At 54.1% G+C, this 57,671-nt stretch carries 56 protein-coding genes (1 of these 56 cut by a window edge); 32 read left to right on the top strand and 24 right to left on the bottom strand.

The window, feature by feature from the left end:
* From ggt to rsmD, 3 genes are all read right to left on the bottom strand, one after another.
* On the bottom strand, positions 1–925 hold the 5' portion of the coding sequence (ggt, locus tag ACJJID_RS17020; protein ID WP_444920498.1) for a gamma-glutamyltransferase. Its footprint begins 794 nt before the window's first position; the window shows 925 of its 1,719 coding nt (coding positions 1–925); it begins with the start codon at positions 923–925; its stop codon lies off the left edge, out of view.
* A gap of 62 nt (positions 926–987) precedes the next feature.
* A complete protein-coding gene (gene coaD / locus ACJJID_RS17015) occupies positions 988–1,464 on the bottom strand; it encodes a pantetheine-phosphate adenylyltransferase (protein WP_152455845.1) in 477 nt (158 codons plus the stop codon).
* Between the two features lie 96 nt (positions 1,465–1,560).
* Positions 1,561–2,160, bottom strand: a complete 600-nt coding sequence (rsmD, locus tag ACJJID_RS17010; RefSeq protein ID WP_444920497.1) for a 16S rRNA (guanine(966)-N(2))-methyltransferase RsmD — start codon at positions 2,158–2,160, stop codon at positions 1,561–1,563.
* A gap of 436 nt (positions 2,161–2,596) precedes the next feature.
* On the opposite strand from rsmD, the gene ftsY reads away from it, so the two are divergent.
* The 6 genes from ftsY to trmB all read left to right on the top strand — a co-directional run bounded on the left by ftsY (position 2,597) and on the right by trmB (position 7,756).
* On the top strand, positions 2,597–3,601 hold the full coding sequence (ftsY, locus tag ACJJID_RS17005) for a signal recognition particle-docking protein FtsY (protein ID WP_444922648.1): 1,005 nt from the start codon (positions 2,597–2,599) through the stop codon (positions 3,599–3,601).
* 40 nt (positions 3,602–3,641) lie between these two features.
* A complete protein-coding gene (gene ftsE / locus ACJJID_RS17000) occupies positions 3,642–4,328 on the top strand; it encodes a cell division ATP-binding protein FtsE (RefSeq protein WP_152455839.1) in 687 nt (228 codons plus the stop codon).
* Positions 4,309–5,325 (top strand): permease-like cell division protein FtsX, encoded by a 1,017-nt coding sequence (gene ftsX, locus ACJJID_RS16995; protein WP_444920496.1) that lies wholly within the window; start codon positions 4,309–4,311, stop codon positions 5,323–5,325. The genes ftsE and ftsX overlap by 20 nt, the downstream gene beginning before the upstream one ends.
* A gap of 238 nt (positions 5,326–5,563) precedes the next feature.
* On the top strand, positions 5,564–6,418 hold the full coding sequence (gene rpoH / locus ACJJID_RS16990) for an RNA polymerase sigma factor RpoH (protein WP_444920495.1): 855 nt from the start codon (positions 5,564–5,566) through the stop codon (positions 6,416–6,418).
* 106 nt (positions 6,419–6,524) lie between these two features.
* Entirely contained in the window at positions 6,525–6,902 is a 378-nt protein-coding gene (locus ACJJID_RS16985) for a DUF423 domain-containing protein (protein ID WP_444920494.1), read from the top strand.
* A 62-nt stretch (positions 6,903–6,964) separates the two neighbouring features.
* On the top strand, positions 6,965–7,756 hold the full coding sequence (trmB, locus tag ACJJID_RS16980) for a tRNA (guanosine(46)-N7)-methyltransferase TrmB (RefSeq protein ID WP_444920493.1): 792 nt from the start codon (positions 6,965–6,967) through the stop codon (positions 7,754–7,756).
* A 78-nt stretch (positions 7,757–7,834) separates the two neighbouring features.
* Here the strand turns inward: trmB and ACJJID_RS16975 are convergent, their stop codons facing one another.
* Complete coding sequence (locus ACJJID_RS16975) at positions 7,835–8,839, bottom strand: hypothetical protein (protein ID WP_444920492.1); 1,005 nt, start codon at positions 8,837–8,839, stop codon at positions 7,835–7,837.
* Between the two features lie 202 nt (positions 8,840–9,041).
* On the opposite strand from ACJJID_RS16975, the gene ACJJID_RS16970 reads away from it, so the two are divergent.
* On the top strand, positions 9,042–9,938 hold the full coding sequence (locus ACJJID_RS16970) for an outer membrane beta-barrel protein (protein WP_444920491.1): 897 nt from the start codon (positions 9,042–9,044) through the stop codon (positions 9,936–9,938).
* A gap of 89 nt (positions 9,939–10,027) precedes the next feature.
* Here the strand turns inward: ACJJID_RS16970 and ACJJID_RS16965 are convergent, their stop codons facing one another.
* The gene (locus ACJJID_RS16965; protein ID WP_444920490.1) at positions 10,028–11,944 is read right to left on the bottom strand and encodes an ABC-F family ATP-binding cassette domain-containing protein; all 1,917 of its coding nucleotides are present in this window, start codon (positions 11,942–11,944) and stop codon (positions 10,028–10,030) included.
* Between the two features lie 109 nt (positions 11,945–12,053).
* Between ACJJID_RS16965 and ACJJID_RS16960 the strand changes: the two genes are divergently transcribed.
* Entirely contained in the window at positions 12,054–12,554 is a 501-nt protein-coding gene (locus ACJJID_RS16960; RefSeq protein ID WP_152455823.1) for a TIGR02444 family protein, read from the top strand.
* Between the two features lie 141 nt (positions 12,555–12,695).
* Here ACJJID_RS16960 and ACJJID_RS16955 read toward each other — a convergent pair whose 3' ends face one another.
* Entirely contained in the window at positions 12,696–13,637 is a 942-nt protein-coding gene (locus ACJJID_RS16955; protein ID WP_444920489.1) for a hypothetical protein, read from the bottom strand.
* A gap of 454 nt (positions 13,638–14,091) precedes the next feature.
* Between ACJJID_RS16955 and ACJJID_RS16950 the strand changes: the two genes are divergently transcribed.
* Positions 14,092–14,880 carry a DUF874 family protein gene (locus ACJJID_RS16950; protein ID WP_444920488.1) on the top strand — a complete coding sequence of 263 codons (789 nt, stop codon included), beginning with the start codon at positions 14,092–14,094 and terminating at the stop codon, positions 14,878–14,880.
* 243 nt (positions 14,881–15,123) lie between these two features.
* On the opposite strand, the gene rsd is transcribed toward ACJJID_RS16950, so the two are convergent.
* The 11 genes from rsd to ACJJID_RS16895 form a co-directional block, all read right to left on the bottom strand.
* Positions 15,124–15,582: a sigma D regulator gene (gene rsd / locus ACJJID_RS16945; protein ID WP_444920487.1), complete on the bottom strand. Its 459-nt coding sequence runs from the start codon at positions 15,580–15,582 to the stop codon at positions 15,124–15,126.
* 168 nt (positions 15,583–15,750) lie between these two features.
* Positions 15,751–16,440: an LrgB family protein gene (locus ACJJID_RS16940; RefSeq protein ID WP_444920486.1), complete on the bottom strand. Its 690-nt coding sequence runs from the start codon at positions 16,438–16,440 to the stop codon at positions 15,751–15,753.
* The gene (locus ACJJID_RS16935) at positions 16,430–16,825 is read right to left on the bottom strand and encodes a CidA/LrgA family protein (RefSeq protein ID WP_152455813.1); all 396 of its coding nucleotides are present in this window, start codon (positions 16,823–16,825) and stop codon (positions 16,430–16,432) included. The genes ACJJID_RS16940 and ACJJID_RS16935 overlap by 11 nt, the downstream gene beginning before the upstream one ends.
* A 48-nt stretch (positions 16,826–16,873) precedes the next feature.
* The gene (locus tag ACJJID_RS16930; RefSeq protein WP_152455812.1) at positions 16,874–17,365 is read right to left on the bottom strand and encodes a disulfide bond formation protein B; all 492 of its coding nucleotides are present in this window, start codon (positions 17,363–17,365) and stop codon (positions 16,874–16,876) included.
* A complete protein-coding gene (locus ACJJID_RS16925; RefSeq protein WP_444920485.1) occupies positions 17,362–17,964 on the bottom strand; it encodes an acyl carrier protein phosphodiesterase in 603 nt (200 codons plus the stop codon). The genes ACJJID_RS16930 and ACJJID_RS16925 overlap by 4 nt, the downstream gene beginning before the upstream one ends.
* Positions 17,965–18,023: 59 nt before the next feature.
* Positions 18,024–19,607, bottom strand: a complete 1,584-nt coding sequence (gene gshA / locus ACJJID_RS16920; protein ID WP_444920484.1) for a glutamate--cysteine ligase — start codon at positions 19,605–19,607, stop codon at positions 18,024–18,026.
* Between the two features lie 81 nt (positions 19,608–19,688).
* Positions 19,689–20,120 (bottom strand): hypothetical protein, encoded by a 432-nt coding sequence (locus tag ACJJID_RS16915; RefSeq protein ID WP_444920483.1) that lies wholly within the window; start codon positions 20,118–20,120, stop codon positions 19,689–19,691.
* A 141-nt stretch (positions 20,121–20,261) separates the two neighbouring features.
* Positions 20,262–21,515 carry a malic enzyme-like NAD(P)-binding protein gene (locus tag ACJJID_RS16910; protein WP_152455804.1) on the bottom strand — a complete coding sequence of 418 codons (1,254 nt, stop codon included), beginning with the start codon at positions 21,513–21,515 and terminating at the stop codon, positions 20,262–20,264.
* Between the two features lie 365 nt (positions 21,516–21,880).
* Positions 21,881–22,093: a 50S ribosomal protein L31 gene (gene rpmE / locus ACJJID_RS16905; RefSeq protein WP_083922744.1), complete on the bottom strand. Its 213-nt coding sequence runs from the start codon at positions 22,091–22,093 to the stop codon at positions 21,881–21,883.
* 157 nt (positions 22,094–22,250) lie between these two features.
* Positions 22,251–22,550 carry a winged helix-turn-helix domain-containing protein gene (locus ACJJID_RS16900; protein ID WP_152455802.1) on the bottom strand — a complete coding sequence of 100 codons (300 nt, stop codon included), beginning with the start codon at positions 22,548–22,550 and terminating at the stop codon, positions 22,251–22,253.
* Positions 22,547–23,113: a hypothetical protein gene (locus tag ACJJID_RS16895; protein ID WP_444920482.1), complete on the bottom strand. Its 567-nt coding sequence runs from the start codon at positions 23,111–23,113 to the stop codon at positions 22,547–22,549. Before ACJJID_RS16895 ends, ACJJID_RS16900 begins: the two co-directional genes overlap by 4 nt.
* Positions 23,114–23,268: 155 nt before the next feature.
* Between ACJJID_RS16895 and ACJJID_RS16890 the strand changes: the two genes are divergently transcribed.
* Positions 23,269–25,494, top strand: a complete 2,226-nt coding sequence (locus tag ACJJID_RS16890; protein ID WP_444920481.1) for a primosomal protein N' — start codon at positions 23,269–23,271, stop codon at positions 25,492–25,494.
* Between the two features lie 82 nt (positions 25,495–25,576).
* The gene (locus tag ACJJID_RS16885) at positions 25,577–26,134 is read left to right on the top strand and encodes an SPOR domain-containing protein (RefSeq protein WP_444920480.1); all 558 of its coding nucleotides are present in this window, start codon (positions 25,577–25,579) and stop codon (positions 26,132–26,134) included.
* A 1-nt stretch (position 26,135) separates the two neighbouring features.
* Here the strand turns inward: ACJJID_RS16885 and ACJJID_RS16880 are convergent, their stop codons facing one another.
* Positions 26,136–26,384, bottom strand: a complete 249-nt coding sequence (locus ACJJID_RS16880) for a DUF2798 domain-containing protein (protein WP_444920479.1) — start codon at positions 26,382–26,384, stop codon at positions 26,136–26,138.
* Between the two features lie 166 nt (positions 26,385–26,550).
* On the opposite strand from ACJJID_RS16880, the gene hslV reads away from it, so the two are divergent.
* The 5 genes from hslV (at position 26,551) to ACJJID_RS16855 (ending at position 32,285) form a co-directional block, all read left to right on the top strand.
* The gene (gene hslV / locus ACJJID_RS16875; RefSeq protein WP_226644239.1) at positions 26,551–27,090 is read left to right on the top strand and encodes an ATP-dependent protease subunit HslV; all 540 of its coding nucleotides are present in this window, start codon (positions 26,551–26,553) and stop codon (positions 27,088–27,090) included.
* Between the two features lie 76 nt (positions 27,091–27,166).
* On the top strand, positions 27,167–28,483 hold the full coding sequence (gene hslU / locus ACJJID_RS16870; RefSeq protein ID WP_444920478.1) for an ATP-dependent protease ATPase subunit HslU: 1,317 nt from the start codon (positions 27,167–27,169) through the stop codon (positions 28,481–28,483).
* The gene (locus tag ACJJID_RS16865) at positions 28,484–28,858 is read left to right on the top strand and encodes a gamma-butyrobetaine hydroxylase-like domain-containing protein (protein ID WP_444920477.1); all 375 of its coding nucleotides are present in this window, start codon (positions 28,484–28,486) and stop codon (positions 28,856–28,858) included.
* A 244-nt stretch (positions 28,859–29,102) separates the two neighbouring features.
* Positions 29,103–30,638 (top strand): alkaline phosphatase, encoded by a 1,536-nt coding sequence (locus tag ACJJID_RS16860; protein ID WP_444920476.1) that lies wholly within the window; start codon positions 29,103–29,105, stop codon positions 30,636–30,638.
* Between the two features lie 15 nt (positions 30,639–30,653).
* Positions 30,654–32,285, top strand: coding sequence for an alkaline phosphatase (locus ACJJID_RS16855; protein ID WP_444920475.1), 1,632 nt, complete (start codon positions 30,654–30,656; stop codon positions 32,283–32,285).
* Between the two features lie 95 nt (positions 32,286–32,380).
* Here the strand turns inward: ACJJID_RS16855 and ACJJID_RS16850 are convergent, their stop codons facing one another.
* Positions 32,381–33,193 (bottom strand): CHAD domain-containing protein, encoded by an 813-nt coding sequence (locus ACJJID_RS16850; protein WP_444920474.1) that lies wholly within the window; start codon positions 33,191–33,193, stop codon positions 32,381–32,383.
* Between the two features lie 138 nt (positions 33,194–33,331).
* Between ACJJID_RS16850 and ubiE the strand changes: the two genes are divergently transcribed.
* The 8 genes from ubiE (at position 33,332) to tatC (ending at position 38,895) form a co-directional block, all read left to right on the top strand.
* Complete coding sequence (gene ubiE / locus ACJJID_RS16845) at positions 33,332–34,081, top strand: bifunctional demethylmenaquinone methyltransferase/2-methoxy-6-polyprenyl-1,4-benzoquinol methylase UbiE (protein WP_444920473.1); 750 nt, start codon at positions 33,332–33,334, stop codon at positions 34,079–34,081.
* A gap of 53 nt (positions 34,082–34,134) precedes the next feature.
* The gene (locus ACJJID_RS16840; protein WP_444920472.1) at positions 34,135–34,764 is read left to right on the top strand and encodes a ubiquinone biosynthesis accessory factor UbiJ; all 630 of its coding nucleotides are present in this window, start codon (positions 34,135–34,137) and stop codon (positions 34,762–34,764) included.
* Between the two features lie 2 nt (positions 34,765–34,766).
* A complete protein-coding gene (ubiB, locus tag ACJJID_RS16835; RefSeq protein WP_444920471.1) occupies positions 34,767–36,377 on the top strand; it encodes a ubiquinone biosynthesis regulatory protein kinase UbiB in 1,611 nt (536 codons plus the stop codon).
* A 55-nt stretch (positions 36,378–36,432) separates the two neighbouring features.
* Positions 36,433–36,846: a phosphoribosyl-AMP cyclohydrolase gene (hisI, locus tag ACJJID_RS16830; protein ID WP_444920470.1), complete on the top strand. Its 414-nt coding sequence runs from the start codon at positions 36,433–36,435 to the stop codon at positions 36,844–36,846.
* A gap of 8 nt (positions 36,847–36,854) precedes the next feature.
* Positions 36,855–37,193 carry a phosphoribosyl-ATP diphosphatase gene (locus tag ACJJID_RS16825; protein WP_152455773.1) on the top strand — a complete coding sequence of 113 codons (339 nt, stop codon included), beginning with the start codon at positions 36,855–36,857 and terminating at the stop codon, positions 37,191–37,193.
* Positions 37,194–37,304: 111 nt separating this feature from the next.
* Entirely contained in the window at positions 37,305–37,562 is a 258-nt protein-coding gene (tatA, locus tag ACJJID_RS16820; RefSeq protein WP_152456476.1) for a twin-arginine translocase TatA/TatE family subunit, read from the top strand.
* A gap of 29 nt (positions 37,563–37,591) precedes the next feature.
* On the top strand, positions 37,592–38,143 hold the full coding sequence (gene tatB / locus ACJJID_RS16815) for a Sec-independent protein translocase protein TatB (RefSeq protein ID WP_444920469.1): 552 nt from the start codon (positions 37,592–37,594) through the stop codon (positions 38,141–38,143).
* Entirely contained in the window at positions 38,140–38,895 is a 756-nt protein-coding gene (gene tatC, locus ACJJID_RS16810; protein WP_444920468.1) for a twin-arginine translocase subunit TatC, read from the top strand. The genes tatB and tatC overlap by 4 nt, the downstream gene beginning before the upstream one ends.
* A 383-nt stretch (positions 38,896–39,278) precedes the next feature.
* Here tatC and ACJJID_RS16805 read toward each other — a convergent pair whose 3' ends face one another.
* Together ACJJID_RS16805 and ACJJID_RS16800 are read right to left on the bottom strand one after the other, a co-directional pair.
* A complete protein-coding gene (locus ACJJID_RS16805) occupies positions 39,279–39,473 on the bottom strand; it encodes a DUF3149 domain-containing protein (RefSeq protein WP_444920467.1) in 195 nt (64 codons plus the stop codon).
* Positions 39,474–39,731: 258 nt separating this feature from the next.
* Positions 39,732–39,965: a hypothetical protein gene (locus tag ACJJID_RS16800; RefSeq protein ID WP_152455765.1), complete on the bottom strand. Its 234-nt coding sequence runs from the start codon at positions 39,963–39,965 to the stop codon at positions 39,732–39,734.
* Positions 39,966–40,042: 77 nt separating this feature from the next.
* On the opposite strand from ACJJID_RS16800, the gene ACJJID_RS16795 reads away from it, so the two are divergent.
* From ACJJID_RS16795 to ACJJID_RS16785, 3 genes are all read left to right on the top strand, one after another.
* Positions 40,043–41,179, top strand: coding sequence for an aminopeptidase (locus ACJJID_RS16795; RefSeq protein WP_444920466.1), 1,137 nt, complete (start codon positions 40,043–40,045; stop codon positions 41,177–41,179).
* 243 nt (positions 41,180–41,422) lie between these two features.
* Positions 41,423–43,426: a hypothetical protein gene (locus tag ACJJID_RS16790; protein WP_444920465.1), complete on the top strand. Its 2,004-nt coding sequence runs from the start codon at positions 41,423–41,425 to the stop codon at positions 43,424–43,426.
* Positions 43,427–44,095: 669 nt separating this feature from the next.
* Positions 44,096–46,126, top strand: a complete 2,031-nt coding sequence (locus ACJJID_RS16785) for a hypothetical protein (RefSeq protein ID WP_444920464.1) — start codon at positions 44,096–44,098, stop codon at positions 46,124–46,126.
* Positions 46,127–46,231: 105 nt separating this feature from the next.
* Here ACJJID_RS16785 and gap read toward each other — a convergent pair whose 3' ends face one another.
* Positions 46,232–47,263, bottom strand: coding sequence for a type I glyceraldehyde-3-phosphate dehydrogenase (gap, locus tag ACJJID_RS16780; protein ID WP_444920463.1), 1,032 nt, complete (start codon positions 47,261–47,263; stop codon positions 46,232–46,234).
* An 89-nt stretch (positions 47,264–47,352) separates the two neighbouring features.
* Entirely contained in the window at positions 47,353–49,353 is a 2,001-nt protein-coding gene (gene tkt, locus ACJJID_RS16775) for a transketolase (protein WP_444920462.1), read from the bottom strand.
* 254 nt (positions 49,354–49,607) lie between these two features.
* On the opposite strand from tkt, the gene ACJJID_RS16770 reads away from it, so the two are divergent.
* From ACJJID_RS16770 to ACJJID_RS16750, 5 genes are all read left to right on the top strand, one after another.
* Positions 49,608–50,564, top strand: a complete 957-nt coding sequence (locus tag ACJJID_RS16770) for a metalloregulator ArsR/SmtB family transcription factor (RefSeq protein ID WP_444920461.1) — start codon at positions 49,608–49,610, stop codon at positions 50,562–50,564.
* A gap of 69 nt (positions 50,565–50,633) precedes the next feature.
* The gene (metK, locus tag ACJJID_RS16765; protein WP_444920460.1) at positions 50,634–51,854 is read left to right on the top strand and encodes a methionine adenosyltransferase; all 1,221 of its coding nucleotides are present in this window, start codon (positions 50,634–50,636) and stop codon (positions 51,852–51,854) included.
* A 95-nt stretch (positions 51,855–51,949) separates the two neighbouring features.
* On the top strand, positions 51,950–53,335 hold the full coding sequence (gene ahcY / locus ACJJID_RS16760) for an adenosylhomocysteinase (protein ID WP_152455748.1): 1,386 nt from the start codon (positions 51,950–51,952) through the stop codon (positions 53,333–53,335).
* Between the two features lie 61 nt (positions 53,336–53,396).
* A complete protein-coding gene (gene metF / locus ACJJID_RS16755) occupies positions 53,397–54,236 on the top strand; it encodes a methylenetetrahydrofolate reductase [NAD(P)H] (protein WP_444920459.1) in 840 nt (279 codons plus the stop codon).
* A gap of 69 nt (positions 54,237–54,305) precedes the next feature.
* Entirely contained in the window at positions 54,306–54,971 is a 666-nt protein-coding gene (locus ACJJID_RS16750) for an RluA family pseudouridine synthase (protein WP_444920458.1), read from the top strand.
* A gap of 90 nt (positions 54,972–55,061) precedes the next feature.
* Here the strand turns inward: ACJJID_RS16750 and ACJJID_RS16745 are convergent, their stop codons facing one another.
* Entirely contained in the window at positions 55,062–57,416 is a 2,355-nt protein-coding gene (locus ACJJID_RS16745) for a Tex family protein (RefSeq protein ID WP_444920457.1), read from the bottom strand.
* Positions 57,417–57,671 lie beyond the last annotated feature (255 nt).

Below are 57,671 nucleotides of genomic sequence, written 5' to 3'. Positions count from 1 at the left end.
CCATTTCAGCGATGGGAAACTCCTGCAACATGCCCAGAATTCCACCCACGGTGGTACCACCCGATGAGGGGGCATCCGCACCACAGATCTGGTATTCGAGAAAAACGGAACAGAGCGGTTGGCGCTGTTTGGCCCGATAATTGGTCATATCCTCAAGGCTAAGCAGGCCGGGATTTTTTGTGTCACCCCGCACTGCCTTGACGATGGCCTCGGCGATTTCACCTTTATAAAAAGCGTCCGCACCACCAGCGGCGATTATGCGAAGTGTGCGGGCATATTCCGGGTTCTTCAGCCGGTGGCCGACAGGCAAGGGGTTGCCGTTGCTGTCAAAGAAGTAATTGGCGATCGCCGGTCTTGCATCTACGTGGGGGAGCTTACTCAACAGCTGGTGTAGGCGTGGGGAAACCTCAAAGCCATTTTCGGCAAGCTGGATGGCCGGCTGAAATAAAACTTCCCAGGGGAGTTTGCCATCGCGCTGGTGTGCCATTTCCAGCATGCGGATGACGCCGGGTACTCCCACTGAGTAGCCGCCGATAACCGCCTGCATAAATGAACGCGGTTTACCGTCGTGCATAAAGTAATTTTCATCCACACCCGCTGGCGCGGTTTCCCGGCCATCGTAATAACGCAGCTGCTTATCTTTAGCGTCATAGCTCAGCATAAAAGCGCCGCCGCCAATACCCGATGACTGAGGTTCCACTAGCCCCAAAACCATCTGCGCAGCGATCGCAGCATCGACGGCACTGCCGTTCAGGGCGAGGATCTGCTCGGCAGCTCGGCTGGCGTGGGGGTTGGCGGTAACCGCCATATAAGATTCGGCCGTGGCAGACTTGATTGCGCTGCGGCCGGTATCGACTTCCGGCTGCGGCTCATCGGCTATGGCCGGACTCAGAACAAAGGCGAAGGCGAGGAGAAGGTGACGCACGAAACACTCCGCGGATTGTGGAAAAATCCGCTCGAGTGTATCAGAAATAACCAATTCCAGAGTTAGCGGAATTTCTCTTCCAGTGCCTTCTGCACGGCGGTTGGAACAAACTTGGTGACATCACCGCCCAGAGAAGCGATTTCCCTGACCAGGGACGAGGAAATGTAGGATAAATGTTCCGCCGGGGTCAGGAACAGGCTTTCCATATTCGGCGCCAACTGACGGTTCATATTGGCCAGCTGGAACTCGTATTCGAAGTCGGATACGGCGCGCAGGCCGCGCAGAACGCCATAGGCATCCACCTGGCGTACCAGGTCAGCCAGCAGGATATCGAAGCCGATCACTTCCACATTGGGCAGATGGCCGAGCACGCGCTGGGAGAGCTCCACCCGCTCATCGAGGGTAAACAGGGGATTCTTCCGATTGCTGGCGGCAACGGCGACTATGACGTGGTCAAACAGGCGACAGGCCCGCTCCACCAAATCCAGGTGACCATTGGTGATGGGGTCGAAAGTTCCGGGGTAGACAACTTTTTTCATACGCCAAGGATTAATGCGGGCTGAAAGGGATGCGAATGGTAAACAATTTACGGCTAAGGCTCAAAACCGAATGCGTTAACCGGACCTGCTGACCGGTCAGTAATCAGCGGATGCGGCGGAGTCACTGCGATACAGTCGCATGCAAACCTGACCCGCACGCTTTTCCTTGATTAACGACCAGTCGGGCGCAGTAGACAAAACCGTATCCCGGGGGGTCTCGATATAAATGAGTGCGCCCTGCGAGAGCCTGTCAGTAAGAGCGCTAAGGCTTTCCTGCCACAGATCGTCCGCGAAGGGCGGGTCGATAAAGACAATATCGTAGGGCTTGTTTCCACTGCCCAGGAAATCCGCCGCCCGACAGTTATGCACCTGGCCATCCGTCGTTTCGAGCAGCTGGAGTTGCTGCTTCAGGGTGCGCGCCGCCAGGGGATTCAGTTCGACGAAATCCACCGAGGCGGCACCGCGGGATAGAGCCTCAAGGCCCAGCGCGCCGGAGCCGGCGAAGAGATCGAGGCAGTGCGCGTCAGGTAGATAGAACTGGAGCCAGTTGAACAGGGTTTCGCGCAAGCGATCACCGGTGGGTCTCAATCCCTCAACCGGGGCAAATTGCAATTTCCGTCCGCGCCACTGCCCTCCGATGATACGCAACTGGGAAAGGGGTTGTGGGCTTTGCTTGCGCGATGAACTTCTGGCCAAGGTAAATCTCTACTGGGGGCTTAGCGATGCTAAGATTAGCGTCTTTCTGCAAGCGGTACACCCGGATAAACGAATGATCTTTGATTTCCTGCGCAAAAAGAAAAAGCGCAAGCCCGAACAAAGCGAGCCCCACAAGGAGCAGGCGGAAGCTGTTGCCGCACCCGAGGAGGCGTCGGCGGAAGAGTGGCAGGAGCCATCTGTCACCGGTAAAGAGCCCGCTGAACCGCAGGCGCCCACAGCCGAGCCGGCAGAGGCGCCCGCTGCGCTGAAGGAAGAACCCACAAAGGAAGCGCTGACAAAGGAAAAACCTACGGCTGATGTGCAGGAGTTACCTGCAGAATTGCCTGAGCCTACGTCTGCCAGTGTGACGACTTTACAGCCCGAAACTCAGCCTGAACCTGAACCTGAACCACCAGCCGCCACGGCGCCACCGGTGTTGGAACCGGCCCCTCAGGTACAGGAGCCTGCGCCCAAGCCCGCTCCTGTGCAGGAAAAACCCGCAGAGAAGAAGAAAGAGGGTTTCTTTGCGCGTATTCGCCGTGGGCTCAGTCGCACCAGCAATCAGTTTGTCGAGGGGATGGGTAACCTGTTCCTCGGGGCCAAGGAGATTGATGAAGATCTGCTGGAAGAGTTGGAAACCCAGCTGCTGATGGCGGATGTGGGCGTCGAGGCCACCAGTGAAATTGTCGATCGCCTCACCGAGCGCGTCTCGCGCCGCGAACTCGCCGATGGCGATGCGCTCTATAAAGCGCTGCAGCAGGAGTTGGCAGAGCTGCTTAACAGTGTCGATGCGCCCCTGGTGCTGGACACCAGCAAAAAGCCCTATGTAATTCTGGTGGTCGGCGTTAACGGCGTCGGCAAGACCACCACTATCGGCAAGTTGGCACACCGCTTCCTCGGCGAGGGCAAATCGGTAATGCTCGCCGCTGGCGATACTTTCCGTGCCGCTGCGGTGGAGCAGTTACAGGTTTGGGGGCAGCGACACGATGTGCCGGTAGTGGCCCAGCATACCGGTGCGGACAGCGCCTCGGTGATTTTCGATGCCGTGCAGTCGGCCCAGGCCCGTGGTATCGATGTGGTGATTGCCGATACAGCCGGCCGCCTGCACACCAAGTCCAACCTGATGGAAGAACTGACCAAGGTGCGTCGCGTAATGGGCAAGCTGGACCCCAGCGCCCCCCACGAGGTGCTGTTGGTATTGGATGCCGGCACCGGCCAGAATGCGATTAACCAGGCCGCACAGTTTCGCGAGGCGGCCGGTGTTACCGGCCTGGTGCTCACCAAGCTCGACGGCACCGCCAAGGGTGGGGTGATTTTCGCTCTGGCACGGCGCTTCGGTATTCCCGTGCGCTTTATCGGTGTGGGTGAACAGGCCGAGGATCTGCAGCCGTTCCGCGCGCGCGAATTTGTCTCGGCGCTGTTTGGCCGCGATACCGCCTGATCGCTACTAAACCCTCTTAGGGAATAACAAGAACAAAATCGTGATCACCTTTGATAATGTGAATAAGCGCTACGCATCGGGGCAGGACGCCCTGGTGCGTATCAGCTTGGAAGTCCCCCGCGGCGATATGGTGTTTCTCACCGGTCATTCGGGAGCGGGTAAGAGCACACTTTTGCGGCTGCTCACCGCCATCGAACGCCCCACCAAAGGCTCTATTCTGGTCGCCGGGCAGAACCTCAACCGCCTGCGCAATAGCCAGATCCCCTATTACCGACGCAACCTGGGTATCGTTTTTCAAAACCACCAGCTGCTGTTTGATCGCAGTGTCTTCGACAATATCGCTCTGCCACTGGCGGTAGCCGGCTGCAGCAAGCGCGAAGTGGGCCGCCGGGTGCGCGCCGCGCTGGATAAGGTGGGTCTCCTGGACAAGGAGAAGCACAACCCCATCACCCTGTCCGGTGGTGAGCAGCAGCGGGTGGGTATCGCCCGTGCGGTGGTGAACAAGCCGGCGATCCTGGTGGCGGATGAGCCCACCGGGAACCTGGACCCGCAGCTATCCCAGGAAATCATGCGATTGTTTTCCGATTTTAATGCGGTGGGTGTCACTGTACTGGTGGCCAGCCACGACCTGGAATTGATAGCGCGCATGCGCCGGCGGGTTTTGACCCTGCAAGCCGGCCAGTTGATCTACGACGGAGTTCCGAGCCGTGAAGCACACCCAGTCTAGGGCCCAGCGCCCGGCGAGCAGCGCCACTGAAAAGCGCCCGCGCAGCAGCGGTGCCGTGGCTGCCCGCACCGGTATTGCGGATCGTTGGCAATCCTGGCTCAATCACCACCGCCAAGTAGCGCGGGAATCCCTGCGGCGCTTTTTCGCTACGCCCATGGCCAGTGCCATGACAGCCCTGGTGATCGCTATCGCCTTGGCCCTGCCTGCGGCTTTGCAGCTCGGGCTGTCCAATTTCCAGCGCGCAGTGGCCGGTTGGGATGGTCAGCCGCAGATTTCGGTGTTTCTGAACAAAGGGGCACAAAAAGCGGCGATAGAGTCCTTCGCTGCCAAGCTGCGCAGTGATCCGGCCATCGCCGAGGTAACTTATATCTCCCCCGAAGATGCGTTGGCGGAGTTTGAGCAGGCTTCCGGACTCGGCGACCTACTGGTGGGGCTTGATGCTAACCCCCTACCGGCGGTATTACTGCTGCGCCCGCGGGATACGCGGGACAGTGACAAGTTGCAGCGCATCGTGGAAAACCTGCGTGAGCACGCCCTCAGTGACTCAGTAGTGCTCGATTTGGCCTGGGTACAGCGCCTCACCCAGCTGACGGAACTGGGGCAGCGTTTGTCCGCGGGACTCGCCCTACTGCTGGCACTGGGGGTGATCCTGGTAGTGGTCAATACGATTCGTCTGCATATTGAGAGCCGTCGGGAGGAGATTCTGGTGGTGAAACTTGTGGGTGGCACCAATGCCTTCGTGCGCAGGCCTTTCCTTTATAGCGGCCTCTGCTACGGGGCTTTTGGTGGACTGCTGGCCTGGTGTCTGCTGCTGGGGGCAGTGCTGTTACTGTCTGGTCCGATTTCCGGCCTCTCCTCCAGTTACGGCAGCAGCTATACCTTGGCGGGGCCTGGCCTCAGCTACTTTGCCGGCCTTATCGGTGGCGCCGCTTTACTCGGGCTGCTGGGGGCTTGGCTGGCGACGAGCCGTCACTTGCGCGAGATAGAGCCCAGCTGACCGGCTAGTATCAGCAGACTTGGTTTCGCCAAGAAACGTAAAGCCGTTACAAAGCGGGGAACCTCGGGGGTATTGAGGCCCTCTAACCGGCTGCAATACAAGGGAATACGGCAGTTGGCGGCGGACTTTCTTAACCGCTCGTGCAAGTGCTACACTGAGTCCAGCTTGTCGCCGGATAAAGTGTCCGACGACAGCGGCCGCGGGAACCGGCCGACTAATAATGAGAGGAGAAACCTGAATGGGAACCAGCCTACAGCCAGTGCATACGCTGTCTCCGGGCGCCAACCTGGGAGCTTACATCCAAACGGTCAGCAGCTTCGATGTGCTGTCCGCAGAGGAGGAAAAGCGCCTGGCAGAAGACCTCTATTATCGCGAAGATATTAACGCGGCCCGCCAACTGGTCATGTCCCACCTGCGCTTTGTTGTGCATATTGCCAAGTCCTACTCTGGTTATGGACTCAACCAGTCAGATCTGGTGCAGGAAGGTAATGTTGGCTTGATGAAGGCGGTCAAGCGCTTTAACCCCGAGAAAGGGGTGCGTTTGGTCTCCTTTGCCGTGCACTGGATCAAAGCGGAGATCCACGAATTTATTCTGCGCAACTGGCGTATCGTGAAGATCGCTACGACCAAGGCACAGCGCAAGTTGTTCTTTAACCTGCGCGGGCAGAAGAAGAAACTGGCCTGGCTGAGCAACGATGAAGCCAAGGCTGTGGCAAAAGATTTGAACGTGGATGTCGCCCAGGTCCATGAGATGGAGGGCCGCCTCGCCGCCCATGACGCCGCATTCGATGCGGGGGTGGATGACGATGACGACACCGCCTGGCAGGCACCGGCACACTACCTGGAAGACCGCAGTTTTGATCCCGCAGCTCAGCTCGAGCGCGACAACTGGCAGGAAACCAGCCTCAACAGCCTGGCCAGTGCCATGGAACAGCTCGACGAGCGCAGCCGCGATATTATCCAGGCGCGTTGGCTGAGCGAGGAAAAGTCCACCTTGCACGAGCTGGCCGATAAATACGGTGTCTCCGCCGAGCGTATCCGCCAGCTGGAAAAGAACGCCATGAAAAAAGTGCGTGCGGCTATGGAAGCCTGATAGCGCGCCCTGGTAGTTCGGAAAAAACCGCGCAGTAGCGCGGTTTTTTTATTTCCGTAATGAAACGAACAGCCCCGTTCTATTGGCACTTGAAGTGAGATAAACCATGGTCAAAGTTTACCTTTTACTTGCGGCATTGTTCGGCGCCAGCGGCGTCGCTCTCGGGGCTTTTGGCGCACACGGCCTGCGTGGCAAGGTCGCCGAGCCGCTATTGGAAGCCTATAAGACCGGCGTGCAATACCAGATGATCCACGCCTTGGCGCTATTGGCTGTGGCGCTGCTGATACAGAATTGGGGAGATCGCTTGTCACTCACCCTGAGCGGCGCTTTCTTTGTATTTGGAATGGTGTTTTTTTCCGGTAGTCTCTACGCCCTCGCTCTTGGAGGGCCGCGTTGGCTGGGGCCGATTACACCGATTGGTGGGACTCTGATGATCGCCGGTTGGGTGGCGTTATTTATCGCCGCCGCGAATACCTCCAAGTAGCAGGGCCGAGCCCACTCTAATCTGATCAAGAGAAAACCGTTTCGCATAAGAGGTCGCGAACAATGCAAGACGAATCCGCGGAAGAGTTTCCCTACCGCACCGAGTACAAGAAAAAATCTATCCGCAGCTACGTGATTCGCGCAGGGCGGATGACTGAGGGACAGCGCCGCGCCTTCGATACTTATTGGGGCCAGTATGGCCTGTCCCTCTTCGACGGTCCCCTGAATCCGGTTGAGGCTTTTGGCCGTGAGGCACCGCTGGTATTGGAGATTGGTTTTGGTATGGGGGATTCCCTACTGGCCATGGCCCAGGCAGAGCCGGATAAAAACTTTATTGGCATCGAAGTACATCCCCCTGGTGTGGGCCGACTGATTAACAACGCCGGTAAAGCGGGAGTTGAGAATCTCAAAATTTATATGGCCGATGCGGTGGATGTTTTGAATGACTGCATTGGGGATGGCATTCTGGATAGGTTCCAATTGTATTTTCCCGACCCCTGGCATAAGAAAAAGCACCATAAGCGCCGTATCGTGCAGCCGCAGTTTGTGCGCCTGATTTGCAGCAAGCTGAAAACTGGTGGCGTGATGCACATGGCTACGGACTGGCAGAATTATGCCGAGCATATGCTGGAAGTGTTGCAGGCGGAGCCGCTGCTGGAAAATACCTCTTCAAGCAATGACTATGTTGAGCGCCCAGAATGGCGCCCGGAAACCAAGTTTGAGCGCCGCGGTCAACGCCTTGGGCACGGCGTATGGGATCTGGTGTACCGTCGTCTTCCGGGTGAAGCTGTTGCCCTGGAATCGAGCGAACAAACAGTTGAAACGTCTTCCAGCCCAGAGCCAGAGGCTGAGTAATCTCCTGCTAACCGCATTATGAAAACCGCCGGCCATAGGCCGGCGTGGTCCCGCTTGGTGGGGGGCCCCTGCCCTTTTTTAAACGTATTGTTGCCAGTTTCTCTTGAAGGATTCCCAGCGCTGCTTATCTGCGGTGATACGGATATTTCTTACAGAATTTTCGTTGTAGTACATCCAATCTGACAGCACGATATTGCTTTGGCTGCCGGCGTAGTAGCGCATGCGGAAACGGCGAATATATTGATTGGGAATTGCCAGGAACGCTACTTCACGACCGGGAGTAACATTGGCGACCTCCACACATTCATGTCCATTCTTGTCGAATTCATAGACAAATCCCGCGATCGCTTTATCCACCCTGTCGGTATGGTGTAGGTAGTAGTAACGCACCGGACAGTAGGTTTTATTGTGCCAGGCAAAGCGTGCTACCACGTTGGGATCGTCGGTACTGGATATTACCTGGCAGGAGGCGCCACTTCCGAGGTGGGGGTCATGGCGATTGCTGTTGTCCATTTTTGGAAAAAATCCCCCTGACTGCCACAGCATTTGCGGCGGCCGGGTATCGCCCCGGTACAGGCGTCCCGGTGTCATGTGTAGGTTAAAACCTGAGCGGCTGAAACGATAGCGATACAGATTGAAAGGGATGTCATTGTGATTCTGTATATTGCCCAGGGCCAAAGGTTCTGACAGCGCGGCTTCACTGGCCTGGCGATACCAGCAATAGGCGCCACCCAGTAACGTGGTAATCGCATTTTGGCGCCGCTGTATTCCATCTGAGGTGAGCTGTTGTACAGGATTGGAGGGGTTGAAGCCAGTCAGCCATGTGTACATTGCCTCGACCAGACTTTGGGATGTATTGGCGATTCGAGTGTAATCCAGGGTCTGGATCAATGCGGCCTGGGTTACTAACTGATCGATTCGCGTCAGTCCATCTTTACTGCGACTGTATTTCCAGCTGCAGCGAGAATTCTGTTGGAAGTCGGTGGCGTATTCCCGAATAGTTCTCGGTGGTCGGCAGGTGGTTTGTATCAACTCTGGCCTAACCAGATTTCTTACGTAGTTATCTATGTTTGGCGCCAGCATCGGTTATCTCTCCGGTATTTATAGGTATATTTTTTATTTCCCGTCTATGATTTTCATATTGGGCGCGGCATTAAATAGCAGTTTTATTGAAAATGCAGAACAAATAACACAAATATAATCGAATTAATTTGAGTTTTAAGCAGTCAACCAAGTTAATAAAAATTCAAAGGGGGATAGGTTTAAAAAGATTCCGGTGTCAGAAATGGGTAAACGCCTTTCTTCCCTGCCAACCTTCTGCGGTTTTGTATTTTTCCTCTTTATGAACAATGTGTCGGCTGATTTTGTCGGCACCCTTAATCTCTATGCCAACGGTGGTAAATACTGGTTCAACAGTGATCGCTTAAACGGAACCCCTTTTCAAGGGTTGACCTTGCAGGACACTACCGGCGGTGGTGGTGGCCTGGGATTCAATATGACCAATTACTGGGCGATGGAGGGGGTGGTCGATTATTATATTGTTGGAGTGGATGATTTCCCCGAAAAGCTTGAAATTTACAATTACCACCTGGACCTCCTCTACCAATTTGGTGGGCAGTTTTGCGGTGATTTTTGTTGGCAGCCATATGTGGCTTTTGGCGTTGGCGAGATGCGCATTAATTATGATAAAGCGCCGAAAAAACGTTACAGGAGATATTACACGGACGAGGATGGGATAGAGCGTTACGACTGTAAATATCGGTATAAACACGATTATAAATATCCTGACTGGCACCCCTACCGGAAATATCCGTGCAACTGGCATGATCGCCAAACCATGGTCAATCTCGGTCTGGGGGTAAAATACAGCCTCGGTCCCCGCTGGCAGGCCCGTGCGGATGTGCGACTTTTCCAGGGGGTAGATCACGGTGGCTTGGATGGTTTTGCCAGCGTCGCGATTGGTTACCAGTGGATTGAGTACCCGGACTTTTGGTACGACGAGGATGCGGACGGAATTATCGATGCAACCGATCAGTGTCCCCAGACGCCGGTGGGTGTGGATGTAGGACCCGATGGTTGCCCTATGGATATCGATTTTGATGGCGTACCGGCCTATATAGACCAGTGCCCGAATACTCCGATCGGTATCGCCGTGGATGAATATGGCTGTATTCGCAGGTAACTCAAGGCTTTTTAAAGGTTTGCGGATGTTAGCCTGGAGGGCGTATGAAGGCGCCCTCCAGGTGTGATCTTGAGAGACAAAGTGTCGAATTATTCCCCGCGCAGCTGCTCGAGTTGCTCGGAAATTTCCAACCACTCCATTTCCAGAAGATCGAGAGCTTCACGATGCTCTGTCTGCTCTTTATTGAGACGTGCAATTTCATCCTGCTGGCCTCCGCTGTAAAGCTGCTCATCGGCCAACTTGTCTTGAACCTTTTGGAGTTTCTCCTCTGCCGCAGCCATCTGTCGTTCGACACTTTTTAGCTTATTGGTCAGCGGCTTAAGCTGCTCACGGAGGGCTGCAGCGGCGCGACGTTGTGCCTTTTTGTCTTCGCCAGGTTTTTCCTGGTTGTCGCCGCTGCCTACCGATTTTTCTTCGCGTCGCTTTTCCCGGTTAAACCCCAATAGCCATTGCTTGTAGTCATCGAGATCACCGCTATAGGGTTCGGCGCGACCATTGGCGACAAGAATAAATTCATCGGCGGTGTTGGCGAGTAGGTAGCGATCGTGGGATACCAGAATTACCGCGCCGGGAAACTCGGCCAGGGCCATTGTCAGAGCGTGGCGCATTTCCAGGTCGAGGTGGTTGGTGGGCTCATCGAGCAGTAGCAAGTTGGGTTTTTGCCAGGCGAGGATGGCCAGCGCCAAGCGTGCCTTCTCTCCTCCAGAAAAGCCGGCTACCGTTTCAAAGACCCGATCCCCGATAAAGCCGTAGCCACCGAGGAAATCCCGCAGGGATTGCTCACTGGCTTCGGGGCTCAGCCGTTGCAGGTGCAGCAACGGAGAGGCCTTGCCATCGAGGGCCTCCAACTGGTGCTGGGCAAAATAGCCAATGGCCAGATGTTCACCGCATTGACGCTCACCGCTCTTGGGGGCTAGCTCGCCGGCCAGCGTTTTTATGAGCGATGATTTACCTGCGCCATTGGGACCGAGCAGGCCGATGCGGCGGCCCGGCTGAATACCCAGTTGTACTTTTCTCACAACCACTTTATCGGCATAACCGATATCGGTTTCGCGCAGGTCGATCAGCGGATTGGAGGTTTTCTCTGCGGATGGCAGGGTGAAATGAAAAGGCGAATCCACATGGGCCGGGGCGATTTGCGCCATGCGGTCCAGCGCCTTTAAGCGGCTCTGTGCCTGCTTGGCCTTGCTGGCCTTGGCGCGAAAGCGCCGCACAAAGTCTTCCATATGTGCGCGTTCGGCCTGCTGTTTTTCATATTGTATTTGTTGCTGGGCCAGGCGCTCGGCGCGCGTGCGCTCGAAGGCGCTATAGTTGCCGCTATAAAGCACCAGTTTTTGCCGTTCGAAGCTGACGATGCCATCGACCACTGCATCGAGGAAATCGCGGTCGTGGGAAATAATGAGCAGAGTGCCGGGGAAACGCTGTAGCCACTGCTCCAGCCAAAGGGTAGCGTCGAGATCCAGGTGGTTGGTGGGTTCATCCAACAACATCAAATCCGCGGGACACATCAGCGCGCGGGCCAGATTGAGGCGAATACGCCAGCCACCGGAAAAGCTGCGCACCGGGCGCTGTTGTTCTGCGTGAGTAAAGCCCAGGCCGTCGAGTAACTGTGCGGCGCGTGCGGGTCCACTGTAGCCGTCGATGTTGGCCATCCGCTCGTGTAGCTCGGCCAGCTTGTGCCCATCGGATTCCCCGCTGTCCTCTAACTGCGCCAGCTGGTCTTGAAGGTGGCGTAATTCCCTATCGCCGTCGAGCACATAGTCGAGGGCGGATTGATCGCTGGCTTCCACCTCCTGAGCCATATGGGCAATCCGCCAGCCGCTGGGGATATCCACCTGACCGGCGTCGCTTTCCAATTGACCGAGTAGCAGCTTGAACAGTGTTGACTTACCACAGCCATTGGCGCCGATGATTCCCACCTTGTGGCCGGGAAAGATACGGCAGTCAGCACCGTTTAACAGGTCGCGCTCGCCCCGATGCAGGGAGACACCTTGCAGATTGATCACTGGAAAAACCTCTTTTGAACAGGCCGATGAATGCTAGGCTATTCGACGTATTTGCACGCGATCGCCGCCGCTTGAGCGCGCGGAATCACAAAAAGGTCTGGATTCTAACGTGACAGATAGCGCACCTCCATCTTCTTCCCAGGAAAACCTATTGTGGCAATTCAGCCTGGACTTCTATCGCCATCAAGGGGTGGAGGCCTTCCTGCTCGACTGCCAGGACACAAAAGGGGCCGATGTATGCCTGCTACTTTGGGCCAGCTACGCGGCGGTGTGTGGACACCAGCTGAGTGAGGAGGGCTGGAGAGTGGCCGATCGGGGTCTGGCACCGCGTAGACGCATGATTATCAGTGTGCGCCACCTGCGTCGCTTATTGGGGCGCTTTCGGCCTCATACCATGCGAGCGTATGAGATGTGCAAACGCTATGAATTGAATTTGGAGCGCTTGCAGTTGGCGGCGCTGTGGAAGATCTGTCAGGAGGAGTGGCCGGGGGACAGGCCGGCTCTGCAGCTCGCGGGTCAGCAATATGGGCTTTTGCAAAAAGAACAGGCCTGCTGGGCAGGCCTGATCGAAAGTTTCATGGCTTCGGCGGAAAACCCGGATACTCTCTGAGCTTCTCGCGAGAGGTTTCAGTGGACACTCTGTCTGGCAATAAAGTTTATGCGTTGCATGTATTTTATTGCTCCAACAAAGTGCGACTGCAATTTAGTTGGCTGTCCGGCGCCAACTGAACAACGGTAATGTTACGAGTGCTTACTCTCCACGGCGCCCTTCAGTGGAAAACAGGCTGTTAGCTGGCGTGGCAGGCGTGATAGTGGGTGCCTGCGGAGATTGCTCCAGCGATTTTTGCTGTTCTTCAGGCGCACTGCTCTTTACTTCCTCTGTGGGCTTTTCCTGTGCCTTAGCCTCAGTGGGGGCGGCCTGTTTGGACTTGTCTTCCTGTGGTTTTTCTTCTTTGGTTTTTACCTGCTCGGGTTTGGACGGTTCAGAAGCTTTTACCGCTTTGGTGGGTTTGGCTTGAACAGGTTTCTTGCCGGCGGGTTTTGCCACTTTTTGCTTGCTGTCGGTAGCAGCTTTTACTGGCTTGGTTGTGGCTTTCTTTGCGGTCTTGGCCGCTGTTTTCTTCGGGGATTTAGCTGCGCTGGTCTTTTTCTCTGCGGCCTTCTTTTCAGGGGCTTTTGGAGTAGTGGTTTTTCTTGCAGACTTTGTCGCAGTCGCCTTTAGGGACTTACCGGTGCTTTTAGTCGTGGTGCTTTTCTTAGCGGTAGTGGCTTTTCTCGCTTTAGGCTGAGCCTTAAGCAGCTCTTTTTCCACTTTAGCTGCGGCTTTGCGCACAGCTTCTGCCGCTTTGAGCTCTGCTTTGGCCCTGGCTTGCAGATACTTGGCGTCGGCAACAGCCTGCTTAGCTTGCTGAAATGCTTCGTTGAACTTATCTACATTGTTTTTGGCAGTTTCCACGCGTTTTAAGGCTGCGGCGGTTTTGGTGGTTTTAGCCTTAGCGCGAGCTTCACTCAGCTTGTCTTTTGCCTTACTGAGCTTGTCTTTAGCCGAGGTCAGGCTTTTTCCGGCCTTGAGCACCGCTTTGCCGGCATCGGTGATTTTCTTATCGCGGGCTTTGTCCAATTTTGCAGAGAGTTTGGAAATTTGTGCTTCCAGCTCTGCAACCGGATTGACAGCTTTTTGTTTGGCAGCCATGAGTAAATGTCCTGACGTTTATTATCGATTGGCACTTCCGGGTAGTGCGCTCATCTTCCTTTAATACGATGGGTACCGCTCTAGCAAGAGATATGCGCACTGCGCACTGCCCCAAACTGAAAAGCACTTCAAACAGTCCAGAACAATAACCGGTTACTGGCCGATAATAGCGCTGTTTTTATAAAAAATGTATGCCGTGTGCTGTGAAAAAAGTGTTGTCTGCAGTTTTTTTGTTGAGTGGCCGGAACCAGTGGGGGGAATGTGGTGTCCTGCACAGTGTGCGCGTCATCAGTATGCACTGAGAGTCGCCTTGAGTTAGACTTGAGCGCACTGGCGGAAACTGTGCGCCTGGTGGCTTAGGGCCGGAACAGAGTTGCTTAAACTACCGCTGTTGGCGTTGGACCAAGGTCAAGCGCGAATCTATAAACGCAATACGGACAAAGAGACAACACCCATGAATAAATATCCTTTGGCTGCAGCAATTGCCCTTGGCCTGGCGCTGACCGGCTGTAACGAACAAGGACAGAAGCAAGATAAAGAAGTTGCCCTGGACACTCAGGAGAAGAAGGTCAGCTACATCATTGCCGAAGACATGGCCAAGCGCCTCAAGGCTCAGGATGTGCAGCTGGATCCCAAGGTGGTTGCGATGGCATTGAATGATGTTGCCAGCGGCCGCGAGGATCGCTTGACCGAGGAAGAAAAGCAGCAGACTATCGCCGCTTTCCAGGAGCAGATGCAGAAGAAACAGCAGGAGATGCTGGCCCAGCAGGAGAAAGATTTTAAAGAGAGCGCCGATAAAAATATGCAGGAAGGCAAGGCGTTCCTCGAAGAGAATGCCAAAAAAGATGGTGTAGTTACCACCGATTCAGGCCTGCAGTACAAAGTGATTAAAGAAGGTAGCGGCAGCAAGCCCAGCGCTACCAGCACCGTTGAAGTTGATTACAAAGGCACCCTGATTAACGGTGAGGAATTCGACAGCTCTTACGCGCGCGGTGAGCCGGTTCAGTTCCCGGTGAACGGAGTGATCAAGGGCTGGACCGAAGCTCTGCAGCTGATGAAAGAAGGTTCCAAGTGGGAGCTTTATATTCCTTCTGAGCTCGCTTACGGTCCCGGTGGCGCAGGCGGCAAAATTGGCCCCAATGCGACTCTGATTTTTGAGGTGGAACTGCACAAAGCAAATGTTGCTGGTGATGAAGGTTCCGAGAAAAAAGAAGAAAAGAAAGAAGAAGCTCCAGCTGAATAATCTGACTTTTCGAACTTTACTGAAAAAGGGCGCCTTTAGGCGCCCTTTTTCTTTTTGCCTTTAAAAGGGGTTGCGCTTGGTAATCTGTTTTTGATTAGCCGTGTAGTCAGGGCACACAGAAGTGAACTGGCTAACCGATTTGTTAGCCAGTCGTTGATTGCTCGCAGCAAAAGATTTTCAATAACAAAGAGTCCCGAGCAAAGACAAAACTGTCTGTAACAGAGGTGGGACTCGCTAAGCGGTTCAGCTTTTGTGGGCTGTGTGTAGCAGAGCGATCATTTTATCTTCGGAGCTAAAACGAGTTTCCAGCGCCTCGCCCAGTTCGGAGAGATCTGGTGCCAGGCTGGAGAGGTCGTCTGTTTCTAAATATTTATCGTTGAAGTCTACGGCGACATCTGTAGTCGTATCGATATCATCGTAGAGTTCACAGGCTTTTTGCAGACCCTGCTTATCGTCGAAAGCCTGACCCTCGCGCATAAGCTGCTCATAGACTTCGAAGTGACCTGCCGAAACGTAATCCACCAGTAACTGGCACAGCTGGCGTACCCGGTCTTCAGTTTCTGGATCGTCTTCACTGAATTCCTTTTTTTCGGAGAGGTGGTAGAAACTCACCAGCAGGTTTTGTCGTGACTGAAGCCAGCGATCAATAATCTCGCTAACACCACCCCAGCGCTCCCGCGCCGACTTGCAATTTTCCAGCATCGCCAAGATGTCCTTTTGTTACTGTTGCCCCAGTGGCAGCCTATTGCCGATCTCGAAGGCCCTTAGGAAGATAGGAGATTCCCCCGCCTGCAGCAAGGAGGGAGGCGCAAACTACGTCAAAATACTGTGATGGCAGTGTGAATTTAAAAGCCTGCATCGACAGGCGGTTCAGGTTCCGATAATCAGCGGCAACAACACTGCGCTCAAGGCGCCACAGAGCCCCATGGCAAGGGCGGCGCAGGCGCCACAAAGTGCGCTGATTTCCAGTGCGCGCGCAGTGCCTACGGCATGGGCATTGATACCGAGCACCACTCCGAGAATGCGCTCGTCGCGAATACCCAAGCCGCGCACCAGTGGTGGCCCTGCCAGGGCCCCGACTACTCCGGTGAGTACTACGATAGCCGCGGTCAGACTCAAGGTCGCGTGTATTTTTTCGGCCAGTGCCAGTGCGATAGGCGTGGTAATGGATTTTCCGCTAAGGGCGAGCAATACCGATTTTCCCGCCCCGAGCAGAAGCGCGATCACTACGGCAATTGCCGGGGCTAACAGGGCCCCAACAGCAATGGTCACCAGCAGTGGCCAGCCAGCGCGGCGGATAACCGTCAGATTTTGTTTTAGCGGCACGGCAAGGGCGACAACGGCTGGTCCCAGCAGGGCGTAGAGCAGCCCGCTGGAACTCTGGTAGTCACTGTAAGGAATCTCCAGAGTATGGAGCGCCGCAAATAGTAACAGGCTTGCGGTGACTATCGGGTGCAGCAAAACCGTTCCTGTGCGCCGATATAACAGTACACCGAGCCAGAAAGCGCAGATGCTCAGTGGCAGGGCAAATAAGGGGCTGTGCAGGAATTCACTGATCATGGCTGTGCGCCGTGTCGGTCTTCCTGAGCAGGCGGCGCAGCAGCAGAGTGCAAAGGGTGAGGCTGATCAGGGTGCCAAAAAGAATGGCGGCAAGCAGGGCCAGCCAATCGGACAAGGTGAGATCGCGCAGGAAAAAGACCCCGGTGGCGGCGGGCAAAAATAGTAGGGGCAACAAAAAGAGCAGTTGTGCGCTGACCTTGGCCAGGCCGCGGGGCACGCTGCCGTAGACCATCAGGCCGATCAGTAGCAGTAGCATACCCACTACGGCGCCGGGTACCGGCAGGGCAAGTGCCGCCCCGATCAGGCTGCCGAGTCGTTCGCAGCCAAATAGGATTGCAATACCGAGCACCCAATGGGCTATTTCACGCGGGGATGGTGGTGTCATTGGCAAAGTGCGGCTCCACAGAGCCGCGACCTGGTTTTCGGTTTTTAATCAGGCTCTGCGAAATGCCTGCCAGCCTCCGAATAGGATCAGTCCAGCAAAACCGATAGCAGACCAGCCGGGGATACTAATGCCCATCATGGTCCATTGCACTTCGGCGCAGTTGCCGTCACCGGTGAGCAGTGCCTTGAGTACATCGGCCATGGGAAAAACTTCCAGCATATAGCTGACGCTGGGTCCACATGCGGGTACCTGACCCTCTGGCAGGCTCTGTAACCACAGCTGGCGCCCGGCAAAATAGAGGCCACCCAGAGCCCAGATAGAAACTAGTAGCCCGTACACGCGCCGGCCGATAGTTGCCGGGTTGTGTAGAAAGGCGATCAGGGAGACTACCCCGATACCGAGCAGCATTACCCGCTGGGTAATGCACAGCTTGCAGGGTTCAAGGCCTCGCGCGTACTCCAGGTAAAAGGCAGAGCCGAGTAAAAAGGCGACAATTAGAAAAACCAACAAAAAGGTAATACGCGGGTTGGGTAAGGTCATGGTTTATCGGATCCTGAATAGTGCTGCCGAAACCTTTGGGCTTCGAGATTCAAGTCGGTTAATAGTTTATTGAAGTTGTATTCCAGTTTTGCCCGCCCGCTACTGAGCTCGGGCAGTATGTCCTGCAGCGCAACCGGGTGGCGCAGGCGTTGGCCAACCCTCTCCAGGGTGAGACCAATGGTTCGCTCTTCGCGGTAACTCTGCAGTAACTTAAATTGCTCGGCGCGCGCCATAAACGCTCTCGCATGCGGCGGAATATACCGACTGTGGCTGCGAAAGTCTCTCCAGCATTGGTCACAAAAATCTTCCAGGCTCTGTGGGTGCCACTCCTGCCAGCGCTGGGCCAGTAAGTGGTCGAACCAGATATCCAGTGCAATACCGGCATAGCGGCGCCAGCTGGGGTCCAGTTGCGACAGGGACTCGCGGTAGGCCGCATTGGTGTCGGTACTGGCATCAATACGGCGATGCAGCCTGATACCGGCCTCAATGGCCTCTGGCCGCTCACCTTTAAGGGGGCCTTTCACGAAGTCACCGAGTAGCCCACCCAGGCGCCAGCGGACGTCGGGGCCTGAAAGCAGCAGGTGGGCCAGATAATTCATGTGCTTAATCCCTGTGGGCCGGAAATCCGGGCCCTGCGCGGTGATCTTTTCCGCCGGGGCTAGCCCTGGCAGCACATATACTGCGCGTAATAGTGGCTGAGAAATTCCTCGAAAGAGCCTTTGTCCTCAGCCTCCACGCGCCTTTGCTTGAGTAAAGACTCCTCCGCCTCGCGCGAGAAATCTCGAACCGAATCGCTGTCGAGAGGGCGTTCGAGAAAATAGCGGCGATGCTGCTCGGCCTTTTGCATAGCCCAATGGTAGAAGTTCAGGTTTTGTTCCTGCATTTCTGCCAGGATCTGTTGGGCCGGGGTGGCGATCTCCCCTTTGACCTTGGCCCTCTGTACGCCAACAGCACCGCGGTACTGGTCTCCGCCCCAGGCACTGTCGAGCAGTTCTGCCATCGCGTCCACCTCCCCGAGCAGTTGGGAAGCCCACTCACCGAGTTCACGTTCACCGCCATTACAGAGCAGCTTGAGGCCGGGCTCGTGGCCGCGATACACGATGCGCTGTTGGTTTTCCTGGGTTGAACGGTAATCGACTTCGTCGGTCTCGGGACTCTCTGTCAGCAGGCAGTGCAGCAGGAAACTATCGATAAAACGCATCTGTTGCGCATCGATACCCAGCGGCATAAAGGGGTTCAGGTCAAGACAGCGCACCTCGATATATTCGACCCCGCGGTTGTTCAGGGCCGCCAGGGCGGTCTCGCCGCGCTTGGCGGGATTTTTCGGCCGGATCGGCGAATAAAATTCATTTTCGATTTGCAGCACGCCGGCAGAGAGCTGCTGATACTGCCCATCGTTATCCTTTACCCCGAGTTCGCTATAGGGCCCGTAGGGCCGGCTGATAGCGGAGCAGAGTGTGGACAGATAGCTGCGCAAGTTGTTGTAGCAAACCACCAGGGACTTTTGCACTTCGCTGTTATAACCCAGGTCGCCCATGCGCAGAGAAGTGGCGTAGGGAGCGTGCAGCGTGTGGCCGTCGCCGTTAAAGGCCTCGAGCTTGTGTTGGCGCCCCTCCACAAAAGAGGAGCACACTGCAGGCGCGGCTCCGAACAGGTAGATCAGCAGCCAGTAGTTACGGCGGAAATTACGGATCAGGTCGAAGTAGCGGCGGGTTTTGAATTCGCACAGGGCTTCACTGCTGCCCTCGAACTCGTGCAGCCACAGCCAGAACTCATCCGGCAGGGAAAAGTTGTAGTGAATACCGGCGATGGTTTGCATGGCGCGGCCGTAGCGCAGGCCGAGTCCCAACCGATAAATGGTTTTCATCGTGCCGCTGTGGGAGTTTCCATAGCGGGCCACCGGGATATCGCTGTCGGCGCCGATAACGCAGGGCATGCTGTTGACCCACAGGCGTTCGTCCCCGATCTGGCTGTAGGTAAAGCGATGGATGCGGTCGAGAATCCGCAGGGCCTCTTCAGGAGTGTTTACCGGCGGGGTAATAAATTCCAGCAGCGCTTCGGAAAAATCGGTAGTGATGCTCTCGTGGGTCAGTGCTGAGCCCAGTGTTTGCGCGTGCGGTGTTTGCGCCAGGGTGCCGTCGTTGCCGACCCGCAGGCTCTCTTTTTCAAGACCGCGGCGTATGCCCTTTAGCAGTTGCACGGGTTTGGCCTGGGACAGGGCGGCCAGATGGGGAATGGGCACTCGAATCTCCTTGGTACTACCGGAACTCTTTCTTGTTGTCGCCGTTGGGGCAACTTGTGTCGGTGCTAAAAGAATCTCCGCCTAGGCGGCAGATTCCGATTCCGATTTGTGCTCGCCGGGTTGTGCGGGCGTTTCATCCGGGGCTTGTGTTGGCGGGACCTCAGGTGCCTGTTCCGGGGTTACTTCCGGTTGTGGCTGCGGTTCCAGCTCTGGGGGCTCCTCAGGCGGCATCTCCTCTGGTGCGCCTGGCTCGACTTCCGGATCTCCGGGCGGCGCAGATTGTTCACCCAGGGCTTCCTCCGGTATCGATGGCTGGGCCTTGGGATTCAGCGCACACTGCAGCAGTTCGATGCGCAGGCTGACATCACGAGTATTGGCCTCGAACATCTGGTTGATGGCGACATCTTTATGTTCGCTGCGAAACAGTTTGTTGGGCTCGCGGCCATCGAGCCATTCGCCGCTTTTGCTTAGGAACTGCTGGTGCTGGTTGGTCAGCACATACACGTGACTCATTGTGTTGGGCAACTTTGATGCTGTGACAGAAAGGCAGTTTAGCGACGGGTGCTTTTTGGCTCAAGAAGTCTGTGGGGGCGAAAGCGGCAAACGCCCGCCCCGAGAGGATAAGGCGGGCTGTTCCGGGCCTATTAACAGGCCCTAGAGCGTTTGCAGCGGGTAGTTTTCGGGGTAAGGCAGGCGTGCACAGCCACTGTCCACGGCTGCGCGCGCCACCGCAGCGGCGACTTCCGGCAGCAGGCGCGGGTCTGTGGGTTTGGGCAGGATATAACTGGGCCCAAAACTCAGCTCCACCCCGCCGTAGCCCTCGCGCACCGAGTCCGGCACCGGCAGGTGGGCGATTTTGCGGATGGCTTCAATTGCGGCCAGCTTCATCTCTTCATTGATACGCGCCGCACGCACATCCAGCGCGCCGCGGAAAATAAAGGGGAAGCACAGCACATTGTTGACCTGGTTGGGGTAATCCGAGCGCCCGGTGGCCATGATCAAATCGTCGCGCACACTGTGGGCCAACTCCGGTTTGATCTCCGGGTTTGGATTCGAGCAGGCAAATACCACCGGATTCGGTGCCATGCGCTGTAACTGTTCGGCGGAGAGCAGGTCTGGGCCGGATACCCCGAGGAAAACATCGGCACCGGTGATGGCGTCATCGAGGGTGCGCATATCGGTATCCCGCGCCCACTCACCCTTATAGGCATTGATGTCGGTGCGGCCCGAGTGAATTACCCCGCGGCTGTCGACCATGGTGATCTGGTCTTTGCGCGCGCCCGCGGCCAGCAGCAGTTTGCAGCAGGCGGTGGCGGCGGCACCCGCCCCCAGGCACACCATGCGCACGTCGCTGATTTTCTTACCCTGGATCTCCAGGGCATTGAGCATACCGGCGACTGTCACAATCGCGGTGCCGTGCTGGTCGTCGTGAAATACCGGTACCGGGCAGCGCTCGATCAATGCCTCTTCAATATGAAAGCACTCAGGCGCCTTGATATCTTCGAGATTGATACCGCCGAAGGTATTGGCGATGGCGGCGACGGTCTGAATAAACTGCTCCGGGCTGTTGACGTCCACCTCGATGTCCACCGAGTTGATATCGGCGAAACGCTTGAACAGTAGCGACTTGCCCTCCATCACCGGCTTGGAGGCCAGCGGACCCAGGTTACCGAGGCCGAGGATAGCGCTGCCATTGGAAATGACCGCTACCAGGTTGCCTTTGCCGGTATAGCGATAGGCGGCCTCGGGGTCTTTGGCAATTTCGCGCACCGGTTCCGCTACGCCGGGACTGTAGGCCAGCGACAGGTCTTCCTGAGTTTCGGCAGGGGTGGTCAGCTCGACCGAAAGTTTGCCGGGGCTGGGGAGCGCGTGGTAATCCAGCGCTGCCTGGCGCAATGAATCCGTCATTTGGGGGCTGTTCTCTCGAAAACGGGGGGCAACACCTGTGGCGTCATCCCGGTTACTGCGGGCCTCAGAGAATAACCGAGGGGCACTTGCAGTCACAAGCTTATAGGGGCAATGAAACAGCCATTTATTACTATTTTGCCCTTAACATCTGGCCAATTTCAGGATGATCAGCCGCCAAAAATCTATTTTGAAGGATAATTTTACTGCCCATAACGAATATATTAAGCGATACAAATCGATTTTGCCCAAGTGCCCCAGAGCTGTGCAGATAGGCGAAATTCGGGCATAAAACGGGCATAAAAAAAGGCGCCGAGGAAAATTCCAGGGCGCCCTTTCCGAGGCACCGCAGTGCCTCGCTATTCGGATTACTTGCCGATGCGGCTGCCGAAACGCTTCTTGAAGCGATCCACGCGTCCACCGGTAGTAGCCTGCTTCTGCTTGCCGGTGTAGAAGGGGTGGCACTGGGAGCAGACATCGATCTGCAGGTCTTTGCCCAAAGTGGAGCGAGTCTTAACAACATTGCCGCAGGAACAAGTGGCAGTGATGTCGGTGTAGTTAGGATGGATATCTGCTTTCATGATTGCCTCTTTCCGAAACCGCCACCCGATCTGTTGCCGGGCACGGCATCGTCGTTGGAGCAGGAACCGGATTGGTTCCAGGCTGATTAAAAAGTCGGCGCATACTATCAGATTAGCGCCGGGGTTCAAGCTTAAATACCGGGCCCCAGTGGTCACCTTAGTCTGCAGAGGCGATGAGCTGTCGCAGGGCTTGCAGATGCTTATCTAGTGCCTCTCGCCCGCTCTCAGTGAGGCGATACCAGGTGACGGGTTTGCGCTCTACGAAGTCTTTGCGCAGGGCGATATAGCCCTGCTCTTCCAGGCGACGCAGCTGTGCGCCGAGGTTTCCATCGGTCACCTGTAGCTGTTCCTTGAAGCGGGAGAAACTAATTTCCTCATACTTCGCCAGCATCACACTGATCGCGAGGCGCACCCGGTGTTCGAGTACCGGGTCCAGCTCCGTAAGGGCTTTCATCATGCTGCTCCACTAGTTTGCCTGGCTCGCTGCACCAAGCCGGTCCATAGGAGTCCGAAGCCGATCACCAGGCCAGTCAGTGCCCAGGCGTAGGGCGGTGTCAGTAAAATCATCAGTAGGTAACTTGCCAACATCAACATGCCGCTATAGATAAGAGGGCGGATCAGGTGAATGCCGGCGAGGCTATAGGATACGCCACCTAAAAGCAGGAATAGCTCAGGGCCCGCAACGCCGGGCTTGGCGATCATTGTGGCCAATATCAGCAGAAAGCCTATTCCGGTCACCAACCAGTGCCAGCCAAACCTGCGGCCAAAGCTAATGTTATTGATACCCTCGCGACGTGCCGTGCGCTCACCCAGCCACCAACTGAACAGGCCACCGGCGGTGCTCGCCACCAGGAAGTAATACACGGTGATTTGCGGGGCCAGGTCCGCCGAGGCAAACCCGATAAAAATCAAAAGGCCCCACAAGAAATAGAGTGACGGAATACCGCCCTCGGCTTCGTTGCTACGCACGGCATCGCTGACAAAATCCAGGCTGTCTTTGAGTTTTTCCACATCGGTCATGGTTGTCTTCCTTGCTAAATTAGAGAACTCTAAATATTAGAGCTGATTTATAGAGTACTCTGAATCTCAGAGTATGCAAGTAAATTTTGCTGTCTCTGTACCTTACTGTGGCAGCCAGTACACTAGCGCCTTTTCAAGAGCGCATTGGGGGCGGGGTGCAACAGACGGTACCACAGACAGTACAACAGGGGATCATCCTAAGGTTGGCGGTGCCCGTGCCACTGCGGCGTCTCTTCGATTATCTGCCCCCGGAGGGCTTTGATCCCGCCGAATTGAAACCCGGTCAGCGTTTGTGGGTACCTTTTGCTGGACGAAAATTGGTAGCCGTGTTGGTGGATATTGTGCGGGAGTCGCCGCAGGCACAGCTCAAGCCGGCGCAGGAACTCATCGATAATGCTGCCCTGTTTGATAGCGGTGCGCGCAAATTCCTCAATTGGATCGCCGATTATTACCAGGCCCCGGTTGGAGAGGTCTACGCCGCCGCCCTACCCGCCGCACTGCGCAAGGGCAAGCCCGCCGATCACTGGGCCGAGCAGTGGTTGCAGCTGACTACCGAGGGCAAGGGCTTACCGGAATCTGCACTGGCGCGGGCGCCCAAGCAGCAGGCTCTTTTGCAACAGTTGCTGCGCGCTGGTCAGCAGAGCCGCACTCATCTGAAGGCCCAGGGGCATACCCCGGCGGTGATTCGCGCCCTGCAGGAACGCCATCTGGTGGAGTGGGTCTCGGGTCCTACGGTGCCGCCGCCCATGCCGGCAGCGGAGGCCACTCCGCCACCGCAGCTAAACAGTGAACAGCAGCAGGTGCTCGAAGCGGTGGATTGTAGTCGCTTTTCTGCCACCCTGTTGGAAGGCACCACAGGCAGTGGTAAGACCGAGGTCTACCTGCGTTTAATGGAGCGGGTACTGGCCGAGGGGCGCCAGGCCTTGCTGTTGGTGCCGGAAATCGGTCTTACTCCGCAGACTCTGCGACGCATCGCCGCGCGCTTTCCCGAACACAGTATCGCCGCTCTGCACTCGGGGCTGGCCGAGGGCGAGCGCGCCCAATCGTGGCTCGCTGCCTCTGGGGGACAGGCAGATATTGTTATTGGCACCCGCTCGGCAATTATGACACCACTGCCGAGGCTCGGTGTGGTGTTGGTGGACGAAGAGCACGACGCTTCGTTTAAGCAGCAGGATGGCGTGCGCTATTCCGCCCGCGACCTGGCGGTGGTACTGGCGCGCAACAGCAATGTGCCGGTATTGCTGGGTTCCGCGACTCCTTCCCTGGAGACCTTGCACAACGCCCTTAATGGTCGCTATCAACACTTGCGCATGCGCCAGCGCGCGGGCGACGCCCGCCCGCCGCAGATCCATGTGGTGCCGACCCTGCGCGAGCCCCTTGAAGAAGGCTTTTCGCCACAGGTGCTGCGGCATATCGGTGAGACTTTGGCTCGCGGGGAGCAGGTGCTGGTGTTTATTAACCGACGCGGATTTGCGCCGGCGCTCAATTGCGATGACTGCGGTTGGATTGCCGACTGCCCGCACTGCTCCAGCAAGCTCACTATGCATAGGCGCCAGCGCCAGTTGCGCTGTCACCACTGCGACTATCGCCGCCCCCTGGTAGACAGCTGCCCGCAGTGCCACAGTCGCTCTATTTCCGCTTTGGGCGGAGGTACCGAGCGCAGCGAAGAGTTGCTGGCGCGGCGCTTTGCCGACTACCCGGTAATCCGCGTCGACCGCGATACCACCACCAGCAAGCAGGCCCTCGATCGCTTGCTGGCGCCGGCCCGCGATGGCGAGCCCTGCCTATTGCTGGGCACCCAGATGCTGGCTAAGGGGCACCATCTGCCGAGGGTGACTCTGGTGGTGATCCAGGATGCCGATGGCGGTCTGTTCAGTGCCGATTTTCGCGCGCCCGAGCGCACAGGCCAGTTGCTGGAGCAGGTGGCGGGGCGCGCCGGGCGCGGCAGCCTGAGTGGCCGTGTATTGGTGCAGAGTCGCTTCCCGGAGCATCCGCTGCTGCAAATGTTGCTGGAAAAAGGTTACGGGACTTTTGCGCGCCAGCTATTGCGCGATCGCGCGGTGGCACAGCTGCCTCCCACTCATGCCATGGCGCTGGTGCGGGCCGAGTGTGAAGAGCCCACTTGGGCCGAGGAGTTTCTGCACAACGCGCGCCTGTTTATGCAGTCGCTGGCGCCACCCTCGCCACAGTTACAATATTTGGGGCCGGTACCGGCGTTACTGGAGCGCAAATCCGGGCGCTACCGTTTTTATGTTCAGGTGACCGCACAAAATCGCGCCCAGTTACAACCTCTTTTAGCTCGGGTATGCGCCTGGGCTGAGAGCAATAAGAATCGCCGCTTGCGCTGGGCGGTGGATATGGATGCGCAGGAATTATCGTGAATTTTGCGGGAGAACAATGCCCGCGAGGAAATTGGCGGTACAATTCGCCCGCTGAGCAGACTATCCAGGGAAGAATTCCGTAATGAGCCGTCGCAACACCAAACGCCGCAGCAAGAGTTCCTCAGGCAAACCCGCATGGGTGTGGTTTGTGCTGGGCAATGCCGTGGGTGGTTTTACGGTGTTCTTGTTGCTGCAGTTTGGTGTGGCCGGCAACAAAGGCACCGCTGGTGACAGGACAGCGTCAGCCAAGCCGGCGGCGCAGGCTCCGTCTGAACCGCGCTTTGATTTCTACACCATGCTCAAGGAAAACGAAGTCTCGGTACCGCCACCCAAGGTGGTCAAGCCTGCCATTCGCGGGGATTCTTCATCTAATCAGCAGGGCGCTGCCGAGAAGGCCAAAGCACAGGTGTATATCCTGCAGGCCGCCTCCTTTCGTGAGGCGGCAGAAGCCGAGCGCTTGCGCGCCCAGCTCACCCTGGCCAACCTGGATGTTAAAGTGGAGTCCGCCAGTGATAGCCGCGGTACCTGGCACCGTGTTTTGGTCGGTCCCTTCGACAACCGTTCGCGCATGGCCAAAGCCCGCCAGGTTTTGGCTGAGCATCGTCTGATGCCGCTGGTATTGAAGCGCCCCGCTAATTAAATCAACCGCTGGACTCCCCGTCTGGCGCTGCCAGCTTGCCCAGCAGACTTTTGATTGCGGGCCTGATCAGCGGCGGCAATCCCAGTGAGATGATCCAGGCCAGCAACCAGGCCCGGCCCCATATTGGCAGAAATCCTCCGCTGAAACCCTGGTGGGAATAAGTGATCGCCCCGGAAATCACCCCAGACATCAAGCAGGTCATAACGACGGTGAAAAGTGGCTCGAAGTAGCGGGAGGGAAGGAGAGCCAAGAGGCGAATCCGCGATGGATGATGGGTTCTCATTATAGCAATTGGCCCTTCTCTTATTGAAAACGGCGCGTCCCGTCCTCACTTATCTAATCTGATTAAATTTCCCGGCGCGCAAGGCAACATGCCTTGCGCAGCTAGAGCATACGCGTAATCCGAGAGGTCTCCATTGGAACAGTATCGCGGTACCACCATTTTATCCTGTCGCCGCAACGGCAAAGTTGTGATTGGCGGCGACGGCCAGGTATCCCTGGGCAACACCATCATGAAAGGCAATGCGCGCAAGGTGCGCCGTCTGTACAGAGACAAGGTTATCGCCGGTTTTGCCGGTGGTACCGCCGATGCCTTCACCCTGTTTGAGCGTTTTGAAGCCAAGCTGGAAGCCCACGGTGGTCAGTTGACCCGCGCGGCGGTGGAACTGGCCAAAGACTGGCGCACCGACCGCGCCCTGCGTCGCCTGGAAGCCCTGCTGGCAGTGGCGGATGCCAGCGCCAGCCTGATTGTGACCGGTAATGGCGATGTGATTCAGCCGGAAGATGACCTGATTGCTATCGGCTCCGGCGGGCCCTTCGCCCAGTCGGCAGCGCGCGCACTACTCGACAATACCGATATGGACGCGCGCTCCATCGTCGAGCAGGGTTTGAAAATTGCCGGCGATATCTGCGTCTACACCAACCACAACAACACCATTGAAGAATTGACCTACTGACCGGACGCTCTCACAAGAAGCGCCTGAGTCCAGCGGGCCGCAGCCTGGCCCGCACAACCGTTTTGCAGGAATTTGTATGTCCCAGATGACCCCCCGTGAAATCGTCCATGAACTCGATCGCCACATCGTTGGCCAGCAGGACGCCAAACGCGCCGTAGCGATTGCGCTGCGCAACCGCTGGCGCCGTATGCAGGTGAGTGAGGATCTGCGCGCAGAAATCACCCCGAAAAACATCCTGATGATTGGCCCCACCGGTGTAGGTAAAACCGAAATCGCGCGCCGCTTGGCAAAGCTCGCCAATGCGCCTTTTATTAAGGTCGAAGCGACTAAGTTCACCGAAGTGGGCTATGTGGGTCGCGATGTAGAGTCTATCGTGCGCGATCTTGTCGAAATGGCAGTGAAGCAGGAACGTGAGCTGGCCATGGGTGGTGTACAGCAACGCGCTATGGATGCGGCCGAGGAGCGTATCCTCGACGCCCTACTGCCACCGGCGCGCTCAACCGAGCCGAATGACAAGGATTCCAGTACCCGCCAGTTATTCCGCAAGAAGCTGCGCGAGGGCGAGTTGGACGACAAAGAAGTGGAAATCGATATGGCCGCCGCGCCCATGGGCGTAGAGATTATGGCCCCTCCGGGTATGGAGGAAATGACCAACCAGCTGCAGGGTATGTTCTCGAATATGTCCCAGGGCAAGACCCGCAAGCGCAAGCTACCGGTCAAGCAGGCGATGAAACAGCTTACCGATGAGGAAGCTGCCAAGCTGGTGAACGATGAAGATATCAAAACCCGTGCGATTCGCGCTGCCGAACAAAACGGCATTGTCTTTATCGACGAGATCGACAAGGTAGCCAAGCGCCAGGAGAGTGGCGGTGCCGATGTCTCCCGCGAGGGGGTGCAGCGCGACCTGTTGCCGCTGATCGAAGGCAGCACCGTCAACACCAAGTACGGCATGATCAAGACAGACCATATTCTATTTATCGCCTCTGGTGCCTTCCACCTGTCCAAGCCCTCGGACCTGATTCCCGAACTGCAGGGGCGTATGCCGATTCGCGTGGAGCTGAGCTCGCTGACTTCTGCCGACTTTGAGCGTATTCTCACCGAACCCTCCGCGTCTCTGACTGAACAGCAGAAGGCTTTGCTGGCGACAGAGGGTCTGGAACTGCAATTCACCGAAGACGGCATTCGCCGTATCGCCGAAGTGGCTTACGAAGTGAATGAGCGCACCGAGAATATCGGCGCGCGCCGTTTGCACACGGTGCTGGAGCGCCTGCTGGAGGAAGTTTCCTTCGATGCCGGTGATGGCGACAAGTCTCTCAAAGTGGATGCGGCTTATGTGGACAGCCACCTGGGTGAGCTGAGCCAGAACGAGGACCTTTCGCGTTTTATCCTGTAAATGAAACCGCAAAAAATACGATTAAATCGCGCAGAGAAAACCCTGCAGTTGCTGTTTGCCGATGGCGAATTCAGCCTGCCGGCAGAGTATCTGCGTGTCTACTCCCCCAGCGCCGAGGTGCGCGGCCACGGCAATAGCCCCGCACTGCTGGTGGATGGAAAAATCCATGTGGGTATCGACAGGGTCGAAGCCGCCGGTCGCTATGGTCTGAAAATCGATTTCGATGACGGTCACGACACCGGCATTTACACCTGGGAATATCTGCGGGAACTGGCCGAAAAATACACCATCAATTGGGAGGCCTACCTGGAGCGCTTGCGCGCGGCGGGTAAGGGGCGGGACCCGGATGAAAGTGTGGTGAAATTTATCGGTTAGTTGCCAAGTGCGCCCTTCAGTGGCGCACTTTCCTTTTCCTGCAAAGTATTAAAAAGTGAGGAAAAACAATAATTTTCCTCATTGTTTCGTAATGCTGTAACAATTGTGTGGGTGTCTTTTTGCAGTTGTAACAAGCGTACAAATCTTTATGGCAAAGAAAACGAGATGTTAATCGGCGCGTAATTCTTTTGTCATATTTCCGGACTCTAATGCTCGCCAAATTCACGAGTTCCGGAGGCCCACCGTGGCAAAAAAACTTGCCCGCGCACTCAGCGCCTTTTGTTTGATCCCTCTCGCTTCTGCAGTTTCCGCCGCGAGCCTGCCCGATTACCAAACCAAGAGTGAATGGTTTACCGAGGCGTCCGATCGCCTGGAAGATCGTGTTTCTCTTACCCGTGAAGCCAAAACTGCCAAAAACGTCATCCTGTTTGTTGGCGATGGCATGGGGATATCCACCCTGACCGCAGCCCGTATCTTCGAGGGGCAGCGCCGCGGTGAACCCGGTGAGGAGAACAGCCTTTCTTTTGAGGAGTTTCCTCACAGTGCCCTGATCAAAACCTACAACACTAATCAGCAGACCCCCGACTCCGCCGGCACCATGACTGCGATGATGACCGGGGTGAAAACTCGCGCCGGTATGATCAATGTGGATGGCAAGGGCCTGGTGGCTGACTGTTCTGCGAGTAAAGAGCTGGGTTTGAACAGCTTCCTCGAGATGATGGAAAGCCGCGGTAAGGCTACCGGCATTGTTTCTACCGCACGCCTCACCCACGCGACTCCGGCAGCCACTTATGCCCACAGCGCCAGCCGCAAGTGGGAACACGCGGCCGATGAGGGCTGTACCGATATCGCCACACAAATGGTGGAAATGAATATCGGCGATGGCATGGAAGTCATGCTCGGTGGTGGGCGCAACTACTTTACACCGGTGGCCGAGGGTGGCCTGCGTGAGGACGAGCGCAACCTAACGGGTGAATGGCTGCTGCGCTATGACGGTGAGCAAAATGCGGTTTACGTCGAAAATGGTTTCGAACTGTCGGCAGTGGATATCGCTAAAACAGATAAGTTGTTGGGCCTCTTTACCGAAGACCACATGAGCTACGATGCCGACCGCATCGCCAAGAATAGCGAAGAGCCCGGCATCGTCGAGATGACCACTACCGCTATCGATATGCTGCAAAAAGATGAAGACGGCTTCTTCCTGATGGTGGAATCCGGCCGAGTCGATCACGCTCACCATTCCGGTAACGCCTATAACGCGCTGAATGAAGCTATTGAGCTGTCTGATGCGGTCAAGGCAGCGCTACAGAAAGTGAACCTGGAAGAAACCCTGATCCTGGTGACTGCTGACCACAGTCACGTAATGAACATGGCGGGCTATCCCACCAGGGGTAACCCTATCCTGGGCAAGGTGATCGGCAACGATGACAGCGGCGCGCCGAATGAGGCCGTCTCCCTGGCCGAGGACAATAAGCCTTACACCACTTTGACTTACACCAATGGCCGTGGCTTTGCCGATCTGGGTACTGAAACCGATGCAGACAAGCGTGATGACTATGATATCGCCGCCGGCCGCCATGATTTGACGCATGTGGATACCGAGATGCCAGGCTTCCACCAGGAATCCCTGGTTGCCCTGGGGGGCGAAAGCCACGGCGGTGAGGATATCAGCCTGCACGCGATCGGCGCCGGTGCCGAAAAAGTGCAGGGACATCTGGAACAGAATGCGGTTTTCCACATAATGACTGCCGCGACCGACCTGTCGCTGTCAGAAGAATAATTGGGGGTATTGACCATGAAACAGTTTAAAAAGACCCTGCTGGCCTTTTCCGTTGCCGTACTGGCCAGTGCCTGTAGCGACGATAACTCCAGCACCAACGATGTTGCCGAAGTGCCGGATGCTACTGAAACACCGCAGCAGCAGAATTACTTGGGCCTTTCCTCAACCCAAAGTGAAAGCAGCTGGTTCGAAGATGGCCAGAAAGCCGTAGCTGCGGCGAGCGCCGAGAAGATCAACAATACGCCGGGTGCCGCGAAAAATATTATTTTGTTTGTAGGCGATGGCATGGGTATCTCCACTGTCACCGCTGCGCGTATCTTCGCAGGCCAAAAACTGGGCCTCGATGGCGAGGAATACCAGCTGAGCTTCGAAAAGATGCCCTTTGCCGGCTTGGTAAAAACTTATAACACCAACCAGCAGACCCCGGATTCCGCTGGCACCATGACTGCTTTGGTTACCGGTGTGAAAACCAAGGCGGGTATCCTGAGTGTGGCCGAAGATGTCGCCCGCGGTGACTGCGCTGCCAGCCTCGAACGTCCCCTGACCACCTCCCTGGAACTGGCCGAGGAACTGGGGAAAAGCACCGGTATTATCAGCACCGCGCGTATCACCCACGCCACGCCCGCAGCCACCTATGCCAAGGTGCCCGAGCGCGAGTGGGAATACACTGCTCCGGATGGCTGTCGCGATATCGCCACCCACCTGGTTGAGTTGGAAGCTGGCGACGGTATCGACGTGGTAATGGGCGGCGGACGCCGCAACTTCCTGCCAGCGGACTTTACCGATGCGGAAGGCAAGACTGGTAAGCGCACCGATGGGCGCAACCTGATTGAAGCGTGGAAAACTCGTTACAACGATGGCGTAACCACCGCGCACTATATGGAAGACAAAGCTGGGTTTGACCAGCTGGATGTGAATAACACCGATAAGCTATTGGCGTTGTTTAACTCCTCTCATATGCGCTATGAGGCCGATCGTGGCAACGACGTTGGCGGCGAGCCTTCCCTGAGTGAAATGACTGCCAAGGGCATCGAGATGCTCCAGCAAAACGATAAGGGTTACTTCCTGATGGTGGAGTCCGGGCGTATCGACCACGGTCACCACGCCAACAATGCCTACAATGCTCTCAGCGATGCGGAAGAGTTTGCCAAGGCGGTGCAGGTAGCCCTGGATAACACAAGTGCCGAGGATACCCTAATCGTTGTTACCGCGGACCACAGTCACGTGATGACCATTGCCGGTGGGACTACCCGTGGCAACCCAATCCTCGGTAAAGTAGTTAAAAATGATAAGACCGGTGTGGCTGAAGAGATGCCCAAGCTGGATAAAACCGGCTTGCCTTACACCACCCTGAACTATGCAAATGGTCGCGGCTTTGCACATTACGGTGACAATACCGATGCTGATGACCGTTACGATCATGACATTGTTCAAGGGCGTCAGGATCTTACCGATGTGGACACCACCGCCCCCGGCTTCCACCAGGAAGTCCTTGTTCCTCTTTCTGGGGAGACCCACGGCGGCGAAGATGTGGGTGTCTGGGCCCGCGGTCCTGGTGCCCACCTGGTGAGTGGCACCAATGAGCAGAACTACCTGTTCCATGTGATGGCCCGCGCCGGCGGCCTGCTGGAGCAGAGCGCCCAATAAATCGGCGATCTTCAAGCGCGGGAAATATTCCCGCGCTTTTTTCGTTTTTATAACGAATAATCTCGAATCCCTTTATGCCTGCATGCCTGCTCAACTTAGATCACAAGTTTTTTGTGGGCGAAGAACTCAGCGCAGCCTTTTTCTATTTCCCGGCGCAATCGCACCTTGTGCCAGTCGCACATTTCCAACAGCTTGATTAACTCTTTCCCCAATGGTTCTCCAACCGTGATGCCAAAACGGCAGAGCAGGTAGAGATCGCGCCAGTCTCCCAATAGTTGCGCGAGTTGTTTGAGCGGTTCACAGCGCAGCGCAATAGATTGAGGGTGTCTCTCTCTGAGTAGGCGACAGTGGTACCAGTGATCTTTTACTCTTTTGCGCAATTGGTGAAGTTTATGGGCGTTGTCTCCTTCTCGTGCCTCCAGCCAGGCTTTGCGCGCGCGCTGGTAGCCACGTAAATATCCGGCATCGATATCACCCCAGCGAATATCGTGCAGGGGCCATTCTTCAATGCTCTCCCGCGCTTCATTCAACAACCCTTCGACCCGAATAAGATGCTCTTCGTCTCGCAGTGACTGCTGTATCTGACGCAGCACTCTATGCGTTTTTTCAAAGTGATTGGGTGGAGCCAGGGTGAGAAGCGCGGTGCGCATGGAGACCAGGTCGCGCCCAGCTGACAGGCATCGTGCTAATTTCCGGTAGCGATCGTTCTCGCGTCGGAACAGTGGATTTTTATTTGGATAAATCAGGCGCAGCAGGGCGCGCAGTTTCTTGCAGTGTTTGCGCAGTTCGTGCACGGCGTGCTCATCTGGCAACAACTGGGAATTACTGTTGGCGGCGTGTATTTCTGTGCGTGCTGCACGGCGCAGACTCACTGCAACGGGCGTGTCGCTATCGAGCCGGTAATCCATGAGAGAACCCTGGGTCCCGTTGTTACTCTTGTGTGAATTAATTTTAGTGAGTTGCCGCTGGGGGAATCATGGGCGCTGTTCCGCCGGCTTGGTCGATGTACAATGGCGCACTGAATTTGGCTCAGCAGGCAGCACAGCATGAAGGATCGCAAGACCACCCACTTCGGCTACCAAGAGGTCCCGGTGGAGGAAAAGGCCGGTCGTGTGGCGGAAGTGTTCCACTCAGTGGCGGCGCGTTACGACGTAATGAACGACTTGATGTCCGGGGGTATCCACCGCCTCTGGAAGCGTTTCACCATCGAATTGTCCGGTGCGCGACCGGGACAGAAAATCCTGGATATCGCCGGGGGTACTGGCGATCTCACCGCGCGTTTCTCGCGTATTGTGGGCGCCAGTGGTCAGGTGGTGTTGGCGGATATCAATGAATCGATGTTGCGGGTTGGCCGCGACCGCCTGCTCGATCGCGGCATCGCCGGCAACGTAGTGCCGGTACAGGCGGACGCCCAGTACCTGCCCTTTCCAGACAACACCTTCGACTGTATCACCATCGCCTTTGGCCTGCGCAATGTCACCGATAAAGACCTGGCACTGCGCTCCATGTTGCGGGTATTGAAACCCGGTGGGCGTTTACTGGTATTGGAATTCTCCAAGCCGGAATCGAAGTTGTTGGAAAGAGTCTACGATCATTACTCGTTCCGTCTGCTGCCATTTATGGGCAAGCTGGTGGCCAACGATGCGGAGAGTTACCGCTACCTGGCGGAGAGCATCCGTATGCACCCGGATCAGGAAACGCTCAAACAGATGATGGTGGATGCCGGTTTTGTCGATTGTGAATTTCACAATATGACCGGTGGCATTGTGGCGTTGCACCGTGGCATCAAGCCCTGAGAGGTGTCCGGCGTGATTGACTCCCAAGTGATGGCACGAGGCCAATAACCACCATGAGCGATCCCACCTATCGCGCGGGTTTTGACGCCGCGCTGGAAACCGCTATTAATACTGCGCTGCAATACGATCCCGCGACCCGAGCGCGCCTGCAGGCATTGGATGGCAAAACCATGGCGCTCGACCTGACGGCTCCCAAATTGCAATGCTGTCTATGTATCGAGGGCGATCAGGTGCGCGTGCGCCAGCACTGGGAGGGAGATGTAACGACCACCATCAGTGGCTCGGCTATTTCCCTGGTGCGATTACTAAAGGACCCCGATGCTACGCCTGCGGCGCTGGGCGTCTCCATTAGTGGCTCCAGTGCCCTGTTGGCGGAGTTGCAGTGGATCATGAGCGATCTGGATATCGACTGGGAGGCGCCGCTTGCGCAAGTGATTGGCGATATTCCCGCCCACTCCATCGGCAATGTGTTGCGCAGTGCCGGTAGCTGGTTAAGTGCCAGCCTCAGCCGCGCCCCGGTTGCGGCGGCAGAGACGATCAGTGAGGAATGGCAGTTGACGCCTCCACAGGCACAATTTGAAGCCTTCGCGGATGACCTCGCCGAGTTGTCCCTGGCCACCGAGCGCCTGGAGGCGCGGGTGCGCTTGCTGCAGGAACAGTTTTCCCGCGGGGAGGCCGAGTAGTCTTGCCTATATCCCGTACTGTTACCATCGCGCGGGTTTTCCTGCGCCATCGCCTGGACCTGTTATTACCGGCCGAACGCCGCCCCCTGTGGCTGCGCGGATTACTGGCTCCTCTCAAACTGTTGCCGCAACCAAAGATGGAGCGCGGCGAGCGACTGCGCCGCGCCCTGGAAGAGCTGGGACCGATCTTCGTTAAATTTGGCCAGCTGCTTTCCACCCGCCCGGATTTGTTGCCGCCGGATGTGGTCGAGCAGCTCGACTACCTACAGGACAAGGTGCCACCCTTCCCCAGTGATCAGTGTCGCGCACTGATTGAGGAAGCCCTTGGCGCTAGTGTCGATGAAGTCTTTGCCAACTTTGAGCACGAGCCCCTAGCGGCAGCTTCAGTGGCGCAGGTTCACGCTGCCGTGCTCAAGAGCGGCGAGTCGGTAGTGGTCAAGGTGCTGCGCCCGGGCATCGGTGACGTGATCCAGGAAGATTTGCGCCTGCTGCGGGTGATTGCCCGGGCTATCGAGCGCTTCGTGCCAGAGGGCCGGCGCCTGCGCCCGGTGGAAGTGGTGGAGGACTACCGTCATACCATCGAGGGCGAGTTGGACTTGACCCGCGAGGCGGCCAACGGCACCCAGTTGCGGCGTAATTTCACTGATTCCCCACTGCTATATATCCCCCAAGTTTACTGGGATTACACCCGCGAAAACGTGCTGGTGCTGGAGCGTATCAATGGTATTCCTGTCACTGATTTAGCGCAGCTGCGCGAGCAGGATACCAATATGCCGCTGCTGGCCGAGCGCGGCGTGGAGATCTTCTTCAAGCAGGTTTTTGAATACAACTTTTTCCACGCGGATATGCACCCGGGCAATATTTTTGTCTCCCGGGAGCACCCGCAGCGCCCGCAGTATATTGCCATCGACACCGCCATTGTCGGCAGCTTATCGCGAGAAGATCAGTACTACCTGGCGCGCAACCTGCTCGCCATGTTCCGGCGCGATTACCGCATGGTGGCGGAGCTGCACGTACAGAGTGGCTGGGTCCGCGCGGATACCCCTGTGAATGCCTTCGAGGCGGCAATCCGCGCCGTGTGCGAGCCGATCTTTGAGAAACCGCTGGGGGAGATTTCCTTTGCGCGGGTTTTGATCAGCTTGTTCCAGACCGCACGACGCTTCGATATGGCAGTGCAGCCACAGTTGGTGTTATTGCAGAAGACCCTGTTGAATATCGAGGGTTTGGGACGCCAGCTTTATCCGGAATTGGATCTGTGGAAGACTGCTCATCCATTTTTGGAGCGGTGGATGCGGGAGCGTATCCACCCCAAAACGCTGGTGGGCGAGATCAAGCGCTACGGTCCCGAGTGGCTGGAGAAGTTTCCGCAGATGCCGCAACTGGTCTATTCAGCTTTGGAGCAGTCGCGGGAATTGGCACCACAATTAGAAAATATCGGTGAAAAGCTGGCGAGTAGTCAGCGCCGTGGGCGCTGGCAGTATTTGCGCCGGCTCGGCGGGGTAGTGCTCGCTGTAGGGGCCCTGGCCTTAAGCCGGCCGCAGTGGCTGGAGCAGTTGCCACCCTCTGGTTGGGTATTGGGTATCGCCGCCCTGATTTTACTGCTCTGGCCCTAATGACACTGGCGGCAGTATTTTGCCGGTGTCGCGCCGGCCTACACTTGGAATTCTGATGGAAGAAACATTGACTCAAGCTGTGCCGACAAGCGGCTTTATTGATCAGGTCAGCTGGAACGGTGACGGCCTGGTGCCCGCCATTGCCCAGGATTTTAAAAGCGGTCGCGTGCTGATGATGGCGTGGATGAATCGTGAGTCCCTGGCACTGACCGCTAGTGAGGGCTATGCGGTCTACTGGTCGCGTTCGCGCAAAGGCCTGTGGCGCAAAGGGGAGTCGTCCGGCTTCCTGCAAAAAGTGCGTGAGATACGCCTCGACTGCGATGGTGACACCGTGTTGTTAATGGTTGAGCAAGAGGGTGGAATTGCCTGCCATACGGGCCGCAGCAGCTGTTTTTACAACCTCTTGCAGGACGGCGAATGGCGGGTTAGCCAACCGGTATTGCAAGACCCCAAAGTCATCTACAAGTGAGCCCGGAAATGAGTGATCTGCTGCAACAACTCGACGCGGTACTAGAGAGCCGCAAGTGCGCAGATGATGCCGATAAATCCTATGTTGCCAGCCTGCATAGGAAGGGGCTCAACAAAATACTGGAAAAGGTGGGTGAAGAAGCCACCGAAACAATTCTCGCCGCCAAGGATGCGCAGACCAGTGGCGACAACCGGGATATGATCGCCGAAACGGCCGATCTCTGGTTTCACTCATTAGTGATGCTTTCGCACCTGGGAGCGGACTCCCAGGATGTAGTGCGTGAACTGGGCCGGCGTTTTGGCCTCTCTGGCCTGGAAGAAAAGGCATCCCGCAGTAACGAGGGATAAGAATTCAGTTGGAAGGACTGGCGTAACAGTCCTCTGATAAGTTGTGGTTTTACCCATGGCGGCCAATGGCAATGCAAAGTGGCTGCCGTATTAAATGACATGGAGACGATTATGGGATTCGGTGGAATTAGCATCTGGCAGCTGTTGATTATCTTGGTCATTGTCCTGCTGCTGTTCGGAACCAAGCGTTTGAAAAACCTCGGTGGTGACCTGGGCGGTGCACTGAAAGGCTTTCGCAAAGCAGTGAAGGATGATGATAAGGATGAGGACAAAGATAAAGACCCTGAGCGTCTTCAGCACGATGAGGAAGAAAAGCCAAAACAGGGCAGCGCCTCCAAGGAAAAAGACAAGCAGTCCCAGGACAAATAATTCGGCACTGTTAACGCGAGTAATGCCCCGTGTTTGATATTGGCTTTTTTGAACTGCTACTGGTCGCGGTAGTGGCACTGCTTGTGGTGGGCCCGGAGCGCCTGCCCGATGCCATCCGCACAACGGCGCGCTGGTGGTCTGGCCTGAAGCGCACCTTGCAGGGGGCGCGCGAGGAGTTAGAGCGGGAGGTGGGTGCGGATGATATCCGCCGAGAGCTGCACAATGAGCGCATCCTGCGGGAGATAGAAGAAAGCCGCCGGGAGATGGAGCGCACCTTCAATGAGGCCAACCGCGAGGTGAGTGAATCTCTGCAGCAAGAGGATAAACCTCAACCCGGCGAATCGACTGAAACGGAGGAAAAAACTCCGGCTAAAAAAACCCTACCTGAACCCGAGCACCCACGCGCGGAACAAGAGGATTATTTGCCGGAGCAGGATGAGACGGTTGAGGAGCTGCAAGATCCCGAATACCCAGAGCACTGGCACGATTACGGCGATCCAGAATTGAATCCAGATCACCCGGAAAATATACCCAAAGATACAGAAAAAGAATCGCAACAGGAAAAAGACAAACAACCATGAGCGATCAATCACAAGACAGCCATCAGCCCTTTATCGATCACCTGATCGAGCTGCGGGATCGGCTGCTGCGCACTTTACTGGTTGTGGTGGTTCTCTTTGCCTGCCTCGTGCCCTTTGCCTCGGATATCTACAACTTTATTGCCAATCCACTGCAAGAGCGCTTGGTCGGCGATGCGGGGATGATTGCCACAGAGGTAACCTCCACTTTCCTTACTCCATTTAAGACCACATTTATTGTATCGTTTTTCATCGCCATTCCCTTTGTGCTCTATCAGGCCTGGGCTTTTATTGCTCCCGGTCTGTATAAAAATGAAAAGCGCGTAGCGATCCCTATTTTGGTCACCAGTGTATTTTTATTTTACGCCGGTGTGGCCTTTGCCTATTTCGTAGTGTTTCCTATTTTATTTGATTTCTTTGTTGGCTCGGCCCACGCAGATATCAAAGTTATGCCAGATATGCGCAGCTATCTGGATTTGGTATTGAAGTTGTTTTTTGCTTTCGGTTTCGCTTTCGAGATACCCATCGCTACGGTGTTACTGATTTGGAGTGGCGCAGTGGATGCCAAAACTTTGGGGAGTAAACGTCCCTATGTGATTGTGGGCTGCTTCCTGATCGGTATGCTGCTCACTCCACCGGATGTTATCTCCCAGTCTCTACTGGCCGTACCCATGTGGTTGCTGTTTGAGGTAGGTATTTTATTTGGTCGCTGGATTACTTCGCGCCGGTCTAAAGAGCAAGCCGAACAGTCTTAATTTGCAGATTTCTAAAAATTACATTTCCGCTACTATTTAAACGGCTCGAAGTAGTTTTTCAAATCAACATTTTGCTTGTGCAATAAAATGCCCCGACTGCTTTCGCAGCCGGGGCAGTCGCCCTGTTGTTTTACCTGCCCAAACCAAAATCCAACGCCGTGCTCTCAAACAGAGCTGGTTGTGGATAGACAGTCTGCGTTCCATGCAATAAAAAGCCGAACGATATTGGTTTTTGCGCCACTACTGGCAAGCCCCCATCGCAACAAAAACCAAACGGTCAGCTGAGGAAAGTAGCGATTAAAATCAGAAACTCCTGTTTCTTAACATAACCGCCTGCACCGCAAAAAACTTGCGGCAATGGTACTACCCTGAGACCCCAGGTATTAGCGAGATGTAGCCGCCGCTTTATTGACACGGGTGGCTGCAGCGCGCTCTTTCTTTTCCTGCTCCGCTACTGCTTTTTCCACATTGTTGCTAACCAGTCGATAAAAATAGTATGCCATCAGGAATATAAACCCGATTACGGCCAGACTGAGCAAGCCGGAAAAGCTGGTAAATAGATCAATTAAGGCATCCATCTTTCTCTCCAGTACGCCAATGCTTCAGTTATGCAGTGTATGGAGTTGTGCTACAAATCTCTTGACCTAAATCAACTGGGCTTGAGTTACTGGAGAAGAGGAGGATCGGTGGTCCCTGTCTGAGCGTATATAAGCTGATACCAAGTGCTGGTGTTCTTAGGGGACTACTTTTCCTAGAGGGGAAGGTGCAGTACTGCGACTGACCGGTTTTTACTTGATAGAGTTAGTTAGGCTCCTAGAGCATAGGGAATTTTTTCATCAGTGCAGCACAAAGCTTAAAAGCAGGCAGGCAAGTGCTGCGCCCCATAGTAGATACAACTCCTGTTCCTGGCGCCAGCGAGGTAAAAGCAGCATGAGTGCCAAGGGAGGAATAAACAGAGCGAGGAACCCGGCTATAGTGCTGTCGTCAAAGCACACTTTCACTAATCGCAGCCAGGCAATGGCGGCAAAAGCCAGGGCAAATACTGTCAGAACCGCGCTAACTGGCATCATGCTATAACCCTTAGAGGCTATTGAAGGGAAAGAAAAGGCCCTGGCCAGATCACAATAAAATGACAATAGGAAAGGAAGTGTATAGCAGATTGCCTATCACGGGCCTGTCAAAAAAACGGCTTAGTTTACGCATATGGCTGCTCCTCATATCACTGTATTTGGCGGGCTGTGAAACCGTCGGTTATTACGCTCAAGCAGCTGCCGGCCAGTGGCGCATTTTATCTGGGCGTCAGCCGATTGAAAAAATCATTAATGAACCGGGTACCAGTGAGCAATTACAACAGCAGCTACAACTTGTATTGCAGATTCGGGCCTATGCAGCCGAAGTTTTGCAACTGCCGGTAGGTGATGCCTATAGCGCTTATGTACAGCTAGATGACACCTACCCAATTTGGAATGTCCTGGCAGCGCCGGAGTTTTCCCTTGAGCCTAAGCGCTGGTGTTATCCTATCGCCGGCTGCGCCAGCTACCGTGGTTATTTTCGCAAGTCTGCGGCAGAGGCAAAAGCGAATCAGCTGCGTGGACAGGGCTATGATGTATATCTGGGCGCGGTGCCCGCTTACAGCACCCTCGGTTGGTTTAACGACCCAATATTATCCAGTTTTGTTAATTGGCCTCAGGAACGCCTAGCCGGTCTTTTAATTCATGAGCTGGCCCATAGAAGGGTTTATATCTCCGGTGATACCCAGTTCAACGAGAGCTTTGCCACCGCCGTCTCAGAAATTGCCCTACCCGGCTGGCTCAGCAGTCAGGGCCTGGTCAGCTCCGCAGCTCAGGCCCGCGCAGAAACCATGTCTGTGCGTCAATTGATGGCTGCCACACGCAGCCAACTACAAACAGTCTATCAATCTTCACAACCAGATAGTTTAAAGCGCGAACAAAAAGCCCGGGTTTTATCCCGATTACGTCAATGCTATAGAAAGCTATCTGCAAACTGGCCCAATCCTACGCGCTATCAAAGCTATATAGAAAAAACCAACAATGCCACCCTGGCCCTGGCTGCTGAATATGAATCCCAAGTACCAGCCTTTAAGCAGCTTTATTTGGATAGTGGTAGCTGGGAGGCTTTTTATAATGCTGCGCAAAGGTTGGGGGATTTAAGTAAGGTTAATCGCGAAGAACGTTTACGCCAGTTGGGGGATGAATATCGCCGGTCAAACTCAGAGATAAAGCAAGGAGGGCTAGATGAAATGAGTTGCATTTTACGTGATTAATATAAAAATCTCGTAGACGCCCCTTTCTTGACAAAGGATTTTTATTAGGAATTTTTTCTAACCATAAGAAGGATCAAACCTGATCCTATCATTATCAGTAAGCCATGCTCAGATATATATTTGCATTTTGTGACAGTTGGTTAACGTAATTTCAAAACTTCATCTCTTAATTTTTCTGGCCTGGCTCTGCTTGTTTCTTTATAGTCCCGTCCATCAGAATTCCATCCATTAAGATTGAGTAGAGTGATGTACCCTAAATTCTTATCCAATTTTCTAATAATTGGTTGCTTATTACTTCTATCAGCTTGTAGCAGCGATGATAAAGACAAGAATAATGAGCTCCCCGAGAAAACGGTTAGCTTAACGATTGAAGGATATGTGGAAACTACTAGCTTTACCAATGCTGAGGTGAGGTTACAGGTAGCTGATACTGAATTCTATGGGGAGGTAGATACGTTAGGGAATTACTCTATCGATATAGAAATCCCTGAATCTCAGATTGATAGCTTTGTAAGAGCTGAAGCCATTTTTCCTGCCGAAAGTAGTATAAGATTTGTGAGTCTGCTTGGCTCTGTAAGAACTTTGCTAGAGAAATCTGGTGAAGACGGGGTTTTAGTGCAGGAGGAAAAGAATGAGGTAAATATTACCAGTATTTCTACAGCCTTTTCCGCGCATCTTAAAAGCATAAATGCAGGGGAGATAAAGACAGAGTCAGAGTTAACTTTATCCTTGAAGAGTCTTGATGCTTCCGTAGTTTTTGATATGGCTGCTTTCATTAGTTTATATAGTAGTAATGAAAGTTTAATGGAAGGTTCCGGTCTTTCTATCCCTAATGCTTATCGTGATATATATGAGTTGGCAGCCAATAAATCCGCAGTATCTATTTCTGTATATAACGCAAAAGAAAGGCTTGCTGATTTGTTCGATAAGGCACAGTCAAGTCTAATTGAGAGTATAAAATTATTTGGCTATTTATCTAATAGTGATTTGCAAATAGCAGATACCTATTATCTGCCATATTTGAAGATGAGGCTTACTCTACGACCAGATGGAACCGGTGAAATTGATGGAGAAGTTGATAATACTAGTTTTACATGGTCAAAAAATGATAATGGAATTACATTTAAAGATGCAGATTTGATAAGACACATTAGTTTTTTTGGACCCTACTCTGAAGAAAGTCATATCGTAATCAAAGATCTCGTATGGATGATAGACAGTGATGCTATTTTATCAGTTATTCTGCAAGTGGAAGAATATGATGTCAGTTCTGAGCCTATTAATTCTGATCTAGATATAAAGAGCAATATTTATGCAGAAACTGCGATTCGCTCCTCAAGCATAATAAAAGTTCCTGACTCAGTTAAGTTGGAACAAGAATATAGCATGCCGATACCAGTTATGCCTGGAGAAGTTATAAATCCTGTAGATGGAATTTCTCCCAGGCTTTCAGTTAGAGTTCTTGATATGAGCTTTAGCGGAGAGTTTGAAACTGGTGGGATGGTCAATATATCTATTCCTGGTGTGGAGGGAGATGGAAGAAAGACAAGCACTAATATGTCAGGGGTTTGGCGCTTGGAAGACGATAAAAAAATCATTATAGATACTTCTGCAGGAAGTAAATTCACTTATGTTTTTCTAGACTATATGTATAAGGGAAAAAATTTAACGTTTGTTCTAGAAGAGTCAGAGAAAGGACGGCTAATAGATTTTGATACTGTACTAGCTAAAGATCTGGATTCATGGAAAGAGAATACAGTAGAGGGTATTTATCAATTTAGCTCATACTTTGCTCAACCATTAGATTACGCTTGGTTTGAGGTGAATTTTGACGGCACAGTAAAAAGAATAACTATTTTTGATTGGGATTCTGATGGAGAGTTAGTTAGTGATGAACTTGATGTTTATTCGGGGCTTTGGAAGCTATCTGATGATGGGAATTTGATTATTAGATTTTACCGGAGAATGAATGGCGACAGCTGTATGCCTAGTGACTGGGATCCCCTATCTAATACAGATTGCTCACTTGTTAGTGAGCGAGAGTGGAACCTCTCTCAGGTATCAAAAGAGGAGCAGTTGTTCTGGATTAGAAAGGAGTTGAAATTTTTCTCAAATGAAAAACATGATGAAATTCCTGGTTTATCTGATTTAACGAATAATATATTTGGTGGTGGGCATATATATAACTCATTTATGTATAAAGTTAGTGAAAGGCCCATTGTTTTGCCTAGTGTACAAAAAAATTAATTTATTTGTTAGATTAAAAGGTATATTTGTACTTTATGATGATATGACCTATTAAGGGCGGCACAAATGTGCCGCTGTCTTTATGCGGCTGCCAAAGATTCAGCCTGTCAATATGTTCCCAGTAAAAATCATTTACATTTGGCATAATAATATATGTAGACTCATGTTGTTGCATTAATGATCGTAATAAAGACTCTAAAATATTAGCTGATTTAATACACATCATGCATTAGATTTTTGAATAAAAGAGTTAACAGGGATATTTTTAGTAGTCATATATGCACAATCAACTTTATTTATTGTAAAGATTAAAAAAACACCATGTAACTACTGGGCAGTGAGTGGCCATTTGATGATCGCCATGAAGGTTGAGCCAGAAGATGAGTTCCCAAAGGTTCTTCAGAGAATTTAGTAGGGAAGGAAACACCGTAACCACAGATACAAAGGGCTCACCAAGATCATCTATTTGCTACATGATTTGGGGTGCTTGTTGATTGAGGTTGCAATCAAATTTCTGGCTTTAGTACTAAGGCACTTACTTAATAGTCAGAACCTGACTTTTTAGTAGAAGTGAACTTTTTTAACGCAAGATTAATAGCTCTTTTTATCCGAAAAATTTATAGTTAGGGAAACTTTATGTAAATTTTTGTTAAGGAGAGATTTAATAAGATGTATCGACATGGACTTTTTAGGTCAATAGGAATTTGTGCTCTTAGCCTACTGGCCGCATGCAGCGGAGGCAGCGGAGGCAGCGGAGGCAGCGGAGGCAGCGGAGGCAGCGGAGGCAGCGGAGGCAGCGGAGGCAGCGGAGGCAGTGGAGGAACAACCGAAAATACTATTGGCCTCACAATTGAGGGGAAGATAGTAGATGGACCTGTATCCAGCGCAAAGATAGATTTCGCCATCGGCGATACTCAAGTCTCAACTGAATCTGATAGTAAGGGTAACTATTCAATTGATATTGAAGTGCCTGAAACACAAGCCGAAAGCATAGTGAAAGCCGTAGCTTACTCATCAGATAATAGGAGAGTCCAGTTTGCCACGGTGCTGGGGTCTCTAAGCTCATTAATTGAATATGCAGGTGAAGACGGCGTATTAGAAAAATCTGAACATCATTCAGTCAATATTAGTAGTCTTTCAACTTCAATTTCTGCACTTTTGGAAATAGAAGAGGATACTGAGGTAAGTACTCAGCTGGAATTACAGCAAGCACTAAAAAGAATTAATAGCGAAAGAGCTCTTGCCGTAGCAGCCTCACTTAAATTCCTTATAGAATACTCAGATAAGGGTATAGCTCTTCCTGCGGAAGTACAGGATACTTATCTATATGCGAAAGATTTCGAGCAATCTTCTAAGTATGTAAATCTGATGGAGACTCAGTTTACTGATTTATTTGAGGATATTAAGGCGGATATAGCTCTAGATTTAAACTTAGTTAATATATCTCCAAATAGTTTGCAATCTATCGCTGATACTTATTATATACAATACCCAGATATACAACTTACCTTAAATGAGGATGGGTCGGGTACATATATATACTCAAGTGGAATTATTGACCTAAGCTGGACTCAAGAAATTGATGGCATCAGACTAGAGGCCGCTCAAACCATAACTGATGGAGTCATAGAGAATATTGATGATAGGAATATTTGGGTAGATAGAAAAAGAGAGCTTAAACGATTATTGTGGGTGACAGATGACAAGAATCACAGCACTGTCGTATTCGAAACACTTGATACTTTAGGTTATCCTGATTCCGTTCAAGATAAATCAGAGGAAACAAAAGCTGGCTATATTTTAGGCTCGGCTGTACGCTCAGCAGGGGTGCTGGATCCTAAAGATGTATTACTGATTGGTCGTGAATATAGTTTTTCAATACCTGAAAAAGAAGGGGAAATTAGGGATCCAATCGAGGGTTTGTGGCAAGGTTCTACTGTTGGTTCAATAAAGCTAGGCTTGCTGGGTGACTTTGATAGTGGTGGACGTACCTCAATAATAATGCCTATTGTTTCAGGAAGTGGCGAGATAACTGAGAGCGATATTTCTGGAAGCTGGAGCGTAGATGATAATAACCGATTAGTTATTAATATCTCTGAAGATTTGTCCTATGTTTATGCACTTACCGATCATTCTAAGGATGAAATCCTATATGCGTCTGTAATGGAGAAATCTGCTAATAGAACGGTAGTGGGATCTAGAGGCTCAATTCTCCTTAAAGAAATATCCGGGTGGAATAAAGATGAAATAATAGGCAAGCATTATTTTGAGCCTAACTTTTTTGGGCCCTTAGATGAATATAGTGAAGAATATAAATCAGATGGTACAGTGGAAATTAGATCTTTAAGGGATAATGACAGTGATGGTGTTATAGAAGATGAAGAGCCATTTGTACAAATAGGACTTTGGAAGGTAGCAGATAATGGAAGGCTATTGATCCGAACTTATCGCAATGACTCTGAGTTTTGTGTTCCAGACTCTTGGGATACTCTAGATAATGCAGATTGTGCTTTATATCTTGAAAGAGACTGGGAACTATATCAGATTGATGGGGCAGGGCATTATTGGTTTAACTATCATCAAACCTTTTTTGCCGATAAATATAGAGATCAGTTGATTGATTTTTCTGATCCTGGTGGTCACTTACTTCGTGATGCTTGGTTTTTTCATTCTTATAGAAAATTTAATACTGAAAACTAAATTGATTAGGTAGTAGATCAGATTTTATGTTGATTGGGCATCGATTTTTTTTTAAATGCTAAGAAAATCGATGCCCTTTTTTGATGTTGAAGCATCTGAAGATTTTTAGTCTAAGTGATAGTTTTTCTTGTTTGTTAATTTCGAAGCCACATCCAACATCCGATTCGCAAACCCCCATTCATTATCAAACCAAATCAATATCTTCACTAATTTACCGCCGGCAACCCGTGTCTGGCTGGCATCAATAATTCCCGAGCGCGGGTCGTGATTAAAGTCGCAGGAGGCGAGGGGTTCTTCGGTGAAGCCAAGTACGCCTTTAAACTCTGTCGCGGCTGTGGATTTTAGTAAAGCGTTGATTTCACTTTGACTTACGTCTCTTTGTAATTGCACAGATAGATCAATTGCGGAGACATTGACCGTGGGTACGCGCATGGCCTGGGCTTCGAACTTTCCAAATAAGTGCGGCAATATGCGCTCGATGCCGCGGGCGAGTGCGGTGTCGACGGGAATAATTGAAGTAACGGCGGAGCGTGTTTTTCTTAAATCGGTGTGGTGATAGGCATCACTGACCGGCTGATCGTTCATGGCGGAGTGGATGGTGGTGAGCACGCCCGCTTCTATACCAAACGCCTTGTCGAGAGCTGCGATTACCGGCACGCTGCAATTGGTGGTGCAGGAGGCGGCAGAAATAATAGTTTCATTGCCGTTCAGGGTGTGATCGTTAACCCCATAAACAATGGTGGCATCCACATCGCGGCTGGCGGGCTGGGAGAATAAAACTTTCTTTGCCCCTGCGGCCAGGTGAAGTTCGGCGCAGCGTCGCTCTTTAAAACTCCCGGTGCATTCAAGCACGATATCGACATTCTCTTCGCGCCAATTTAGGTCTTCCAACCGCTCGAAATGTGTGACTGCGATGGAATCGCCATTAACCGTTAGCGTGTCATTTTCCACAGAGACATCACCGGCGAAGCGACCGTGTACCGAATCGTACTTGGTGAGGTGGCCGATAGTAGCGCAGTCTGCCAGCTCGTTGATGGCGACAATCTGTAGGGTATCGCGGGCGCCGGATTCATACAGAGCACGCAGAACGGAGCGGCCGATACGGCCATAGCCATTAATGGCGAGTCGGGTGGTCATAGCGGTTCATGCCGGGTAGGAATTGAAGGCGTAGCCGAGACGCCCCTCGCGATATTGTGTGCAAGGGGCGCCCGGCTAAAGTGCTGAACTTAGTTCAGCACTTTCTCGACGGTTTCCACCACATTTTCCACGGTGAAACCGAAGTGGCGCATCAGCTCGCCGCCGGGGGCGGACTCACCGAAGCTGCTCATACCAATAATGGCGCCGTCAAAGCCGACGAACTTATACCAGTAATCCTGGTGACTGGCCTCTACGGCCACGCGTGCGCGCACGGCGGAGGGCAGTACCGATTCTCGGTAGGACTCGTCCTGCTCCATAAAGGCTTCGGCGCAGGGCATGGAAACCACACGTACCTTCTTGCCCGCGAGCTTCTCTTGGGCGGCCATGGCCAGTTCCACCTCGGAGCCGGTGGCGATAATGATCGCTTCCGGGGTACCGTCACAGTCGGACAGTACATAACCGCCCTTCTCTACTTGGGCCAGCTGTGCGGCATTGCGCGGTTGCGGCGCCAGGCCCTGACGGCTGAACACCAGGGTGCTGGGGCCATTTTTACGTGCGATAGCCATTTTCCAGCTCACTGCGGATTCGGTGGCATCGCAAGGGCGCCAGGTGTGCAGATTGGGGGTAGAACGTAAAGCGCTCAGCTGCTCAACCGGCTGGTGGGTTGGGCCGTCTTCACCGAGGCCGATGGAGTCGTGGGTGTAGACAAAGATCACGCGCTGCTTCATCAGTGCGGCCATGCGCACGGCGTTGCGAGCGTATTCCATAAACATCAGGAAAGTGGCGCCGTAGGGGACGAAGCCGCCGTGCAGGGCGATGCCGTTCATCATGGCGCTCATGCCGAACTCACGCACGCCGTAGTAGACGTAGTTGCCGGAGGCATCTTCTGCACTGACGCCCTTGGAGCCGGACCAGATGGTGAGGTTGGAGCCGGCCAGGTCGGCGGAACCACCGAGGAATTCCGGCAGCAGCGGACCGTAGGCGTTCAATGCATTTTGGCTCGCCTTACGCGAGGCGATTTTCTGCGCATCATCTTGGCACTGTTGGATGTAGTCATCGGCTTTTGCGAGGAAGTCTGCGGGCAGTTCGCCACTCATACGGCGTTCGAACTCGGCGGCCAGCTCGGGGAACTCTTCGCGGTAGTCGGCAAAAATGTCTTTCCATTCGTCTTCTTGCGCCTCACCTTTGGGTTTGGCGTCCCACTCAGCGTAGATCTCCGCGGGGATTTCGAAGGGGGCGTGCGCCCAGCCGAGGGTTTCGCGGACTAGGGCAATTTCGTCATCACCCAGAGGTGCGCCGTGACATTCCTCGCGACCCTGTTTGTTGGGTGAGCCGAAGCCGATCACGGTTTTGCAGCAGATAATGGTGGGCTTGTCGCTGTTGGCGCGGGCCTCTTCGATGGCGGCTTTAATAGCGGTGGCGTCGTGGCCATCCACATTAGGGATTACGTGCCAGCCATAGGATTCGAAGCGCTTGGGCGTATCGTCGGTAAACCAGCCTTCCACTTCTCCGTCGATGGAGATGCCGTTGTCATCGTAGAAAGCGATCAGTTTGCCCAGGCCCAGGGTGCCGGCTAGGGAACAGGCCTCGTGGGAAACACCTTCCATCAAACAGCCGTCACCCATAAATACATAGGTGTGGTGGTCGACCAGCTCGTAACCCGGGCGGTTGAACTGTGCGGCTAGTACTTTTTCGGCCAATGCCATACCGACAGCATTGGTAATACCCTGGCCGAGAGGGCCGGTAGTGGTTTCAACGCCCGGCGCGTAACCGTACTCCGGGTGGCCCGGAGTCTTGGAGTGCATCTGGCGGAAATTCTTCAGCTCTTCGATCGGCAGGTCGTAGCCGGACAGGTGCAGCAGTGAGTACAGCAGCATGGAGCCGTGGCCGTTGGAAAGCACAAAGCGGTCGCGGTCGGCCCACTCGGGGTTGGCCGGGTTGTGCTTCAGGTAGTCATTCCACAGCACTTCGGCGATATCCGCCATACCCATAGGCGCACCGGGGTGGCCGCTGTTGGCTTTCTGGACGGCGTCCATAGACAGGGCGCGGATAGCGTTGGCCTTGTCTGTGCGAGAGGGAGTAGAAGACATAGGAAGAACTCTCTGATTTTCGGATGGCCGCGGGGCGCTCTACAGGCTTTTCCCACAGCGACAAAATGGGGGCGTATTTTCCCGTAAAGGCGTGCCTCACGCAAAGGCTTGCGGGGGAAATTGCTATTAAGTGAAGCAACAATTGCCCAGGTTTATGTGCAGATGGTGGCCACAAGCAGCTACATCAAAATAATTTTATAAAGCTATATCAAAGTTCTTTGATATAGGGTGGTGTGCCTGATAGACTCGTCCGCATGTCTGAAATCCAGCCCATTTCTCAATCCGGCACCAGCGCGGAAATTCCCCAACTTGCGGCGACCCTAAAAGCGGCGGGCGATCCCCTGCGCCTGGAGATATTGCGTCTGCTCAGCCAGGACTCCTACAGCGTGCTGGAACTCTGTCGAATTTTTGATCTGCGCCAACCGGCCCTGAGTCACCACCTCAAGGTGCTTGCCCAAGCGGGGTTGGTGAGCAAGCGCCGCGAGGGCAACAACCTCTTTTACCGGCGCACAAGCAGTTCAGCGCTGCTCGCTCAGCTGTTCGCCAACCTGGACCAGTTGCCGTTATCAGACGCGCGGGCTCAATCGGTGGCGCGTATCTCGGAGGAGCGCGCCGAAGCCTCGCGTCGCTTCTTTGCGGACTACGGCAATCGCTTTCGGGAGCAGCAGGAGTTGATCGCCAGTTACAGCGTGTATGGCCCGCAGGTGGCACAGCTGCTCAACTCTGGCCGCCATGCCCTGGAGGTGGGGCCCGGCGAGGGGGAGTTCCTACAGGAGTTGTCCCTGCGCTTTGCCACAGTCACTGCGCTGGATCTGTCCTCGGCTATGTTGGAGCGCGCCCAGGCATTTGCCGATGAGCAGGGCCTGGCCAATATCGAATTTGTCTGTGGTGATACCCGTGCGGCTGCTGCGCGGCCGGCCAGCGCCGACAGCATTGTGGTTAATATGGTGCTGCACCACACCCCTGATCCCGCGCAGATTTTCCAGGACTTACAAGGCGCCCTGAAAAGCGGTGGCCAGTTACTGGTGGCAGAGCTACAGGAGCACGGTCAGGACTGGGCGCGGGAAGCTTGTGGCGATCTATGGCTGGGATTTGCCCCCGAACAGCTGAGCCAGTGGGCGCAAGCTGCCGGTTTAAGTGATGGCCGCAGTGTTTACAGTGCGCTGCGCAATGGTTTTCAGATCCAGATCAGAGAATTTGTAAAACCCTGACGACTGCAGTCGATCGTCAGGCCCAGAATTTTGCTAACCGCCCGCGGCGGAACACATGGAGACTCTCACATGAGTGAATACAAACTGTTTACCTCGGAATCCGTGTCTGAAGGGCACCCGGATAAAATCGCCGACCAGATTTCCGACGCGGTATTGGATGCGCTGTTGGCTCGTGACAAGCAGGCGCGCGTTGCCTGTGAAACTCTGGTAAAGACCGGTATCGCGGTTATTGCCGGGGAAATCTCCACCTCCGCCTGGGTCGACCTGGAGGAACTGGTGCGCAAGGTGATTACCGATATCGGCTACACCTCCTCCGACGTGGGTTACGACGGAGAAACCTGTGGTGTGATCAACGTTATCGGCAAACAATCCCTGGATATTGCCCAGGGTGTCGATCGCGCCAAGCCGGAAGACCAGGGTGCCGGCGACCAGGGCCTGATGTTTGGTTACGCGACTAATGAAACGCCGACTTTTATGCCGGCGCCCATCTATTATTCCCACCGCTTGGTGGAGCGTCAGGCTGAGGCGCGTAAGTCCGGCCTGCTGCCCTGGTTGCGCCCCGATGCCAAGAGCCAGCTCACTTTCCGCTACGACGAGCAGGGCCGCCCCTGCGCTATCGATGCGGTGGTACTCTCCACCCAGCACAATCCCGATGTGAGCCAGGCGGATCTGCGCGATGCGGTGATGGAGTTGATCGTACATCACACCCTGCCGGCCGAATGGCTACACAAGGACACCAAATTCCATATTAACCCCACCGGTAACTTTGTGATTGGCGGTCCCGTCGGTGACTGTGGCCTGACCGGGCGCAAAATTATTGTGGATACCTACGGCGGTTCCGCGCGTCATGGTGGCGGTGCCTTCTCCGGTAAGGACCCGTCCAAAGTGGACCGTTCCGCGGCCTATGCCGGTCGCTATGTGGCCAAGAATATTGTCGCCGCAGGCCTGGCCAAGCGCTGTGAAATCCAGGTGTCCTATGCCATCGGCGTTGCCGAGCCCACCTCGGTTGCCATCAATACCTTTGGTACAGGCGTGGTTTCCGAAGAGAAACTGGTGGAGCTGGTGCGCGAGAATTTCGATCTGCGCCCCTATGCCATTTCAAAATCCCTCGATCTGCTGCACCCCATGTATCAGCTGACTGCAGCCTACGGCCACTTTGGCCGCGATCCCTTTACCCACACCTATAACTGGGTGGATGGCAACGGCCAAGCGCGCAGTGAAACTTTCACCGCCTTCCCCTGGGAGAAGACTGACAAGGTCGATGCCCTGCGTGCCCAGGCGGGTCTGTAATTCCCTTGTTAATTGCGGCTTCGAACTGGGGCCGTTGTGAGGAGGCGTTACGACGTCTCTTAGTGTAAGAAGAATGTGATTGGAACTGAAAAAGAATGAATCAAATGAGCACTGAATTTAAAGATTTTAAGATCGCGGATATCTCTCTGGCCGATTGGGGCCGTCGTGAAATTGAGATTGCCGAAGGTGAAATGCCGGCACTGATGACCCTGCGGGAGAAATACCGTGCGCAGCAGCCCCTCGCTGGCGCGCATATTATGGGCTGTATCCACATGACCATTCAGACCGCGGTGCTGATTGAAACCCTGGTCGCCCTGGGCGCGGAAGTGCGCTGGTCTTCCTGCAATATTTTTTCTACTCAGGATCACGCCGCTGCAGCTATCGCCGCCAGCGGTATTCCTGTGTTTGCCTGGAAAGGTGAAACCGAGGAAGAGTACGAGTGGTGTCTGGAGCGCACCGTGGGTGCCGATGTTGCCGGCTGGCGCCCGAATATGATTCTGGACGACGGTGGCGACCTGACCGAGCTTTTGCACCGCAAATACCCCGGTATTCTGAATAACTGCCACGGTATCAGCGAAGAAACCACTACTGGTGTACACCGCCTGCAGGAAATGCTGCGCGATGGCACCCTCAAGGTTCCGGCGATCAACGTCAACGACGCCGTAACCAAGAGCAAGAATGACAACAAATACGGCTGTCGTCACAGCCTGAACGATGCCATTAAGCGCGCCACCGACCACCTGCTTGCGGGTAAGAAAGCGTTGGTTATCGGTTACGGTGACGTGGGTAAAGGTTCCGCTGCTTCCCTGCGCCAGGAAGGTATGATCGTCAAGGTATCCGAGGTGGACCCCATCTGTGCCATGCAGGCCTGTATGGATGGTTTCGAGCTGGTTTCTCCCTATATTGACGGTATTAACACCGGCACCGCCGAAGGCATCAATAAAGCGCTGCTGGCCAATACCGACCTGATTGTCACCACTACCGGCAATGCCAATGTCTGCGACAAGCATATGCTAGCGGCACTGAAGAGCGGCGCTGTAGTTTCCAATATCGGTCACTTCGATAATGAAATCGATACCGCCTTTATGCGTGAGAACTGGGAGTGGCAGGAAGTGAAGCCCCAGGTGCATAAGATAGTGCGCAATAGCGAAACCAATGATCACCTGCTGTTGTTGTCCGAAGGCCGTTTGGTAAACCTGGGCAACGCCACTGGTCACCCCAGCCGTATTATGGACGGTTCATTTGCCAACCAGGTTCTCGCGCAAATTCACCTGTTTGAAGAAAAGTTTGCCGACCTGCCCTCCGACCAAAAAGTGTCTGCACTTTACGTCAAGGTACTTCCCAAGCACCTCGACGAGGAAGTGGCGCGCTACATGGTGGAAGGTTTCGATGGGGTAATTACCCGTATGACCGAGGAGCAGGCCAAATACATCGGTGTTTCTGTCGACGGTCCGTTCAAGCCTGAAAGTTATAAATACTAATACCCTCATAGAAGGTGCTGGCTGTGCCGGCACCTGAATTTCGGAGGGCCTGGAAAATATAATGAAAAATCCCATTCGCATCAGTTTCGAATTTTTCCCACCCAAAACCCCCGAAGGCCGCGCCAAGCTGTATAAAACCCGCGAGGCTTTACAGGCGTTTAATCCCGAATTTTTCTCCGTCACCTATGGCGCCGGCGGTACCACCCGCGAAACTACCGCCAATATTGTTACCAATATGCGCAAAGATGGTATTTCCATTGCGCCGCACCTGTCATTTGGTGGTGACAACGAAGAAACCATTCTCGGATTGTTAAATACTTATAAAGAGGCCGACGTCAATCGGATCGTCGCCCTGCGTGGAGATATGCCCTCTGGGATGGGTGCGGTGGCGCAACTGGTCTATGCGAATGAGTTGGTGGCCTTTATTCGCCGCCATACCGGCGATCACTTCCATCTGGAAGTCGCCGCCTATCCGGAAATTCATCCGGAATCCAACAGTTATGACGATGATATACGCTATCTAAAAGGGAAGTTTGAGGCGGGAGCGAATAGCGCCCTGACCCAATACTTCTATAACCCGGATTCATATTTTTACTTCATAGATCAGTGTGAGAAAGCCGGTATTGATGCACCGATCTATCCGGGGATTATGCCAATTATTAACTTCGATAATTTAGTGCGTTTTTCGCGTAACTGCGGCGCAGAGATTCCGCGCTGGCTGAAAAAACGTATGGAAAGTTATCGTGACCCGGATGATATCCGTAAGCTGGGTCTCGAAGTAGTTACCGACCTGTGTGAAACCTTATTGGAGGGGGGCGCACCGGGATTGCATTTTTATACGATGAATCAGATTGGTGCCTCAGAGAGTATTTTAAAGGACCTGGGCCTTGAGGCTCGCTAGTCCTCCTTGATATTTTATAGTGCCACCGGGTGTGGGCATTAGTATTTAGCAGGTTGTAAGAGTTAAATAATGCGTAAATATTGCCCACCAACCGAGCCTTTTTTATCGGTTATTTATCAGGATTCCTCCCTTCTAATTTTAAATAAACCCAGTGGTCTCCTCAGTGTGCCAGGTAGAGACCCGGCCCATAAAGATAGTCTGGCAAGCAGGGTACAAAAAAACTACCCGGAAGCATTAATAGTGCACCGCCTGGATATGGATACTTCGGGCCTAATGGTAATGGCGCGGAGTCCTGAAGTTCACCGCAAACTCAGCACACTCTTTCAAAATCGCAAGGTCGATAAAACCTATCTTGCTAGAGTGTGGGGGGTACCCACTGCAGACTCAGGTGAGGTGAATCTGCCTCTGATTTGTGACTGGCCAAACAGGCCAAAACAAAAAGTAGATCATGAGGTGGGTAAGCCCTCTCTCACGCGTTGGGAAAAAATATCTAGTACAGCAGACAGCAGCTTACTGCGCCTCTTGCCGGTTACAGGCCGTTCGCATCAGCTGCGGGTGCATATGCAGGCGATGGGACACCCGATATTGGGTGATCCATTCTATGCACACTCAGAAGCCTTAGCTGCGGCCCCGAGATTATTATTGCATGCGAGTGCTCTGGAATTTTTGCATCCAGAGACGCAAGAGCGCCTGAGCGTTACCAGTGAATTGCCAGAGGCATTCTCAGCTGAATAATCGTTAATGCTAGCTTTACAGCCGGCTTTGATTTTTCATTAAACAAAAAAGGGCGATCTGGTGATCGCCCTTTTTTGTTGGTCCGCAGTATTATTTTTTATTCTTCATCGCCGCCATTAAAATGTCACCCATGCTGCCACGGCTATTCCCTTGGCCGCCCTTTTGCTGCCGATTGCCCTGCTGCTTGTTATAGCGCTGGGCCTGGCGGTTTTCACGCTGGTCGCCTTTGTTGATACCGCCGCTGCCCTGCTCGCCGGGCTCGTCGGAGAGGCGCATGGAAAGACCGATGCGCTTGCGTGTGACATCCACTTCCATCACTTTCACTTTGACGATATCGCCGGCTTTAACCACCTCGTGGGGATCTTTGACGAATTTTTCTGAAAGCGCGGAGATATGGACCAGACCGTCCTGGTGTACGCCGATATCTACAAACGCACCGAAGTTGGTGACGTTGGTAACCGTGCCTTCCAACACCATGGCGGGGCGCAGGTCTTTGATTTCCTCGACACCCTCTTCGAAGCGTGCAGTGCGGAATTCCGGGCGTGGATCGCGGCCGGGTTTTTCCAGCTCGGCGATGATATCGGTGACGGTGGGCACACCGAATTTCTCATCGGTGTAATCCGCAGGATTGAGGCGGCGCAGGAAGGCGGAGTCGCCGATCAGGCTGTTGATCTCGCGGCCGTTTTTCTCGGCGATGCGTTTCACCACGATATAGGATTCGGGGTGTACGCCGGATTTATCCAGCGGGTTTTCGCCGTTATTAATACGCAGGAAGCCGGCGGCCTGCTCAAAGGCTTTGGGCCCCAGGCGCGGTACTTCCAGCAGCTGTTTGCGGTTTTTAAAGGCGCCGTTTTGATCGCGGTAGGTGACGATATTGCTGGCGATGGAGGCGGTCAGACCGGAAACTTTGGCCAACAGCGGCGCCGAGGCGGAATTCAATTCGGCACCAACACCATTTACACAGTCTTCCACCACGGCGTCGAGAGAGCGTGCCAGCTGAGTCTGTGAAACGTCATGCTGGTACTGGCCAACGCCAATGGATTTGGGTTCGATCTTCACCAGTTCAGCCAGCGGATCTTGCAGGCGACGGGCGATAGAGATGGCTCCGCGGATGGTGACATCCAGATCGGGGAATTCCCGCGCGGCAAATTCGGAGGCGGAGTACACAGAGGCTCCGGCCTCGTTCACCACCACTTTTTGTGCGCTGAGCTTATATTGTTTGATAGTTTCGCCGACAAATTTATCGGTCTCGCGACTGGCTGTGCCGTTGCCGATGGCGATCAAGCCGACATTGTATTTATTGCACAGGGCGGCAATAACCGCGGCGGATTCCTGATGACGGTTTTGCGGCGGGTTGGGGAAGATGGCGGTGTGGTCCAGTATCTTGCCGGTGGCATCCACTACCGCAACTTTCACACCGGTGCGCAGGCCCGGGTCCAGGCCGATAGTGGCCTTGTGTCCGGCAGGTGCGGCCAATAGTAGATCTTTGAGGTTGCGAGAGAAGACCTTGATGGCTTCCTCTTCCGCTTTCTCGCGCAGTTCACCCAATAGGTCAGTTTCCAGCGCGGTAAGCAGTTTGATACGCCAGGTCCAGCGCACTACTTCGCCGAGCCATTTGTCCGCCGGGCGGCCTTCGTCGGTAATATCAAAATGCCTGGCGATCATGGTCTCGCAGGGGTGGCCGGCGGTGGCTGGAGTGCCTTCTTCTTCGGGCAATCCAACGCTGATGGCGAGGATGCCTTCGTTGCGGCCGCGGAAAATTGCCAGGGCGCGGTGGGATGGCACCTTGGACCAGTCCTCGGCGTATTCGAAATAGTCGCGGAATTTGGCTCCCTCTTCCTCTTTACCGTCGAGCAGCTTGGATTTGACCTGGCCATCGCGCTTGAGGAAATCTCGTAGTTTGCCCAGCAGCTCTGCATCTTCGGCGAAGCGCTCCATCAGGATAAATTTGGCTCCGTCGAGGGCGGCCTTGATGTCTTTTACCTGTAATGAGGCGTCTTCGTGATCGGTGTTGAGGTATTGCTGTGCTTCTGCGGCGGGATCTAAGGATGGGTTGTTAATCAGGGCGTCGGCGAGGGGTTCGAGCCCCGCTTCGATAGCGATTTGCCCTTTGGTGCGACGTTTGGGTTTGTAGGGCAGGTAAAGGTCTTCGAGGCGGTTTTTGGTGTCAGCGCCATTGATTTGTTGCGCCAATTCCGCGGTGAGTTTGCCCTGCTCATCAATACTCTTGAGGATGGCTGCGCGGCGCTCTTCCAGCTCACGCAGGTAGCGCAGGCGCTCCTCCAGGGTACGTAATTGGGTGTCGTCCAGGGCCCCCGTGACTTCTTTCCGGTAGCGGGCAATAAAAGGCACCGTGGAGCCTTCATCCAACAGTGATACTGCGGCGGTAACCTGTTGGGGACGTACGTTGAGTTCTTCGGCGATGCGAGCGTTGATATCCAGCATGTGATGTCTATATCCGTTTTCCGGGGGTTCGTACCTTAAGGAGCGGCGTTTGACCGGGAAATAGCCCTTCGGTTTCCTTGGCTTTGCGCGGCCCGCTGTCTCTCCTGCAACGGTAAATTGGGGCGGGCATTATGCGTTACCCGAGCCCGGCGAGGAAGGTTTGCGATAAGGCACAAACTCCTGCGGCGACCTGCATCCAAATCGACTCTTATCTGCGTCGAACTCCAGTAGAATGCGCGCTAATTAAAATTTGAC

The organism is Microbulbifer sp. CnH-101-G, assembly GCF_052466775.1.
Note: the sequence above shows the minus strand (reverse complement) of the source record. Positions and strands in the feature narration are given on the sequence as shown.

Excerpts from the sequence above, each read along its gene's own strand:
- coaD (WP_152455845.1), bottom strand. The coding sequence starts at position 1,464 with ATGAAAAAAGTTGTCTACCCCGGAACTTTCGACCCCATCACCAATGGT.
- rpoH (WP_444920495.1), top strand. The coding sequence starts at position 5,564 with ATGGGAACCAGCCTACAGCCAGTGCATACGCTGTCTCCGGGCGCCAAC.
- ACJJID_RS16985 (WP_444920494.1), top strand. The coding sequence starts at position 6,525 with ATGGTCAAAGTTTACCTTTTACTTGCGGCATTGTTCGGCGCCAGCGGC.
- trmB (WP_444920493.1), top strand. The coding sequence starts at position 6,965 with ATGCAAGACGAATCCGCGGAAGAGTTTCCCTACCGCACCGAGTACAAG.
- ACJJID_RS16975 (WP_444920492.1), bottom strand. The coding sequence starts at position 8,839 with ATGCTGGCGCCAAACATAGATAACTACGTAAGAAATCTGGTTAGGCCA.
- ACJJID_RS16970 (WP_444920491.1), top strand. The coding sequence starts at position 9,042 with ATGGGTAAACGCCTTTCTTCCCTGCCAACCTTCTGCGGTTTTGTATTT.
- ACJJID_RS16955 (WP_444920489.1), bottom strand. The coding sequence starts at position 13,637 with ATGGCTGCCAAACAAAAAGCTGTCAATCCGGTTGCAGAGCTGGAAGCA.
- ACJJID_RS16950 (WP_444920488.1), top strand. The coding sequence starts at position 14,092 with ATGAATAAATATCCTTTGGCTGCAGCAATTGCCCTTGGCCTGGCGCTG.
- rsd (WP_444920487.1), bottom strand. The coding sequence starts at position 15,582 with ATGCTGGAAAATTGCAAGTCGGCGCGGGAGCGCTGGGGTGGTGTTAGC.
- ACJJID_RS16940 (WP_444920486.1), bottom strand. The coding sequence starts at position 16,440 with ATGATCAGTGAATTCCTGCACAGCCCCTTATTTGCCCTGCCACTGAGC.
- ACJJID_RS16935 (WP_152455813.1), bottom strand. The coding sequence starts at position 16,825 with ATGACACCACCATCCCCGCGTGAAATAGCCCATTGGGTGCTCGGTATT.
- ACJJID_RS16930 (WP_152455812.1), bottom strand. The coding sequence starts at position 17,365 with ATGACCTTACCCAACCCGCGTATTACCTTTTTGTTGGTTTTTCTAATT.
- ACJJID_RS16925 (WP_444920485.1), bottom strand. The coding sequence starts at position 17,964 with ATGAATTATCTGGCCCACCTGCTGCTTTCAGGCCCCGACGTCCGCTGG.
- ACJJID_RS16915 (WP_444920483.1), bottom strand. The coding sequence starts at position 20,120 with ATGAGTCACGTGTATGTGCTGACCAACCAGCACCAGCAGTTCCTAAGC.
- ACJJID_RS16910 (WP_152455804.1), bottom strand. The coding sequence starts at position 21,515 with ATGACGGATTCATTGCGCCAGGCAGCGCTGGATTACCACGCGCTCCCC.
- rpmE (WP_083922744.1), bottom strand. The coding sequence starts at position 22,093 with ATGAAAGCAGATATCCATCCTAACTACACCGACATCACTGCCACTTGT.
- ACJJID_RS16900 (WP_152455802.1), bottom strand. The coding sequence starts at position 22,550 with ATGATGAAAGCCCTTACGGAGCTGGACCCGGTACTCGAACACCGGGTG.
- ACJJID_RS16895 (WP_444920482.1), bottom strand. The coding sequence starts at position 23,113 with ATGACCGATGTGGAAAAACTCAAAGACAGCCTGGATTTTGTCAGCGAT.
- ACJJID_RS16885 (WP_444920480.1), top strand. The coding sequence starts at position 25,577 with ATGAGCCGTCGCAACACCAAACGCCGCAGCAAGAGTTCCTCAGGCAAA.
- hslU (WP_444920478.1), top strand. The coding sequence starts at position 27,167 with ATGTCCCAGATGACCCCCCGTGAAATCGTCCATGAACTCGATCGCCAC.
- ACJJID_RS16865 (WP_444920477.1), top strand. The coding sequence starts at position 28,484 with ATGAAACCGCAAAAAATACGATTAAATCGCGCAGAGAAAACCCTGCAG.
- ACJJID_RS16855 (WP_444920475.1), top strand. The coding sequence starts at position 30,654 with ATGAAACAGTTTAAAAAGACCCTGCTGGCCTTTTCCGTTGCCGTACTG.
- ACJJID_RS16850 (WP_444920474.1), bottom strand. The coding sequence starts at position 33,193 with ATGGATTACCGGCTCGATAGCGACACGCCCGTTGCAGTGAGTCTGCGC.
- ubiE (WP_444920473.1), top strand. The coding sequence starts at position 33,332 with ATGAAGGATCGCAAGACCACCCACTTCGGCTACCAAGAGGTCCCGGTG.
- ACJJID_RS16840 (WP_444920472.1), top strand. The coding sequence starts at position 34,135 with ATGAGCGATCCCACCTATCGCGCGGGTTTTGACGCCGCGCTGGAAACC.
- hisI (WP_444920470.1), top strand. The coding sequence starts at position 36,433 with ATGGAAGAAACATTGACTCAAGCTGTGCCGACAAGCGGCTTTATTGAT.
- ACJJID_RS16825 (WP_152455773.1), top strand. The coding sequence starts at position 36,855 with ATGAGTGATCTGCTGCAACAACTCGACGCGGTACTAGAGAGCCGCAAG.
- tatA (WP_152456476.1), top strand. The coding sequence starts at position 37,305 with ATGGGATTCGGTGGAATTAGCATCTGGCAGCTGTTGATTATCTTGGTC.
- tatC (WP_444920468.1), top strand. The coding sequence starts at position 38,140 with ATGAGCGATCAATCACAAGACAGCCATCAGCCCTTTATCGATCACCTG.
- ACJJID_RS16805 (WP_444920467.1), bottom strand. The coding sequence starts at position 39,473 with ATGGATGCCTTAATTGATCTATTTACCAGCTTTTCCGGCTTGCTCAGT.
- ACJJID_RS16800 (WP_152455765.1), bottom strand. The coding sequence starts at position 39,965 with ATGATGCCAGTTAGCGCGGTTCTGACAGTATTTGCCCTGGCTTTTGCC.
- ACJJID_RS16785 (WP_444920464.1), top strand. The coding sequence starts at position 44,096 with ATGTATCGACATGGACTTTTTAGGTCAATAGGAATTTGTGCTCTTAGC.
- gap (WP_444920463.1), bottom strand. The coding sequence starts at position 47,263 with ATGACCACCCGACTCGCCATTAATGGCTATGGCCGTATCGGCCGCTCC.
- tkt (WP_444920462.1), bottom strand. The coding sequence starts at position 49,353 with ATGTCTTCTACTCCCTCTCGCACAGACAAGGCCAACGCTATCCGCGCC.
- ACJJID_RS16770 (WP_444920461.1), top strand. The coding sequence starts at position 49,608 with ATGTCTGAAATCCAGCCCATTTCTCAATCCGGCACCAGCGCGGAAATT.
- metK (WP_444920460.1), top strand. The coding sequence starts at position 50,634 with ATGAGTGAATACAAACTGTTTACCTCGGAATCCGTGTCTGAAGGGCAC.
- ahcY (WP_152455748.1), top strand. The coding sequence starts at position 51,950 with ATGAATCAAATGAGCACTGAATTTAAAGATTTTAAGATCGCGGATATC.
- metF (WP_444920459.1), top strand. The coding sequence starts at position 53,397 with ATGAAAAATCCCATTCGCATCAGTTTCGAATTTTTCCCACCCAAAACC.
- ACJJID_RS16750 (WP_444920458.1), top strand. The coding sequence starts at position 54,306 with ATGCGTAAATATTGCCCACCAACCGAGCCTTTTTTATCGGTTATTTAT.
- ACJJID_RS16745 (WP_444920457.1), bottom strand. The coding sequence starts at position 57,416 with ATGCTGGATATCAACGCTCGCATCGCCGAAGAACTCAACGTACGTCCC.